Consider the following 57,671-nt stretch of genomic DNA (forward strand, 5'->3'; position numbering starts at 1 on the left):
CAATCAATGGCGGCGTCATCGAATCCTGTCACTTTCTTCCCGTTCTGCTGGGAGAACCGCGCCAGAAACTCCGTCGCCAGCAAGCGCAGATCGCCCATCCGTTCCCGTAAAGGAGGCAAATACAGCTCGACGACGGCCAACCGGTAGTACAGGTCCTCGCGCAGCTCGCCTGCGGCGAGCGCCTTCTGCAAGTCTCTATTCGTCGCGGCGACGACGCGGATGTCGACATCGATTTCTTTCTTCCCGCCCAGTCTCCGCACCTGACGCGACTCGAGCGCACGCAGCAGCTTGACCTGGATGTCGGGCGCCATTTCCGCGACCTCGTCGAGAAACAACGTGCCCTCGTGCGCCATCTCGAACGCACCCGGCTTTTCGTTGGTCGAGCCGGTGAAGGCGCCCTTCTCATGCCCGAACAACTCGTTCTCGAGAATGTCCTTGGGCAGCGCAGCACAGTTCAGGGCGAGGAATGGCCCGCGCGCGCGCTCGCTCTTCTGATGAAGAGCCCGCGCCACCAATTCCTTGCCCGTTCCCGACTCGCCGAGAATCAGCACGCTTGCCGTCGACGGCGCAACCGCGTCGATGACCTGATAGACGTTGCGCATCGCATCCGACTGGCCGGTCAGTTCACCATAGTGCGTGAGTGCCTGCAGCTCAGATGTCAGTGCGCGGTTGGTTTGCTTCACCTGAAATTTCTCGAGCGCCTTCGGGATGAGCGCTTTGAGGCGATTCAGCTTTTCCGCGGTGAGCGGCTTCTCGATGTAATCGTACGCCCCTTGCCGCATCGCCTGCACCGCGGAGTCGACGGTGGCCTGGCCTGTAATAATGATGCATTCGCTTGGGATCTCGCGCGATTGCATTTCCTGGAGCAAGGCAAGTCCGTCGAGTTTAGGCATCTTGAGGTCGGCCAGGATCACGCCGAACGTGCCCGCGAGCAGGCTCTCGAGCGCCTTCTGTCCATCGGGAGCGACGTCGACCGCATACCCTTCTTCTTCGAGGACGGCACTCAGGCCGGCCGCGATGCTGCGTTCGTCGTCGGCGATGAGAATCTTGGGCGTATCCATGGCTTAGGTTTGCAACTCCTCTCGCCCGGAATCGGCGCGGGGGAAAATGATAGTAACGCCCTCCACTCCATCGACCACCCGAAGACCTGCTTCGAGCGCAGCGTCTTTCACGCCATCGCTCAGCCGCAGCGCATTCTCTCCAGTCGGCCGCGCATCGCCCGTGCTTCCTTTCCGAATCACGGTCACTGCGATCTCATCGTCCCGCTCACCGGGTCGTACGCCGCATTCTGCCTCACCCGCGGGGAGCGTCACCATGTCCACTGCCGCTGCCAGCACGAGTCGAACGGCGTGCGAATCCGCTTTTGTCTCGAGCGGCACATCCGGTGCCGACCAGACCGAGAGCGATCCACCCTCGGCCGCAACGGCCGCGCCGTACAGGGTAGCGAGCCGCTTGAGCATCTGGTGCAAATCTATCGGCTCACGTGGCGGACGCGCCAACGCAAGCAGCGCCTCGATTCGCTCGGTCAGCGTCTCGAGCTCGAGGTACGCCGCATCCGCAAATCGCGTGACGCTCGCCGCGTCGACGCCTCGCGCCAGCCTGGCGCGCAGCACCTCGAGGTTGAGGGCGAGTCCATTCAGCGGATTCTTGAGCTCGTGTGCAGCGTGCTCGGCCAGGCGCTCGAGCGCCGCATGCCAGCGCGCTTCGACGGCGTTGGTTATTCGCCCGCCTCCGCGTCGTCCGGCGCCGCGTGCACGGCGACCGGCGCCCCCGGCGCACGATGCATCGTCGGCGCCTTGACGAAGCGCGCGACCGTGTCCGCCGTGTTCGACACGCGCAACTGCTCGAACAGAAAGCCGAAGGTCTGGTCGTAGGCCGTGGCGAGCTCCGATTTCACCGACGCCGGCATATCCCAGATGTCCCGCTTGAACGGTCCCAACGCCTTCTTGCGCGTTTTGTAATAGAACTGCTCGTCGGAGTCCTTCGGTTTGCGCTCCTCCTTCGCATTCTCGTCCAGCCACGTGTAGATCCGGCTCCGTAAGGCATCCGGCATGTGGTCGTAGAGAATGTTCTGGAAGTTCGTGGCAAGATGGATCTCGCAGGCTTCGACGCGCGGGAAGTTGTTGAACGCGTTGTCGGGGAGCGTGGACGCGCCGTGTTGCACGGCGCCCGCCATGCCGTAATCCGTTCGCGCAACCTTCGACAGTTCTTCGAGCGCCGGCAGATCCAGCTTGACCGCCGCGATGGTGCCGTCGGGCAGCACCACGCCGCCGTGCGACGTGCCGGTCTGCACGCTGATCTTCGAGAGACCATCGACAGCCGCACCGCTCCTCTCTTTGAGCGTGGCGTTGAATCCATCCATGAACGCCCGCAACTCGGGGACGGTGCTGTTGTGCGCGCCGACTTCTCCGATCTCGCCGCCCACCGAGATCGTGATACCATCCGGCTGGATCTCGCGAATGTAGCGCGTGATGTCCACGGCCGTTTGATAGTTGAGCCGCTGCTGCTCGTCGAGTGTCGCGAGCGAGACGTCGACTAACGTCGATGTGTCGACGTCGATGTTGAAAAAGCCGGACGCGATCGCTTCCTGTGCCAACTGCTTGACGGCCGCGACTTCGCCCCGCCGGTCGACGGCAAACTTCTTGGCGTTCACCTGGAAGTGATCGCCCTGCACGAACAGAGGCCCGCGGAATCCTTCGCGCAGCGCCGCGGCCAGCATGACCGCGACGTACTCGCGCGGGCGTTGGTCCGTGTAGGCAATTTCGGAGCGAGCGATCTCGACGACGAACGCGCCCGCTTTCTGCTTGACGGCAGTGCGAAACACGGCGCGTGCGGTGTCGTACGCCATGCCGCGAACGTTGATGGCCGGCACGGTGAATCCGTGCGTCTTGCCCTCGCCGCGCGCGAGATAAAAATCGTGGATGCTCGACGGACGCACGCCGGCGGCCTGGCCGATCTCCCACAGCAGCCACTGGGCGTGATCTTTCGTTTGTCCCTGCCCGAACACCGCCTCCCGTACCAGCTCGTCCATCGCTTCTGTTTGGAGCACGGCCTCGTTCACGAGCGTCACTCGACCGTGTTCGACCTTGACGTCATTGCCGAACTGATGCACCCAGCCCCCCAAGCGCGAAAGACGACACTGTCATGCCGCGCGCAGCGGCATGAGAAGAACTCTGACCGACCGAGCCAGCGCCCGCAAGGGGCGTCACGATCCGTCGACCCTGACCGTAAGGCCATCGAACGCCGGCGCGATCCCGCGCGGAAGCTCGGCCTCGAGATCGGCGTGGCGATTGTGATGCGTGAGGTGCGTGAAGTACGTGCGCGTTGCGCCGATTGCCCGCGCGGTTTCGATCGCTTCGGCAACGCTCAGATGGGTCGGATGCGAGGTGCGCAAGAGCGCGTTGAGCACCAACACTTCCACGCCGCGAAACGCGTCCATCGCATCGGGCGGAATCCGCTTTGCGTCGGTGACATACGCGATCGGCCCAACGCGATAGGCCAGCACCGGGAGCTCTCCGTGCGGCACGGGCACCGGAAGCACGACGGCGTCGCCGATCTGCACCGGCTCGCCGTCGCGCAGCGGATGCGCGTGCCCTTCCGGTTTCGAGGTGCCCGCCGGTGGGCGCACCTCATCGTCGAAAATGTAGGGGAATCGTTGGGCGAGCTGCTCGAGCGTGCGCGGGGAGCCATAGAGCGGCAGCGGCGCACCGCGCCGCACCGAGACCGCGCGCAGGTCATCGATACCGTGCGTGTGATCCGCGTGCTCGTGCGTGAACAACACCGCATCGACGCGATCGATGTCGTTGGCGATGAGCTGTAGCCGCAACTCGGGCGCCGTATCGATGAGGAGGCGCGTGCCGCTGTCGGTTTCGATCACCGCGCTCGAGCGCGTTCGCCGGTCGCGCGGGTCCGGCGACCGGCACACGGCGCAGTTGCATCCGATCTGCGGAACGCCGAAGCTCGTCCCCGTGCCTAAAAATGTCAGCTTCACACGTGCTCGACGCGCAGCAGGTTGGTCGTGCCCGGGACATCGAACGGGACGCCGGCGGTGACGAGAATCCGGTCGCCCGCCTTCGCAAACCCCGACGCCTTCACCGCGCGGCTGCCGTGCTCGAACATCTCTTCGTAGGTCGCGGCCGTCGGCACGAGCTCCGGGTGCACGCCCCACACGAGCGCGAGCTGCCGGTAGGTCCGTTCGACATCCGTGATGGCGCAGATGGGGACGCTGGGTCGGTGCGCCGACACGATGCGCGCGGTGAATCCGCTCTTCGTGAACACCATGACGACCGGCGCATCGAGCGAGCTCGCCGCGGCCGCCGTCGCCGCTGCGATGGCGTCTTCGGTGGACACGGCCGCATCGGACTCCCGGCGCGCGAGCACTTTCGCCGCCTGCGGGATGGGGCGCCGCTCGATCTCGAGGATGATGCGGGTCATCGCGTGCACGGCGAGCTGCGGATACTCGCCCGCTGCCGTCTCGGCCGACAGCATCACGGCGTCGGTCCCGTCCAGGATCGCGTTGGCCACGTCGCTGGCCTCGGCGCGCGTCGGGCGCGGATGCGTCACCATCGATTCGAGCATCTGCGTGGCCGTGATCACCGGCCTGCCTAACGCATTGGCCAGCGCGATGATGCGCTTCTGCGCGAACGGCACTTCTTCGAACGGCAGCTCGACACCCAGGTCGCCGCGGGCGACCATCACCGCATCGGATGCTTCCAGGATCGCGCGGATGTTCGCCAGCGCGGTGTCCTTCTCGATCTTGGCGACGATGAGCAGATCCTTCGGGAGGAGCCCGCGCAGCTCGGCGATGTCGTCCGCCCGCCTAACGAAGCTCAGCGCCAGATAGTCGAGCCCCTGTTCGATCGCAAACGTGATGTCGGCGCGATCCTTGTCGGTGATCGACGGCGCCGACACGTCGACGCCCGGCAGGTTGATCCCCTTGTGGCTCCGAAGCTGTCCGCCGTGCACGACACGCAGCCGGACGCGCGGCTTGGCCACATCCAACACGACGAGGTCGATGAGTCCATCGTCAATCAGCACGCGATCGCCGACGCTCACATCATCGGCGAGCGCGTGATAGGTGACGGGGATCTCGCCGTCGCGCACCTGATCCTCGGGGACGAGCACGATGTCGGCGCCGGGCGCCAGCTCGACCGGCGCCGGCAAATCACCGACGCGAATGCGCGGGCCCTGCAGATCGCCGAGGATGGCCACGGGGCGGTCGAGCTCGCGTGCGATGCGGCGCACGGTCGCGATCGTCGCCGAGTGCTGCTCGTGCGTCCCGTGTGAAAAATTGATGCGGGCGACGTTGAGGCCCGCATCCATCAGGCTCCGCAGCACATCGGGCGAGCAGCTGGCGGGCCCAAGGGTGCAGACGACCTTCGTTCGGGCAAAAGGAGATGGCGGCATGGTGTTTTGAATCGTAAGACCGGCATAAAGAAAAGGAAGCGCGCATTAACACGCGACCTCTGCCTTCGTCTTACGAGCACAAGCACTCTCTGACGAGGAGCGTATGAACCCGATTTACCGTGTGGTATGTCTCGGCGCGGCCGCGTGCATCGGCGGCCTCGCGGCGTGCAGCAGCGATGGCGCGACGTCGCCGTCCAGCCTCGTGCCCAACGCATCGATCGACAGCGGCGTCGCGAACGATGTCGGCGATGCCATGGCGACCTCCGTCGACCTCATGACCGACGACGAACAATCGGATGGCGTGAACGGCGCGTTGGGCGTTCCCGCGCCGGGCCTTACGCTGGACGTGAACCGCAGCGTGAGCACCGACTGCAGCGGTCCCGATGGACAGGGATGGTTCACCTGCACGGGCACGTGGCGCGGTCTGAGCCTAACGAACCGCAAACGCTTCTGGGACGGCACGACGGTCGCGCTCGGCTTCACCACCGCCACCGACTCGGTGAACCACACCCATCAGCTCGCGGGATCGTACACGCAAGGCTGGTTTCCCTTCCGCACGGTCTGGGTGAACCGCAACGACACCGCCAACCTGAGCATCGACCGCTCGAGCACGCCGGTGACGCACATCTGGAACAGGGTCGGCGTCCGGCAGGACAGCACGATGTTCGTTGGGCAGAACGTGACGCGCCACTGGCATTATCTCTCGTACGACACGGCGACGAACGTGACCTTCGAGATGCCGCGCTCCCAGAACATCTGGCCGGTGAGCGGAACGATCGTGCACAACCTGACGGTGCACTTCGAAGCCGATCGCGCCACGCGCACGCAGACCCGCACGGTGACACGGCGCGCCGAGATCACCTTCAACGGCACCCAGGACGTCACGCTGATGGTTGGCGGTCTCACCTGCACGCTCGATCTCGAGACGCATGAGGTGAGCGACTGTCAGGGGTCGTGAGACGCCGGATCTGACGGCGTGCGCAGCGCGCGATAGCTGCGCACGTCGCCGTGCTCGAGGAACGGATCCTCTCCGTCGCACTTGACCCACGCGTGCGCCTCGAGCTCGCCGCCGGCACGACGGCGCGCGCCGAGCACGACATCGGCGTCGCGTCCGTCGCGGCGGAGCAGGAAGGCCAGCACGGTTGCCCGCCGCAGACACGTGTAATGCCACACCAAGGGCGCCCGCATCAACAATCGATCGACGTGGTGCGCTATGCGGCCCGGCGCAATGGCGTCACCGCGGCGCCTCGGGACTCGCTTCAACCAGCGCAACACTGTCGAGGCCGGTAAGACCTCGAGTGCGCACGGAACGATGGCGCAGGCGACGACGATCTCGACCTTCCGACCGAATCGCAGCACGCATCACGCCGGGGTGAGAGAATCCGAGCGATACATCCGTTTTACGTACGTGGTCGACGATGAATAGCCGACGGTTCCATTGCTGAGTCCGTTGGGGCCGTCCGTTGGGCGGTGTGGCGCACCACGACCGCGATTGCTACTGTCGGGGCAGCGATCCCGACACACACGCCCCCTTTACCCTGGATGGAGAGTCCGCAGATGGCACACCGTTTCACGCGCGCGCCGCTCGCTGCCATGGCGGCCGCGGTTCTGGCCGCTGCTCCGTTAGGCGCCCAATGGCAAGGCGTGGTGACCTATCAGAATCAGCAGAACATGAAGGACGAGAGCGTTCCCAGCCAGATGCAGTACCTGCAGGGCCCCGGCGGAATGGCCAAGATGGTGATGCAGGACAAGGAGAGCGGCACGATGAGCGTCATCTACAACAAGAGCCAGAACACGGCCACGATCGTCATGGATTCCCAACAGATGTACATGACGATGCCGCTCGACAAGATGCAGGCGGAATCACAGAAGGCGCTGAACAAGATGAAGATCACCGACACCGGCAAGACCGAGGCGATCGCCGGACACACCTGCACCGTGTATCATGCCGTCGACCCCGACGAACACACCGAATCCGACGCATGCATCGCGACCGACATGGGCAACTTCATGCTCCTCGACGCGCCCGGACGCGGCCAACATGCGAGCCAGGGGTCCAAGATGTTTTCGATCATGAAGAACATGCTCGGCTCCAAGGATGGCATGTTCCCGCTCAAGGTCACGACGACAAAAAACGGCGCGACGCAGGAGGTGTTTGTCGCGACGAGCATCAAGGCGCAGTCGTTGCCGGCCTCCGAGTTCACGCCGCCGGCGGGCTACAAGGCGATGGGCGGGCCGGGCATGGGCGGACCGAACTGATTCGCATCGAGCACCGCGCGCACGACACGCCGGGGAGCCTTCCCCGGCGTGTCGTGCATCCGCGACGCTTTTGCTTCCGTTAGGCGTCAGCGCTCGTACGACGGGGCTTTCGCGTCGGCCGACACGACGAACTTGATGTACATGCCGCTCGGCCCGTGTCCGGGCACGCCGCACACGATCAGATAGTTGCCCGCCGGCTGCGCCGTGAAATCCATGGTATCGGTGCCATCGGTCGGGATCCCCGCGGTCACGTCCTTGGTGTAGGCGCGCGCGATCGCCGGATTGTCCGGCTGCATGGGCAGCGGCATGTGGTCGGGCAGCAGGATCGCGGAGTGCGGGATGGCATCCTTGTTCTGAAAATCGATGTGCACGGTCCAGCCCAACGGAATCGTGATGGTCTGGTTGCCGCGCGACCCACCGTTGAAGTTCATCCCGCCGTTCTCGCTGCCGTACGCGGCGTACAGGCGAAGGCTCACCTTCTTGGCCGCGGCATCCACGGTCATGAATGTCGTCGTATCGCGAACGGCCGAGCCCGCATCGCGATGCGACGCAGGGTTCACCGCGGCGCGGCGCGCCGCCGGGATCGTTAGGCACACACCAAGGGCGGCCACCGCCGCCATCCGTCCAAACCCGATCATGCTCCGCTCCCCGCTCGAGTAGCCGATTGTCCCATCGCACCCGACAGGGGCGCAACGCAATCTATCTCTTCTGCTACCCCGAACGAGCGACGCCGGTCAAGGCCGCTCAGCGCGGCGGGTCGACCTTCTTGAGGGAGTCGAGCGCGTGGGTCAGCGAGTCGACGTGGTGTTTACGCGCTTCGATCTCGCTGCGGATCTCCCGCAACTCTTGCAGCACCTGGGCGTTGGACGCGGCGGTCGTATCGCGGGCGGTGGCCGCGGGCGTCGCGGGGGTCGAGGGCGGCGGCACCGCGGGCGAAGCGGCCGGCGGCCGCGCTGCCGGTTGCGCAGCAGGTGGCGCGGCCACCGGGGCGGATGGGCTCGCGGCATCCGGCGGCGCCACGGCCGGCGTTGCGTTAGGCAGCTGCCGGTGCGGTTGTTGGGCGACGAGCGTGGGGTGCGGGCGCGCCGGCGCGGCGCGCTCGCGGGCAGCGTGGGCTGCCGCGGTCGTCGGACGCGCCGGTCTGGGCAGCTCCGGCGCACGCGTGCTCTCCGCCGCCACGAACACCGTCTCCGCCCGCGCTGGCGCCGCCAGCGCGGACCGCTCGGGCGGTCGGTCGAGCCCCCGCACCGTGAGCACGCTCGTCAGCACGGCAACCATGATGCTGCCCGCCACCACCAGCGCCGAGAGCAGCCATCGATCCGCGGACGCGAGCCGCGTGCGCACCTCGCGCACGACCGGGGCGCGCGGAATGCTCGCCGGCGTCGGCCGGCGCATCGCCCACGCCGGTCCATAAGGCGGCGCCGAGGGCTGCGTTAGGCGTTCGGCGCTCGCGGCCGCCGGCCGTTCATCGAGAACGGGCGCCGCTCTGCGGGTTGCCGCGCGGCGCGCCTGGTACGCCCGCGGCAAGATCCGGCCTTCCTCGCCTAACCGCTTGGGGACGCGCGGCCGCAGGGCGGCCGCGCGTTCGATCGGTGGCGCCCCGGGCGCGGCTGCCGCTGTCGCGGGTCCCGCGACAGCGGCAGCCGGGGCCGGGGCGGGGGCGCCGACGTCCCACACACCGGCTAACGCCGCCACGAACTCCGGCCACGACACGTCGCGCGCCTGGGGCGTCGTCCGCGCAGGCGCCTCGTCGGCCACCGACACCATCACCGCGTGGTCCACCACCTCGTCTCCGGATCGCGGCGGCTCGTGCGCCATCACCGCGGCGCGCGCCTCCTGCGCAGCGCACCCCGAAAGCGCGCCGCTGCACACGCAGCCGAGCCGCGGCGCAAAGTCGATCAAGGTGTGTCCGCCGTGCGCCGATGTTTCGATCGATGTCAAGTCGTCCGGATCGACGAGGGTTCGCTCGATGCCCTCAGACCCGAGCCATTCGGGCGCGGGCACGCCGCCCGGCAGCGAATAATGGCGGCGGCGGTCCCGCACGACTCGGCCCGCATCGCTCGGCGCCGGCCGCTGGGCCCCCGGCACGATCCCGCGTTCGGCCAGCAGCGCGAGGAATTGCGCCGGAGACAGGTGGATGTCGATGCTCGGATGGCCCGCGCCCGGACAGTCGCCCACGTACGTGATGCGCTGCGCCGTCGGCGAGGTCGCGCGAACATAGAGCGCCGCCGCGACCGGCGGCGACACGAGGCGCACTGCGCTGTCACCCAGCCGGGTCGCGCCCCGGAGCTGCTCGCGGACTAACGGACAGATGCACGCCATCGCCGGCCCGCCGCCGCGCGCGGCAAGCTGGTCGAGGCAGCCCACCGCCAGCAACTCGTCGCCCCACGATGCGGGAATGACGTCATCGTAGCCCAACGCGAAGCAGGCGTTGATCAGTTGTGTGGGCGTGGCCGGGAGAGCGGCCAGGCAAGCGTCCGCGCCGAGGATGACGACGGACCCGCGGACGCCGCGTTTGGCGTCGTGCGGTGGTGTGGACATCGCCGAGCTCCGGCCTGACGTGCGTGGTGAATGAAGAACCCTTAATGGGACGACCACCACGCACACCCGTTACGGCACGAGCGGCCAGTCTGCATCCAGTCCGAGTCGTTTCGACGCGGCGTGATGTGCGTCGCCGGTGTCGAGCGCGGGGATGAGCTCGCGGCACGACCATCGGCGCGCGGCGTCGGCCAGCTGCGCTGCGACGGGCAGCATCCGGCTGCGATGCGCATGCGCGATGAGCAGCGCACCGGCCGTGACGCGCGCGATGGCAAAGGCGAACCGACGGGCAGCCGCCTCCCGATCGGCCGGTGTGCCGTTGGCAAGCCGCCGCGAGATCTGCACCAGGTCTCGCGCTGCATGGCGCACGCGCGACGACGCGTCCGCGAGATCATCCGACTGCGCGGCGTCGAGATGGCGGTTCACGCGGGCGCACAGCTCATCGATGACGCCGGCATCCGCATCGATGGCGCGCCAGACGTCGAGACTGAGGACGTTGGTGGTGCCCTCCCAGATGGAGAGCACCTGTGCATCGCGGAGCAGGCGCGGGAGTCCGGTGTCCTCGATGTAGCCGGCGCCGCCGAACGCTTCGACGGCTTCGCTGGCCACCGCCACGGCCTGCTTGCCGGTGTAGAGCTTGGCGACGGGCGTCAGCAGGCGCAGGAGCCGCGCGTCGGCGTCGCTCGCTACGCCCAACTCAGTTAGGCCGAGCAGCTCCACGACGTGGAACGCGAGCAGGAAGCAGCCGGCAAGCTCCACCTGCATGCCGGCCAGCGTGTCCACGTGCAGCGGGTGCTCGCTCAGCGGCCGGCCGAACGCGACGCGCCGCCGCGCGTAGTCCCGCGCCAGCGCGATGGCGCGACGCATCCCGGCCACCGACGCCATCGCGTTGTACACGCGGGTGATGGTCAGCACCGTCGCGATCTTGCGCACGCCGTGTCCTTCTCCGCCCACCAACCACGCCGGCGTGCCGTCCAACTCGATCTCGGCCGTCGGCAGGGCGCGCGTGCCTAACTTCTCCTTGAGACGCAGCACGCGCATGTCGCGCGGCCGGCCGGCCTCGTCGCGCAGCTCGAGGTAGAACAAGCTCAGGCCGCGGCTCCCGGCCTCGGCGCCCTCGAGACGCGCGAGCGTGAGCGCCACCTGCGAGGTCGTCGCCGACGTGAACCACTTGGTGCCGAACAACCGGTGCTGCGCACCATCGCGCTTGGCGATGGTGGATGTGCCGGACACATCGGAGCCGCCCGTCCGCTCGGTCATCCATTGTCCGGCGGTCCAGAATTCGGCGGGGTCCCGCGAGATGAGGTGCCGGCAGGCAGCCCGCTGGCGTTCGTCGTCGGCGAGGAGCTCGAGACATCGCGCAGCGCCGTCGCTCATCGCCAACGGACACGAGTACGTGGCCGACGACGGAGAGAACAGATACAATCGCGCGAATTGATCGACGCGCGAGTAGGCGCCATAGTCGCGCTCGTAGCCGCGCGCGACCAGTCCCTCGACGGCCGAGATGCGCTCGAGCGCGCGCCAGGCACTGCTCGTTTCGATCCGATCGATGCGCGCGCCCCACGGATCGTACGAGCGGAGCCGCGGCGGCTCCGCCTCGGCTTGCTCCGCCAGCGCGAGCCATTCACCGGCCGCGCGCCCGCCTAACGCGAGGAGCTCCGGCTCGATCTCGGCCAACACCGCCGGCGGCGCCGTGCCGCGCAGGTACGAGCGAAGCAGCACGTCGTCGCGATATTGGTTGCCCAGCACGGGCGGCGACTGGTAAAATCCGCTCATCGGCATTCCGCCTCTCAAATGAGTGGCCTCGGTGGCATTTGTCCACGCGCGGTAGCGTCTATCAGGCGTGCGGTAGAAGTACAGTTTGGTCCGGTACCCCGATGAGCCTCGTTGCAGGCCGGAGGGGCAGAGGGCTACGCTCATGAAGACGCGGACAAAGCAGGACACAACGGACACGACACGAGCAACACCAAGCGGTGATTTTTTGTCAGTGCTTTGTCCGTTGTGTCCTGCGTGTCCGCGTCTTCATGAACGAAGATGCAAGCCATGAGGGAACGGCGCCCCAAACTGAACCGGCACCAGGAGTGCTCCGCGCTTGACACGCGGCGACCCGCGCCGTACGTTGCCCACAGACAATTGTAGGCCGTGGTGATTTGCCCGCATATTGCAGCCACGTTAAACAACTGCTAAAAAGCGACCTCCCGGCCACGTCGCTCGGGATTTTCGTTTTCTACAGGTCGTCTTCGCGCACTTTGCGTGCGAGGCAGTTGCTTTCGATGCTGGCTCACGTTCCCGGGCTCGGGGCAGGATGCGCCGAGACCGCCACGATGCGGACCAACCCCATGGCCGGCGCTTTCGAGCGTCCCGGGAGTCGTTCGCGTATCGCGTAGTCCCACACTGCGAACACGTCGTCTCCGGGCCGCTCAGTCGAGCGGCTTTTTTGTTGCCTAACGCATGGGTCGCGAGGACCGCCATGAGTGCAACCAGGATTGCGGATCTGCATCACGCTGAGCGGAGTGCCGGCGTATCGGCCACCGAGCGCGTGCGCGCCCTCGGCACCGAAACCGCGTTCGCGGTGGCGGCCGCCGCGCGCCGCGTCCAGGCATCCGGCCGCGACGTCGCGCTGCTGCACATCGGCGAGCCCGGCATTCCGACGCCGCCGCACATCGTCGAAGCGGGGATCCGCGCGCTGCGCGACGGGCTCACCGGATACGTTGCGCCCGTGGGCATCCCGGAGCTGCGCGGCGCGATCGCCGACGCGGTTGGCGCGCGCGGCGTGCCGTGCGCGGCCGAGAACGTGGTGGTCACGTCGGGCGCCAAGCCGCTGATGCTGTACACCCTGCTCGCACTCGTCGACGCCGGAGACGAGGTGCTGGTGCCGGACCCGGGCTTCCCCATCTACGAGTCGGTCGCGCGGTTAGGCGGCGCGCGGCCGGTACCGTACCGCGTGCAACCCGGGCCCGACGGCATCGACGTGTCCGAGCTCGCCGCGGCCATCGGGCCGCGCACGCGGCTCCTCGTGCTCAATGCGCCGCACAACCCCACGGGCGCGCTCATCTCGCCGTCGTCGCTCGACGCCATCGCCGAGCTCGTGCTCGAGCACGATCTGGTCGTGCTGTCCGACGAAGTGTACGGCCGACTCGTATTTTCGGGCCGGCACGAGAGTATCGCATCGCGGCCGGGCCTCGCCGGCCGCACGGTGCTCGTGGACAGCTTCTCCAAGACGTACGCGATGACCGGGTGGCGGTTAGGCTTCGCGGTAATGCCGGCGCCGTTGGTCGAGCACGTCGCGACGCTCATCATCAACAACACGTCGTGCGCGCCGCCGTTCGTGCAGCACGCGGGCATCGCGGCGCTCACGGGCTCGCAGCAGTGCGTCGAGGATCTCGTCGCACGTCTGCGCGGAACCCGCGACGCCCTCGTGCGCGGCCTCGCCGGCATCGATGGGGTGCGCGTCACCGAACCCGTCGCCGCGTTCTACGCGTTCCCCGATGTCTCGCCCTTGCTCGAGCGCTCGGGGCTTTCGGTGGACGAGGCCGCGGCTGTGCTGCTCGAGCGGCACGGCGTGGCGGCGCTCGCCGGCACGGGGTTCGGCGCCGGCGGCGACCGGCATCTCCGACTTTCGTACGCGACGGCGCCCGAACGCATCGAGACGGCCGTGGTCCGCATCCGCGCGTGGGCCGCGGATCTCTCTTCGATCTCCTGAGGCTCCCATGGGCGACACCAAGGTGACCCTGGCGACGCTCGCCGCGCTCAAAGCGCGCGGCGAGAAGGCGGTGTTCATCACCGCATACGACTACCCGACGGCGACGTTCGTCGACCGCGCCGGCGTGGACATGATCCTCGTGGGCGACTCGGCCGCCATGACGATGCTCGGCATGCCGAACACGTTAGGCGTGGGCATGGACGAGATGCTGGTGTTCGTGCGCGCCGTGTGCCGCGGCGCGCGGCGCGCGTTCGTCGTGGGCGACCTGCCGTTCCTGTCGTATCAACCGTCCGACGAGACCGCCGTCCGCAGCGCCGGCGCGTTCGTTGCCGCGGGATGCGACGCCGTGAAATGCGAAGGCGGCCGCCGCGTCGTGTCCCGGGTGCGTGCGATGACCGATGCCGGGATTGCCGTGATGGGGCACCTCGGCCTAACGCCGCAGAGCCTCGCCCAACTGGGCGGCTACCGCGTGCAGGGCAAGACGCTCGAGGCCGTGCAGCGCATCGCCGACGACGCCGCGGCGCTCGAGGATGCCGGTGCGTTCGCGGTCCTGCTCGAGGCGATGCCGGCCGAGGCGGCGGCGCTCGTCGCCGACCGGCTCGGGATTCTCGTGTACGGCATCGGCGCCGGACCGCACGTCGACGGTCAGTTAGTCATCTCCCACGACATCTTCGGCAATTTCGTGGGCGAGATCCGGCCCCGCTTCGTCAAGCGCTACGCCGATATTGGCCGAGATCTCGAGCGCGCGGCACGCGAGTACGCATCCGACGTGCGCGCCGGACGCTTTCCGGCCGACGAACACTGCTACGCCATCGCGCCCGACTGTGAAGCGGAGATCCGCGCCGCGCGGCGTACGCCGGCGCCGGCGCCGGCGCCCGTCGAGCTTCCCTTTGCCCGAGTCCTGCCATGACGCTGTCCCTGAGTCCACAACCGGCCGCGACCGCGGCTCGCTCGTCGTTGGGCGTGGTGCCGCTCGTCTGCCGCAATTGCGGCGCGGCGCACGACGCGGCGCCGGTGGCCATCTGCGACCAATGTCTCGGTCCGCTGGAACCCGTGTACGATCCGGCGCGCGCGTTGCCGGACCGCGCGACCATCGCAGCGCGCGGCGCGTCGCTCTGGCGCTACCGCGAATGGCTGCCGATCACCGGCGAGCCGCTGTACTCGCCGGACACGGGCTGCACGCCGCTCGTCGAGGCGCCGCGCCTCGCCCGCCGGTTAGGCATCGCCCGCGCGTGGGTCAAGAACGACACGGTCTCGCACCCCTCCCTGTCGTTCAAGGACCGCGTGGTCACGACGGCCATCAACGCGGCGGCCGCGTTCGGCATCCGGACGATCGGGTGCGCATCCACCGGCAACCTCGCCAACGCCGTCGCCGCGCACGCAGCCCGCGCGGGACTCGAGGCATGGATCTTCATTCCGCACGATCTCGAGTTAGGCAAAGTGGCCGCCACCGCGATCTTCGCGCCGCGCCTCGTGCGCGTGCGGGGCACGTACGACGATGTGAACCGCCTCTGCGCCCAGGCCGCCGATCGATTCGGCTGGGGCATCGTGAACGTGAACCTCCGCGCCTACTACGGCGAAGGGTCCAAGACCATGGCCTTCGAGATCGCGGAGCAGCTCGGCTGGCGCTTGCCGTCCGCGGTGATCGCACCGATGGCCGGCGGCTCGCTCGTCACCAAGCTGCGCAAAGGCTTCGGCGAATTCCTCGATGCCGGTCTCGTGCAGGGCGCGCTGCCGCGCATTTTCGGCGCGCAGGCATCGGGGTGCGCGCCGATCGCGCGCCTGGTCGAGCGCGGCAACGACGAGCTGGTGCCCGAAATTCCGCGGACGATCGCACGGTCGATCGCCATCGGCAATCCGCCGGACGGTCGCTCGGCGGCGCGCATCATTCGCGACACCGGCGGTTGGGCGGAGCATGTGAGCGACGAAGAGCTGGTGGCCGGCATTCACACGCTGGCCGAGGACTGCGGCATCTTCGCCGAGACGGCCGGCGGCACCACGGTGGCCGGCGCGCTGGCGCTCGCCCGCGCCGGCCGGCTCGAGCCCGACGACGAGCTCGTGCTCTGCATCACCGGACACGGCCTCAAGACGCTGGAAGCGTTAGGCGACGTCGCCGCGTCGGCGCCGGTGATCGAACCGCGTCTGCGCGACGTCGCCGCGCTCGCGGCTCGAGCGGAAACCCAGAGCGCGTCGTGACCGTCTCGGTGTCGGTACCCGCCACGGCGTCGAACCTCGGCGCCGGATTCGACTGCATCGGCGTGGCGGTTCACCGCCGGCTGCACGTGTCGGTCGGCTTCGCGAGCGACGGTCCACCGATCACCATCCGGCGGTCGGGCACGCTGGCCGCGCTCGACATTGGGCCCGAGGATGATCTCATCGTCGCCGGCTTCCGCGCCGCGTGTGCGCGCGCGGGGCGCGAGCTGCCATCGCGCCTGGCCTTTTCGGCCGACTCCGACATTCCCGTGGGCCGCGGCCTCGGCTCATCGGCGGCGGCGCTGGTGGCCGGCGCGATGGCGGCGGCGGCATTGCTCGACGATGTGGTGGACGCGCGCCGCATCATTGCGTTAGGCGCGGAGCGCGAGGGGCATCCCGACAACGTGGCGCCCGCGGTGCTGGGCGGCGCGGTGCTCGCGGTGTCGCCCGCCGGCGCCGAGCCCACGACGGCCACGCTCGACGTCCACGCGTCCCTGCGCTTCGCGTTCGCGATTCCCGACTTCACCGTGGACACGCAGCGCGCGCGTGCCGCGCTGCCGGACAGCCTCCCGCACGCCGTGGCGCGGGCCGCGGCCGCCGCCGCCGCGGCGCTCGTGGTCGGACTCGCGCGCGCCGACGGGGCGCTCCTAACGGCCGGCCTCGAGGGACCGCTGCACGTCCCATTTCGCCGGGCGCTGGTGCCGTGGTACGACGAGGTCGTCGCCGCCGGACGCGCCGCGGGCGCGTTCGGCGCGACGCTCAGCGGATCGGGCTCATCGGTGGTGGCAATTGCCCCGCTGGAGCGCGCCGACCAGGTGGCGGCCGCTATGGCCGCCGCCTGGTCGGCGCGCGGAGTCGCCGCCACGCCGTTCGTCTCCGAACCATGCGCACTCGGCGCGTCGTCGGACGCCATCGACCGGAACGCACCACCATTGCCCGGACGTTCATCCACCGTGGAGATTTCCTCATGAGCATCACCGTCCACCTGCCCACCATGCTCGCCCGTCTCGCCGGCGACTCACAGGCGCTCGAGGCGAGCGGCGACACGGTGGGCGATGCGCTCACCGACGTCATCGCACGCTTCCCCGCCCTTGGGCCCCGGCTGCGCGATGACGCCGGCAAGCCCTACGGATTCGTGACGTTCTACCTGAACGACGAAGACATTCGCTTTCGCGGTGGATTCGCCGCGCCCGTGGCCGACGGCGACGAAGTGATTGTCGTCCCGACCGTCGCCGGCGGGTGATGCGATGACCGCGACAGGAACCGCGCCCGTGGATCACGCCCAGCGACTCGGCCAGCTGCCGGAGCTCTCGACCGAAGAGCTGCAGCGCTACAGCCGCCATCTGCTGTTGCCCGAGGTGGGGCTCGAGGGCCAGCGGCGGCTCAAGGCCGGCCGCGTCCTCCTCGTCGGCGCGGGCGGCCTCGGCTCTCCGTTAGGCTTGTATCTCGCCGCCGCCGGCGTTGGGCACCTGGGGATCGTCGACTTCGACGTCGTCGACGTCACCAACCTGCAGCGCCAGGTGCTGCACGGCACCCGCGACGTCGGGCGCCCCAAGCTCGATTCGGCGCGCGACCGTTTGCTCGACATCAATCCACACACCGACATCGAGACGTACGAGATGCGCCTCTCGTCGGAGAATGCGCTCGAGATCGTGCGCGAATACGATGTCGTGGTCGACGGCACCGACAACTTCCCGACCCGCTACCTGGTGAACGACGCGTGCGTGCTCACCGGCCGGCCAAACGTGTACGGCAGCATCTTTCGCTTCGAGGGCCAGGCGAGCGTGTTCGCCACGCCCGATGGCCCGTGCTATCGATGCCTGTTCCGCGAACCGCCTCCGCCGGGCCTGGTGCCGAGCTGCGCCGAGGGCGGCGTGCTGGGGGTATTGCCCGGGCTCATCGGGACGATCCAGGCAACCGAGACGCTCAAGATTCTGTTAGGCACGGGCGTCACGCTGGCGGGGCGCCTCCTGCTCGTCGACGCGCTGCGCATGCAGTTCCGCACGCTCAAGCTGCAGCGCGATCCGGAATGCCCGGCGTGCGGCACGCGCACGCTGCGCGAGCTGATCGATTACGAGGATTTCTGCGGCCTGCGCGCCGTGCACAGCGGGCCGGGCGTGCCGGAGGTGACGCCCGCGGAGCTCGTGGCGTGGCGCACGCGCGGCGACGCGATCGATCTCGTCGATGTCCGCGAACCCGGCGAATGGGCGCTCGGCCATCTGCCCGGGGCGCGGCACATTCCGTTAGGCGCGGTGGGATCGTCGCTCGACGCGTTCGACCGCGGCCGGACCACCGTCCTCTACTGCAAAGGCGGCACGCGCAGCGCACAGGCCGCCCGCATGTTGCAGGAGGCCGGTTTCGACAAGGTCTGGAGCCTCAACGGCGGCATCCTCCGCTGGCGCGCGGAAATCGATCCGACGCTGCCCAACTATTGATCCGACGAACCCTGCCCGGCATCGCGCATCAGCCGCGCCGACCGCGCCATGGCATCGACCGTGGCGGCGACCGTTTTCGCCGCGGTGGAGTCGCCATGCTCCTGCATTGCCTGGAAGATGATCGACCCGATGATCGCGTAGTGGTACGCAATGCCGACCGACGACCGATCCACCCAACCGTCCTGCGTGATCAGCGCCTTGGGCGCGAGGTACACGCTGTCCCAGAGCGCCTCGGTCGTCTTCTCGTCGAAGTAGCCGCCGGAAATCCGGAAGGTGTCCGCCGTCGCCGTGATCGGCGCCGGCACGAGCTTGGTCACGAGCCCCTGCGTGAGCATGTACGGCTCCAGGCCTAACGCATCGCCGTACTCGCTCGACGAAAAATAGATGGGCCGCTCGGGATAGGTGTCGCGGATCATCCGCAGCACCACGAGCTGGTCTCGCGTCAGGTATCCGGCCGGAATGCGCGCCGTGATGTCGCCGGCCTTGAAGATCTGCGGTTCGCGCAGGGTCAGCACCGGCGGAATCGAATCCGCCTGCGCGAACGTCATGTGCAGCGGCGGGCCCGACGGCACGGGCCACGACTTGCCCCGAAAGCGCGCCGGTCCGGTGGCGGCATCGTACGGACGTATGGGACGCCGAATGATCTGCCGAACGAACCAATCGGTGCCCAGGTACGTTGCGACGGCCACGATCACATCCTGGCGCACGCCCTCGACTTCCTGCGCATACCACAGCGGGAACGTGTCGTTGTCTCCGTTGGTCACGATGATCGCGTACGGCTCGACGGAATTGAGCATGTCCACCGCCCAATCGCGCGTGAACATCTGGCCCGAGCGCGGCGCATCCCGCCAGTTGCCGACGAGCGGAATGAACGCGATCGCCAGCACGGGACACGTCGCCAGCCACGCGCGCCTGGGCAGAATCGCGGCGGCGGCCGCCTTGGCGCCGGCCACCATCGTCGCCAGCGATTCCCAGAGATACATGAGGCCCAGCGCCACCCACACGCTGTACGACGAAAAGCTCCAGAGATAGAAGTAGTCACGGTCGCGCGGCTCGCGCGCCACCGTGTTCCCGAGCTGCGGCGCCTGCGAGAAGCTGTACTTGAAATTCATGTAGTACACGAGCGCCAGCGACACCGTGAACGAGAACACGGCGAAGTACCAGAACGATTCGGGGTCGTGCTTCCAGTGCGCCCATGCGCCGGCCAGGCCTAACACCAGAAACAGCGCCGCCAATCCGTTCTGCAGGCGGTCGTGCTGACCGTACGCATCGCGCAGCCACTGCCACTTGAAGTACAACCAGTACATCCCGATCTGCGCCGACAACGGCGCCTGGCGGTCGAGCACCGACGGCTTCTGATACTGCTTGCGGTTGATGTTGTCTTCCAGGCGCTGCACGGTGAGCCCGCTGAACGTGCACGACCACTCGAAGTGCGTAAGGCACCCGGTCGGCTCGCCCTCGTTGATCGTCGGGAAATGCGCCGCGCGGATCGGCTCGTACGCGAAGGGCGTCAAGCCTAACACAAGCACGGCGATCGCGAGAAGCACCAGCCGCCATCGCAGCAGCGTCTGCGGACGGCGCACCAGCACCGCAATGCCCACCGCCGGCAGCGGCAGGAATCCGGCGGGGTGATTCGCGTAGCCGAGCCCGAGGAGAAACGCCACGAGCAACAGCCACCGGTCGGCGCGCGGATCGTCCGGATTCTCGCACCAGCACACCATGAGCCACGAAATGACCGCCAGCCCGATGAGCGAGATGGTGTACACCTTCTCGTTTACCACCGACTGGTTCCAGACCGTGAACGCCGTCGCGCCGACCAACACCGCCACGGCGGCGCCGGTGATGCGCTGCCAGCGCTGCGTCACCCAGCGCCACAACACGCGCTCGGTGATCAGAAACCAGAATCCGGCCGCGGCGGCGCTGGCCAGCGCGGCCATGACGTTGATCCGCTGCGCATAGGTCACCGGAATCGGCAGCAGCCCGAAGAAGTGGCCTAACAGAACGAAGACGGGATTGCCCGGCGGATGCGGGAGGCCGAGCACCTTGGCCGAGGCGATGTATTCGCTCGTGTCCCACATCGCGGTGGACGGCGCGAGCGTTACCAGGTACAGCACGAACGTGAGGGCTGCCGCAATGGTCGCGGCGAGATACGACGGCTTGTAGTCGCTTGTCGCGGCGGTTCGGATGGGCATCGAGGATGGCGAGAGAATGGAGCGGCGCGAGATCGTCAGGTGGAGTCGCGGTGCGACGATGCGGCAGATGGGGGCGGCGCCTCCGGACGGTCGGCCGCGCGCGGCGCGCTGACCCACCGCGTCCCGTCGACGAGGAAGGCGAATCGGACGTCGTCGCGCCGCAGCGGCACCACGGCCGCCCACCGTTCTGCGTTAGGCGCCGGGCTCCGCGACAACGGCGTGCGCGTGGTGCTCCACGCGTTGAAGTCGCCGGCCAGCACCACCCGCGACGCGCCGCGCGCCCGCAGCGCGAACCGCACCAGATCGAACGTGTCGTGCAGCGCCGGATCGATGGAATCGCCAATGTACGTCGCGCTCGCCTCCAGCGGCTCGGGCAGCGACGACTGCCACATCGTCCGCGCGGAGCTCGCGAGAATCGCCACGCCGGCCGCGCTCGCCGCGAGCGCCAGGCCGAGCGTCCGCAGCCGCGCGGCCCGCGTGATGCGCGCACGCCGCGCGTTGGCCTGGGCCGCGCCGCGCACCAGCGCCATGATGCGCTCCACGTGGTCGGGCCGTGCGGCGATCGGCTCGCGCAGCGCCGACTGCATCCAGCGCGGCAGCTCGTCGCGGTCGTTAGGCATGGATCGACTCCCCGAGCAGCGCCCGCATCCGCGCGCACGCGCGCTTCACGCGCATCTTGAGCGCCGACACACCGACGCCGGTCGCCGCCGCCATTTCCTCGTACGACAAATCGGCGCTGAAGCGCAGGAGCACCGCTTCACGTTGCACCGGATGCAGCCGCGCCAGCGCCGTGCGCAGCATCGCGTCGCGCTCCGCCCACTCCGCCGCGTCCTCATCCCACGATCCCAGCTCGATGCCTGCATCCGCGAGCTGCGCTTCGCCGCGCCGCCGCCGCGCCAACGTGGTGCGGCATTGGTTCACGAGAATGCGAAACAGCCACCCGGTGAACCGCTCTCGCTCCTGATATCGGCCGAGATGCCGATACGCGCGCAGGAACGTCTCCTGTGTCGCATCTTCCGCATCCTCGCGCGAGCCGAGCACGTGCGTAGCCAATCGCAAGCACGCCGCGTGGTGACGGGACACGAGGATCGCAAAAGCCTCGGTGTCACCGTCCAACACGCGACGCACGATGGCAGAGTCGGATGCGGTCATGCCGGAATAACTTCGGGTCGCGCGATTTCGTCACCGGCCCGAACCGGTCCGCGTATCGCGCCTGGAGGAGAGGAACCGCGGAACGCTAATGACGGACGGCCGGTCCGGTAAGCCCCTCGTCACAATGTGGTTCGGCGTCGCCGCGAGACTGGTGTCGATCGGCGCCACGAGGAAGATTAACGGAAGAACCTTTCTGCGCGACCATTTCGACTCGCCACCCGAACGGGAGACGTGCGTTTTCGCTGCGTGATCTTCGACTGCGACTCCACGCTCTGCGCCATCGAAGGCATCCAGGTGCTGGGCGCCGCGCATCACCAGGAGATCGCGCGCCTTACGGCGTCCGCCATGCAGGGACAGATCGCGCTCGAGCAGGTATACGCACATCGCCTGGCGCTGGCGCAGCCGGCGCGCCGCGACCTCGAGGCGCTGGCGGACCGGTACGTCGCGACGCTCGTGCCGGACGCGCGTGAGGTAGTGCGCGCGCTGCACGCCGAGGGCATCGAGGTCCGCATCCTCTCCGGGGGCCTTCGTCCTGCCGTGCTCGCCGTCGCGCGTGCGTTGGGCGTACCGGACGACCGTGTCGCGGCGGTGGATCTTCGCTTCGGCGATGACGGATCGTACTGCGGCTTCGATGAGGCATCGCCGCTCGCGCGCTCGGGCGGCAAACGGGCGGTCATTGTCGGGTGGGACCCGCCGGCACCGCGTCCGTCGATGTTGGTGGGCGATGGCGCGACCGATCTCGAGGCCCGTCCGGCGGTGGATGCGTTCATCGCCTTCGCGGGCGTCGTTAGGCGAAGCGACGTGGTCGACCGGGCCGACCTCGTCATCGACGGACCGTCGCTCGCGCCGGTGGTTCCGCTGGCGTTAGGCGGCGTGCCCCCGCGTTCCCCACTGGCGCGCGCCGTGTTCGACCGCGGCGCCGCACTCCTGGCCGGTCAGACGCTCGAGGAGAGCACACCATGACGCACGCCACACTCGACCGTGAAGAACGCATCGTCGTCACGCGTCCGCGATTCGGACGCTTCTTCCTGCCCGGCCCGACGGAAGTGCGCGCCGAGGTTCTGGAGGCGCAGCTGCGCCCGATGATCGGCCATCGCGGCAAGCCGATGGAGCAGTTGATCGCCGAGATGCAGCCGGCGCTGCGCGACGTATTCCGAACGTCGCGCCCGGTGGTCATCGCGACGTCGTCGGCCACCGGGCTCATGGAAGCCGCGGTGCGCAACGGCGCGCGGCGCCGGGTGCTGTCGCTGGTGAACGGGGCCTTCAGCGAGCGCTTCTATCAGATCGCGCTCGCCTGCGGCCTCGAGGCCGACGCGCTGCGGGTCCCGTTAGGCGAGGCGCATGACCCGGACCGCGTGGCCGCGGCGCTCCGCGGCGGGTCGTACGACGCGGTCAGCGTCGTGCACTCCGAAACGGCGACCGGCGTGCTCAATCCGATTGCCGAGATCGCCCGCGTCGTGCACGAGGCCGGCGACGTCGTGGTGCTGGTCGACAGCGTCACGGGCATCGCGGGCGCCCCGGTGGAGACCGACGGTTGGGCGCTCGACATGGTGCTCACCGGCTCGCAGAAAGCCCTGGCGCTGCCGCCCGGTCTTGCGTTAGGCGTCGCCAACGACGCGGTGCTGGCCCGCGCCCGCGAGGCGCGGGGCCGCGGCATCTACTTCGACCTGGTCGAGTTCGAGAAGTACCTCGCCAAGCACCAGACGCCCAACACGCCGGCGCTGTCGCTGTTCTATGCGCTGGAGGTGCAGCTGCGGCACATCGCGGCCGAGGGCATCGAGGCGCGCTGGGCGCGGCACGCGGCGATGGCCGCGCGCTGCTGGCAATGGGCGGACGACATGACGCAGCACGGCATCCCGGTAGGCGTGCTCGCGCCGCCGGGATTCCGGTCGCCCACCGTCACCTGCCTCACGCTGCCGCCGGGCACCACGGGGCCGGCGGTCGCCACGGCGATGGCGGCCCGCGGCTGGACCATCGGCGCGGGCTACGGCGAGCTCAAGGATGCGACGATCCGCATCGGCCACATGGGCGACCACACCGTCGCCGAGCTCGATGCCCTCCTCGCCCAACTCGCCGAGGTGCTCGCGTGAGCGCGCAGTGGCGGGTGCTCGTCGCCGACGCGATCGACCGCTCTGCGTTAGGCCCGCTCACCGAGGACACGCGGTTCGAGGTCGTCGATGCGCCCGGCCTGTCCGGCGACCGCCTCGCCGGCGCCATGGAAGACGTGGATGCCGTGCTCGTCCGCAGCGCCACGAAAATCACCCGCGACTCCCTCGCCCGCGCCGGGCGCTTGAGCGTCATCGGCCGTGCGGGCGTCGGCGTCGACACCATCGACGTCGACGCCGCCACGGAGCGCGGGATTGCCGTCCTCACGGCGCCATCGGGCAACACCATTTCGGCCGCCGAGCTCACGTTTGCGCTGCTGCTGGCGCTGGTGCGGCGCGTCGCCGCCGCCGACCGGTCGATGAAGTCGGGCGCCTGGGACCGGAAGACGTTCACCGGCACCGAGCTCTACGGCAAGACGTTAGGCCTGGTCGGCGCGGGCCGCATCGGCAGCGAGGTCGCGCGCCGGGCGCGCGCGTTCGGCATGCGCGTCGTCGCCTTCGATCCCTATCTCGCGGCCGACCGCGCCGCGGAGCTCGAGATCGAGTTGGCGCCGCTCGAGCAGGTCGTGGAGCGCGCGGACGCGATCACCGTGCACGTGCCCCTCACCGACGCGACACACGGACTGCTCGACGCGGCGATGCTCGCGCGCGCCAAGCGCGGCGCCGTGGTCGTGAACTGCGCGCGCGGGGGCATCCTCGATGAGCACGCGTTGATCGATGCGCTCCGCGAGCGCCGGCTGGCCGGCGCGGCGCTCGACGTCTACGAGCAGGAACCGCTGCCGGCCGACCATCCGCTGCGCCTGCTCGACAACGTCCTGCTCACACCGCACCTCGGCGCATCCACGGCGGAGGCGCAGCGCAACGTGGCGCTCGAGATTGCGGATGCGGTGCGCGCCGCGCTCGCCGACGGCGACCTCTCGCGGGCGGTCAACGCACCGGCGGTCGGCGGCGACGACATGCGCCGGGCCGGCCCGCTGCTCGCGCTGGGCGCGACGTTAGGCGTGGTCGCGGCCGCGCTCGCCGACGGTCCGGTGCAGGAGGTGGAAGTCACCCTCGCCGGCAGCGCACCGCGGCTGCTGCGGCCCCTGGTGCCGTGCGTGCTCGTCGGCGTGCTGCGGTCCACGTTAGGCGCGGCGCGCGTCAATTTCGTGAACGCCGCCTGGCTGGCGAAGGGACGCGGCATCACGGTCACGCAGGCGCAACGCGAACAGCACGCCGACGGCGGCGACCGCGTGGAGGTCCGCGTGCGCGCCGGCGACGCCGTCACGCTGGCCGCGGGCACGCTGGTGGGACGGCGCCCGCGGCTCGTGCGGATCGGCGACTATCGTCTGGACGTCGAGCCGCGCGGCACGCTGATCGTGCTGCGCAACCGCGATGTGCCGGGCGTCATCGGCCGCGTGGGCACGTTGTTAGGCGCGGCCGGCATCAACATCGGCGAGTATCACCAGTCGCGCCTGGGCGCCGGCGGCGAAGCGCTGGCAGTGCTCAACGTCGATGCGCCGCTCGTCCCGGCGGTGCTGGACGACCTCCGCGCCCTGCCCGGCGTGACCGACGTCAGGCAGGTGGAGGTCGGCGACGGCGTTGCCGTCCGTTAGAACGTCGAGAAGTCCTTGCGCGACACGCGCGTCGTGTCGCCCACGTAGACGAACTGGATACGCGAGAAATAGCGCTTGCCGGCGCTGCGCACGTCGCCGGTGGTCACGTTGCGCAGCTCTTCCATCGCGTCCGATGCCTTGCGATAGTCGCCCTGATACAATTGGGCGCGCGCGAGGAAATCCGCCTGCGCATCGTCCGTGCTGTTGGACGCGAGATAGTCGAAGATGAAGCCGGCCGTGAAGTACGGCATGTCGATGGAGTCGGTCGGCACGTGCTCCACCCACTTGATCTGGTCCTTGACTAACGGCAGCACGTGCGCCGGCGACGCCGTCGAGAAGTATACGCCGCCGGCCGAGATGCCGCGATCGGTGAACGGCGCGTAGGCGGCGTAGCTGAGCCGGCGCTGGTCGCGCACCATGTCGCCGACGCGGGACGACAACAGCGCCGTCGCCACGCGGAAGGCCGCGTAATCCTTGGCCGATGCCGGCGGCCCCTCGAACACGCCGAGCACGTAGTTCGTTGCCACCGGGCGCTCGCGCATCACCACCGGCACCGGCGGCGCCGCGGAGTCCTGCGGCAGCGACCACACGTAGTCGCCTCGGGGCAGCGTCGCCAGCGTGGCGCCCGCGGCCCGCTCCACCGCCTCGCGGCTCACGTTGCCGACCACCACGAGCAGCATGCGCGACGTCACCACCTGCATCCGCTCGTACGTCGCCAGCGCCGCCGAGTCGAGCGCGCCTAACGATTGCTCCGTGCCGTACGGCTCGTAGCCGTAGGCGCGGCCGTGGAAGGTCACGCTGTCCGAGAGCAGCCGCAGATACCCGTCGGGACTGATGAGCCGCTGGTGCACCGCCGATCGCATCTGATCCCGCACCAGCGCAACCGATGCCGGCGCGAGCGTCGGGTGCATGACGCGCTCCGCGAACACGCTCCAGCTCGAGTCGAAATCCGCCGTCACCGCGCGAAAGCCGACTTCCGTCCAATCGTCGGAGGCATCGATGTCGAAGTCGCTGCCCGTGCGCGCCCAGGCCTTGCGCGTCGCATCACCGGGATACTTGGCCGTGCCGTATTTCGACGTGCGCAGCAGTAGCGCCTCGATCCCCTGCGTCCCTTCGGTGAGCTGGCGCCGTCCGCCCAGCAGATACAGGTGGACCGCCACCACATCGTTCGCGTAGTTGGCGCGCTGGATGACCTGCAGGCCGCCGACAGTGTAGGCGACGGTCACGCTGTCCAGCGGCACGAGCCGGCCGGTCGCCGTCGCCACTTGCAGCTTCTGCTCGGGCCGCGCGCTGGCGCACCCGCCTAACGAATAGCACGCGAGCGCGGCGACGCAGGCCGCGCCGCTCCGGGCCAACCAGTGGGCGCGCGTCATGGAGCGCTCTCCGCCATCTGAAGGTATTCCTGCAGCATCACGTTCACCTTGTCCGCGTCCTGCGGCCGCACGAGCACGCCGATCGCGAACGGATGCCCGACGATGTATCGTTGGGCGAACTGCTGCAGATCCGCCGGCGTCCGCGTCGACAGGCTGTCCCCGTAGGTCATGTAATAATCGAGTCCGCTCGTGGCCCACCAATCCGCGTACTCGTAGGCCAGACTCGGCCCGCGCTCGAGCTCGAACGACTGCGCCACCCGGCGCCGCTTCGCCGCGATCGACAGCGCATCCTGATCGAAGTACGACGCATTACCCATCAACATCAGCTCGGTCTGCAGCACCGTGAGCGCAGCCGCGAGATGATCCACCGTCGTCGTGCCCGAAAACTCGATGGCCCCGACGTGCGCTTGCGTGTTGTAACCCAGCCCCGCGCTCTGAAACAGACCGGACTCGACCAACCGCTTCTGGAACTCCGACTCCTCGTCGCTCACGAGCTGCGACAGCACATCGGCCGCGTACGTGTCGCCTTGTTGCGACGTCGCGCTCGGCCCCTGCCATTCGACGAGGATCGTGACATCCGGGACGTCGGCGGCGACGACGGTCGCGCTCGACTTGGCAAGCGCCGGCACCCTGGGCACGGGATGCGCCACGTACGGATCCGCACGCCGCTTCCACCCGCCGAAGTGCGACTGGGCCCAGGAGAGCACCTTGGGTGCGGACACGTCGCCGGTCACCACCAGCGCCGAGTTGTTAGGCACGTAGTAGGTGTGGAAAATCTGATCGAGCCGCTGAGGCGTGGCGGCGAACAGCGGCAGCGCCGATCCGAGCGCGTCCTTCTGCGGCCACCCGGCGCCCCACAGCGCGCGGGAGACGGCCTGGTCGAGATGCGTGCGCGGGTCGGACATGTCGCGGCCCAATTCGTCGAGCACGACCATCCGCTCTCTGTTCAGATTGTCCTGCTCGAAATGCGGCTCGCGCACCAGGCGGGCGAGGATGTCCATCCCGTGATCGACGTTCTGCGAGGGGAGCGTGAGATAGTACGACACGAGCTCTTCCTGCGTCTCGCCGTTGTACGCGGCGTGCAGCGGCCCGATGTCCTGCTGAAAGCTCTGTTGCTGGATGCCGCGATAGCCGCTGAACAACATGTGCTCGAACAGGTGCGGCACGCCCTCGTCGGTGGTGTCCTGCGACATGGCGCCGGTCTTGACCACGAGGTCGACCGTCGCCAACGGCACGGCGTGATTCTCGACGACGATCACGCGCATGCCGTTGGCGAGGGAATCGCGATGCGTGATGTCGCTGAGCGCGTGTTGCGCGGCGGCGGGGGACGCGAACGGCAGCAGGGCGAGCGAGACCAGCCAACCCTTCCGGACCCAAGCGTTAGGCAACGTTGGGCGGCGCAGGCGGGGAGCCGGCGCGGTTCCGACGACTATCACGATGCACGCTCCATGCGGGCGGGGCGCGCCGCATCGTCGCGGCGCGTCGCAACAACTTGCAACCGCAGCCGGGACGACGCAAGAGGCCGTCCCGTCACCTTTCGCCCAACAAAACCCTAACGCATGAAGTTAGGCGCCTCGAACTGCGTCACACCGTGTGGTGGGCCCGCGTCAGCCCGGCCAGGCGCCGAGCAGCCGGCGCAGCACCACCAACTCCCCGAGGTGATACGACGTATGCGTCGCCGCCACCAGGACTTCGCGCACCAGGGTCTGCCCCGAACCGTGGGCGAACGGCGTGTAGAGGTCGCTCGCCGGATCGCGCACCAGCCGCTCGAACGCCTCGCGGTCCGCGCGGTGGCGCGCGATGCTGTCGTTCCACGCGTTCGCGTTCGGCGGATTTGGGTCCGCCGGCCAGTACTCGCTCGGAAAGTCCGGCGACACGTGCGACGGATTGCGGCTGAACTCGAGTATGTCCCAGAAGGCGATGCGGATGTGCTCCAGGATCATCCACGGCGAGTACGGCGCTCCGTTAGGACGCTGCCCTCGCAGGGCGGCGGGCATGTTCGCCACCACATCCTCGTACGCTGCGTGTGCGTGGCCGCCCCGCAGCACCGACACCAGTTCCTCGCGGAAAGCGACGTCGGTCGGCTCGGCGGCGCTCCGGGTGCGCGAGGGCCGAGTGCTGGATCGCGCACGCTTTGCCGTCGAGCGCCGGCCGGTGCGCGCCGGCGACCGCTTCTTCTTCTGTGTCTTGGCCATGTCCGGATCGCTCCGCCGCGGCCACTGCCGCGACCATTAACGCATGGGGTGTGCGAGTGCGAAAATCCAGATCGCGGCCGCGATCAGCAGGACGATGCCCGCCACCGTCACCTGCGCCCGAATCTTCCGCTCACCCTGACTCATGTGCGTCCTCCCATTCGTGCCATCAGCCGCCGCTCACCGCGGGCAGAATCGTCACCCGACTTTCCGGCGAGACCGGCGTCGCCAATCCCAGCGCAAAGCGCACGTTGTCTTCATCGACGAACACGTTCAGGTGCTGCCGCACGTCGCCCTGCTCCGTGAGGACCCGGTCGCGCACGCCAGGATACTGCTCGCCTAACGCTTCCAGCGCGTCGCCGACCGTGTCGCACCGCTCGCGCAGCTCCACCACGGCACGGCCGCCGGCGTAGGGCTGCAGCGGACCGGGAATCGCGACCACCAGCGGCACTAGCGAGCCCTCCGCACCGGGCGGTGCGCCGACGCTTTCTTCCGCCGCGCCGTCGCCATTTTCCGCGTTGCATGCGACGTCGCCGGCGACATGACGGCCGCTTTCACGCACACCACCGACGGCAGTGACCTGGCCACCATCTCCCACGTCGCTCCCTCGTCGCGTGAAGCGAACACCTTGCCGCTGCGCGTGCCGAAGTACACGCCGGCCGGATCGCTCGCATCCGTGTCGAGACCGTCCCGCAGCACGCTCTCGAACGCGCCCTCCTGCGGCAGGCCGCGCGACAGCGCCTTCCACGACTTTCCCGCATCCCGCGTCCGGTAGACGCGCAGCTTGGCCTCGGGCACGCACCGGAACTGATCGGATTCCAGCGGCACGATGTAGGCCGTGTCGGGATCGTGCGGATGAATTGCCATCGCGAATCCGAAGTCCGATGGGACACCGTTCGCAATGTCGTGCCACGTCTCGCCCCAGTCATCGCTTCGATACAGACCCCAATGGTTCTGCAGGAACATCCGCTCGGGGCGCGACGGATGCGACACCACCTTGTGCACGCATTGGCCGAATTCCGGATATTTGTCGGGCAGGAATTCGGCGCGGACGCCGACGTTGCGCGCCCGCCAGCTCTTGCCGCCGTCGTCCGAGCGGTAGAAGCCGCCCGTCGACATGGCGATGCCGATGCGGCCGTCGCCTAACGGAACGATGGTGTGCAGGCACTGCCCGCCGCCGCCGGGCGTCCATTTTGGCCGGTGCTCGTGGCCGAGGAGTCCGGCGTTGGCCGTCCAGGTCTTTCCGGCGTCCTGCGACTCGAATAGCGCCGACGGTTCGACGCCGCAATACATCACGTCGGGACGGTGCGCCGGACCCGGGCGAATCTGCCAGATCTGCTTGAGCGCGAGCCCCGACTCGGCCGGAAACTTGATCGCGTGCTCTGCCTTCTCACTCCACGTTTTGCCGAGGTCGTCGCTCGACCTGAGCGACGAACCGAAAAAGGGATTGCCCGTGCCCGCCCAGATGCGCTGGCGGCCGGCGCGCCCGTCGAACGCCATGGCGTATACCGGTTCGCCGCGGAGGTAGGGACCCGACACGGTCCACTTTGTACGAGCGCCGGTCGAGCGAAAGACGAACGCACCCTTCGTGGTGCCGACGAGAAGAAGCACGCCGCTGTTCGCAGACTTCTTGATCATGCCAAACGCTCCATAATCGGTGGAGTGGGAGGATCGGGTCACGCCCGAGCTGCGTCGAATTGATGGCACGTCCCGCTAAATGATGCCAACCACCGGCGACAGACGCCAGACTTGTGACAAGCCGTCGCGGCTCGGCGCACTCGAATTCCAATTGCAGTTCCAACCGGAAACCAGAGTCGCGATCGGGAGCGCGCCGGGCGTTGCATCTGCAATACCATGCGCACATCGTTCACCGAATCCCTTGGGCTCGAAGCGTTTGTGGCGAGTCGCAAGGAACGATTTCTGGCGGTCCGCAGCGCGTCGGACACGTCGTCCCCCAACACTGCACACCCGCCCCATGAGCGAGCGAGCGCCGACACCTTCCCAAAGCGATGCCGGCGTTCGCCGTGCGGTTGTGACCGGTATGGGCGCGATCACGCCGGTCGGAAACACCGTTCGAGAATCCTGGGACGCCTTGCTTCGCGGCGTGAGCGGCGCCGCGCCGATCACTCGGTTCGACGCGTCGGCGCTGGCCACGCGCTTCGCGTGCGAGGTAAAGGGATTCGACCCGGCTGCGCACCTCGACCGGAAGCTCGCCGGCCGAACGGACCGGTACTCGCAGTTTGCGCTGGTTGCGGCCGATGAAGCGGTGAAGGACGCGGGTCTGTCGCCGGGCGACATGCCGTCCCCGGAGCGCGATCGCGTCGGCGTCTTCCTGGGTACCGGCGTGGGCGGGATCGAGACCTTCGAGGCGCAGGCGTTGATCTTCGCCAAGAGCGGTCCTCGGCGTCTGTCACCGTTTTTCATCCCGATGATGATTCCGAACATGGCGTCAGGGCTCATCGCGATGCGCTACGGGTTTCGGGGGCCGGGACATGCCGTGTCATCGGCGTGCGCGACGGGCAACCACGCCCTTGCCGACGCGCTGGCCGCGATCCAACTCGGCCACGCCGACGTGGTGCTCGCCGGCGGCAGCGAGGCGGCGGTGTGCGCGTTAGGCATCGGCGGCTTCGACGCGATGCGCGCGCTGTCCACCCGCAACGACAGTCCGCAGACGGCGAGCCGTCCGTTCGACGCCACGCGCGACGGGTTCGTGTTGGGCGAAGGGGCCGGCGTGCTGGTGGTCGAATCGCTCGAGCACGCCCGGCGGCGCGGCGCGCGCATCTACGCCGAGTTGTGCGCGGTGGGTGCGGCGGCCGACGCGTATCACATGACCGCGCCCGACCCCGAGGGCACCGGCGTCCGTCTGGCCATGCGCCGGGCGCTCGACGAGAGCGGGATTCCGGCGGAGGCGGTGGACACGATCAACATGCACGCGACGTCGACTCCGTTAGGCGACGAGGCGGAGTCGGCCGCGGTGCGCCGGTTGTTCGGCGCGCACGCCGACGCGCTGGTCGCGACCTCGACCAAGAGCATGACCGGCCACTTGCTGGGCGCCGCGGGCGCCGTCGAGGCCATCTGGAGCGTGCTGGCGATCGTGCACGGGGTCGTGCCGCCGACGATCAACGTCGAGCAACGCGACCCCGCGTGCGACATCTCGCTTGCGTTAGGCGCCGCCGTGCGGCGGCCGGTGCGCGTGGCCCTCAACAACGCGTTCGGCTTCGGCGGCCACGATACGTGCGCCGTCTTTCGCGCCCTCGACGCCTAACGAAAAGGCTCGCCGGCTCAGTTCGACGCCGGGCCGCTGTCGTTGGGCGGGCGGCGCATCCGCATGGCGCCGTCGGGGCCGCCACGGCCGCCCGGTCCCATCCGCCGCATGATCCCGCCGCCAAACCCCCGGCCGCCGCGCATGCTGGAGCGCCGCGCCATGGCGAGGCGCACCGCCATCTGCCGTTGATCGGCGGTCAGTACCGAATCGGCCGCGCTCGTCGCCCGCCACCAGATGGTGCGCAGTGAATCCGTCAGCGTCGCCAGGTTGTCTCGCTGCTCCTGCGTGAGCTGCGGACGCTGCGCCGGCGGCTGTCCCTGCGCCTGACCCTGCGGATGCGGAAACATCGCACGCATCTGGTCCATCACCGCGCGCGATTGCTTGCGTGTCGATTCGTGCAGAGCGATCAGCTGTGTCACCTGCGCGCCGCTCAACTGGAGCAGCGACTGCTCGTCCAGCAGGCGGGCAGCCGGATCGGACTTCATCCCCAGCATCATGAACCGGCCGCGCATCCGCATGCGCGGCCCGAACGACTGACGCATGGCCGCGCGTCCCTGCCCTCCCTGTTGCGGAGCGCCTTGCGCAGCCGGAGCACCGGCATCGATCGACGCCGCGAACGCGAGGCAGAGCGTACCAAGTGCAGCACGATGAATGCTTCGGAGAACCGAGCGACCAAACGCGAGCGTGCCTGACACGGGAGTCCTCCAGTGGTGAGAGCGCGCGACCGATCGAGACTCCGGCCACGAAGGGCCGGTGCGGCGCCCTGGCAGCCGCGCAGAGGCGAGGGTCGCTACATGAAATACTGCTATCGGGGCTGCGCCGTTTGGTCGTGCATCGCTACGGTGATCGTGCTGCCACGCACCGGCCAACGCAGGCGTTGGGCGAGGCCGCTCGAATCGAACGCATGTTGAATGATTTCGCGGTTTTCCGTGAAGTGTGCCCAATCCTCGACGTGCACTGGAACGATCGTCGCCAGAGGACAAGCGCGTGCGAACTCCACGCCATCGGCCGCCGTCATGGTGATGGCCGCGCCGGCGCTCCGGTGACGCGCAGCACGCCGCCCTCGGGCGACGCGAGCTCCGCGCGTCTGCCAGGGCTCGAGCCCCACCGCCGCGCCGCCGATGCGGCTCGCGCCTAACGGGCTCGTGAACACGGTTCGCGATGCGAGCAACGTGCGTCCCGACGGTCGAGATTGTCGAAGTGGTGATCGTGGCTCAGCAGCACCGCATCGATGGGCCCGACGGACGCGGGATCTAACGCCGGACCGCGAAGCTTGGTGAGTGTGCTCGTCGCCCTCTCGTAGACGGTGTTGCCCGCATCGAACGTCGGATCGGTGAGAACGCGGATGCCGGCGACCTCGAGGCGCACCGTCGGGCCACCGATGTAGGTTACGGCAATGTGGTCAATAGTTGATGACACAGGTCGCGATGCTCAGCATGCGTGTACCAGTGGAACGTGTGCGCGCGGGCTGTCGTTCCGACGCTATTCGGTGCCGGCGCGATGATCGTTCGCGAAGCAGGCTCGACGCGGATCTTGATCACGCAGCCGGACCACGCGGCGCTCGCCCGTCGCATCATGGACCGCTGGACGGACGAGGAGCTCGCACAATCGCCGCGCCGGCAGGACATCCTGCACGCAGTCGAGCACCACGACGACGGCTGGATCGAGGTGGACCGTGCACCAATCGTGGATCACGCGACCGGTGCGCTGCTCGACTTCATCACGGCGCCGATCCCGGTGCGGCAAGGCATCTGGCCGCGTGGCGTTGGGCTGCTCGCGTCCCGACCGTATGCCGCGGCGCTGGTGGCGCAGCACGCGCTCCACGTCTATCGGCGGTATCGCCAGGAGCCCGCGTGGTCGGCGTTTTTCGCCGAGATGGAATCGCTGCGCGCACACCACCTGCGGGCGGCGGGGCCGGCCACGCTGGACGCGCTGCTCTCCGATTATCGCTGGCTGCGAACGGGAGACATTCTATCGCTCGCCTTTTGCAACGGATGGACCGAGGTGCAGCACGACGAGCGCGGCGGCGCGGCCCACCTGGTGGGCGACCGGTTGGTGCTGACGCCGGATCCGTTCGCCGGCGGCGCCGTTCCGCTCGCCGTCCCCGGCCGCCAGCTGCCTAACGCACCGTTCGCGTCGCCCGCGGCCGCCGAGCAGGCGTATGCAAGAGCGCCGGCGACGACTCTCACGGGAGTCGCCGCCGGCGCCTAACGTAATGATGCGGGGGCCCGGCGCTTACGAATGCGCGATCGAGTACACGCCGCAGCCCGTCCACGTGATGTGCACCGAACCGCTGCTGCCGAAGGTGAGCGTCAGCTCGCCGGCCGTCACGCTCGTCGCGCAGTTCGGGTCGACCGTGAGCGGCGTCGCCGTCGCGAGCGTGAACGCGTAAGTCGTCCCGTCGAACGTGAACGACTCCGTGCCGTTGGCCGAGAACGTGCCGCCGGGCAGCTGCTGACCCTCGACGAGCAGCGCCTCCGCCGGGAAGGTGTACGTCGCCGTGAGATTCGCGGCCACGCTGTCCTTCACCTGCTGCGGCTTCGTTTCGTTCACCGAGATGTAGTAGTTGCCGTCCTCGGTGATCGATCCGATCGTCTCGGCGATGTCGAGCGTGCCGCCGATGCCTAACGTGATGTCCACCTGCTCGGTGCCGCTCGTCACCGCATCGTGCAGCAGGAAGTTGTCGATGCCGGCGTGGTAGTCGAGCGACGGCGTGCTCGGGTCCGGATCCTTGATCACGAACGTCCCGCTCAGCGACAGCGTGCCGTCCGAGTTGTCCGTGCAGTTGGCGGTGGTGTACGTCTCGCTCACGCTGTCCGGGACGCCGTCCCCGTCGGTGTCGACAATCGGGGTCGGCGCGAATTCGGGACAGTTCGTGAACGCCAGCGCATGCAGCCGCGAGCGGGCCTTCGTCGACAAGCTATTCATCGCGGGCGCCCGGTCGAACAAGCCGAGGAAGGGCGATGCGCCCGTCGACGTCATGGCCTGGATCTGCGCCGCGATCGAGGTCGCGAGCGTGGTGGCCAACTCTTGCTGTACAGCTGCCGGCGGCACACCGGTTTTCGGACCTGTCGTACCGCTACTTCCCCCGCACGCACCGAGCGCAATCACTGCAACCCCGGCAATCGTCGCACGGGCCACCGCAATGGTACACGAACGCATGGTTGACACTCCGACAAGAAGGATGGGAAGACAGCGCGGTGTGCGGCAGCGACATCGCTGCCAACTACGAGAGACGTGGCGCAGGCGAACCTCTTCTCATCGCCCGGCAGAGCCCGCCACGCGAGGCCGTGCCTAACTCAAGGCGCCGGCGTGCTGAACACGTCGGCAAACACAAATCCATCTCGCTCGACAATCACTCCCGACCGGACGTCGATGGCGCCTGTGAACACGGGCGCATCGTAGACGAACGTGTGGAATTCGCCCTTCTCGCCGCACGGATCCGCCGTCGCCGGCAGCTCGGCCAGGAGCGCCGCATCAAACTCGCGGCCGGCGAACGATCGGGCGATCTGCGATGGGTCCACACAGCTAATGCGCGCTTTCACGCCGGCGGCAATCATCTCCCGGGCAAGTTCGGCCGTCGGCGCGTTCCAGAGCGGAAAGAGCGGTTCCAGGCCCGTGCCTGCGAGCTGCGTCTCCCGGTAGGCACGCACGTCCGCGAGGAAGAGGTCGCCAAACGCGACAGCAGCGATATCGTTCGCCAGCGCCCGCTCGCACACGGCCCGCATGCGCGACTCGTAGTCGTCGTTGGTACACGGCCACGGCAGGTCCACTTCCCAGAGCGGCAGGCCGGCTTGCTCCGCCTGCGCCCGCACCAGATCGCGCCGGACGGCGTGCATCGCCACACGATCGGCGTCGGCGTTGAAGGTGGTGAGCAGCGCGACAACGTCGATGTCGGCGCGCTGACGAAGCACGTGCAGTGTCCAGGCGCTGTCCTTTCCGCTGCTCCAGGAGAGCAGGACCTTCTTCACGATGCGTCGCGATCGAGCCAGCGCCACCAGCTGCCGTGCGATGATTCGCCGATGCACACGCCGTGGAGCATCTCGGCCACCATCTCGGCGGTGCGCGATACCGTCATGCCCGACCGATTGAAGAAGCGGTTGCCATCGGCGATGACGACCGATCCATCGCGCACGGCGCGCAGGTCGCGCCACCCCGGATAACTCTCGAGCACGTGACGCTCGGCGAGCGCGCGCGCGAGCGGAAACCCGCACGGCGCGACGATGACGACATCGGGATCCGCATCGCGCACGCACTCGAACGTCGTGGCCGAGGAATAGTCGCCCGGGTGCGCGAGGAGCGGCGTCCCGCCGGCCGCCATCACGACTTCGGGCATCCAGTTGCCCATGACGAACAGCGGGTCCGTCCACTCCAACAGCGCAACGTCAGGCCGAGGCCGGTGGGCGGTCGCGGCGCGCACGGCGTCGAGGCGCGCACGCTCGGCGGCAACCACCGCCCGTCCGCGCTCGGCGAGACCCAACCGCTCGGCGACGGCAAGGATGCTGCCGGAGATGTCGTCCAGCGAGAACGCGGACAGCGCCACCATCTGCCGCGGATCCAGGCACGCGCCGTCGCGCTGCACATCGTTAGGCGTGACCGCGCACACCTCGCAGTGCGTCTGGGCAATCACGACGTCCGGCCGAAGCGCGGTGATCAGATCCGTGTGGATGATGTACAGCGGCTCGCCGGCGTGCATCCGGCGCCTCACTTCGGCGTCGATCTCGCGGCTCGAGCCCGAGACGTCGAAGGCAGGCGAGCTGCACGACGGCAGCGATCGCACCCAGTCCGGGTTGTCGCACTCGTGCGAGCGGCCAACCAGCATGTCGCTGGCGCCGAGTGCGCAGACGATCTCCGTTCCGCTGGCGAGGAGCGAGACGACGCGCATGTCAGTGCCGCGCCGCGTCGCGTGATCGCGCGAGTGCATCGAGCATCGTACCGGCGAGAATCATGGTCTGCGCGAAATGTTCGGGTTCAACGGACCTGTTGGCTCAAACTATCGCGGCACCTCCTGCAACGGCAGGGAGATCGCCATGATCGAAAACTCCGCCATTGCGCGCATAGCGATACACACTGAAGTGTCTGACACATCCCGACATTCCCGCAGGGAGGTTCGCCATGCGCCGTCTGGTCATTCTCGGCAGTTTCTTCAGCGCCGCGCTCGTCGCAGGCTCGCTCACGGCGTGCGGGTCGAGCTCGGTGGATGGGAAATACTACAGTAACGCGAGCGGCGAGTTCGCGATGGAGCTCTCACACGGCAAGGTGCTGTCGATGGAAGGACAGCCGGCGAGTCATCTGACCTACGAGGTACATTCGGACAGCGTCATCCTGCACGACCCCGAGCACGGTCTCGCCGACCACATGGCGTTTCACATCGAAAAGGACGGCTCGTTGAGTCTCGGAATCCTGGGCACGCTTACGAAAAAACGGTAAGGCGGACAAAACGGACAACACCGGAAAGGGCCGGACTACAGGCGGAACAAGGGCGGACGACAGTCCGCCTTTGGTGTCGCCTTCAGTCCGGCCCTGTCCGGCGTTGTCCGTTTTGTCCGCCTGTAGTCGTGTCCGCCTTTACGGGTGGTAGATCCTCTCCGTATGCCCGACCAGCTGCGACCGATAGAAGTATACGGGCCGCAAGCTGCCGGTCGCGTATCGCTCCGCCTGGTCGCCGAAGTGTGGTGAGCTCGGATCGCCGCTCTCGCCGCCTGCGGTGATCGCCTTCGCCCGCACGCTGTCGCCGAATTCGACGACCGCCACGAAGCTGTTGCCCGCAGTGCCATACCACTTCTTGGTGCCGGGATACGGACGCGCCGAGAAGGCAGCGAGCGATCCCCAACGCGACCAGGTGAAGCCGACGGGAATGCTCGGCTTGGCGTCGTCGAAGTGCTGCACGATGTCGCCGGTGTTGCGTTGATAGCGATTGATCTCGCCCCACCGCGTGCGCCAGGATCCGAATTGCGAGGTGAGGCTGTCGGTGGCCACGACTAACGCCTGCAGGCGGTCGGCGTCGCTGGCGCCGTTCACCATGTAGTCATCCACCGGCACGTTCGCCTTGCGCGCGTCGGCCCGCACCATTTCGCCTAACGTCATGCCCCAGTATACGGCGAGGGTCGTCGGCACGGACGCGGTCGACCACCGATCGTCCCACGAGCGCAGGGAATCGATCTGCGGCGCGAGCGTCGCCTTGAGCGAGTCCGACGGGCTCAGATGGTCGTACGCGTTGACTAACGGAGGGAGGAGCGCGGCAAAGCCCGTCAGGTAGCTGTCGTACGCGGCTTTGATGAGCGTGTCGATCGCGAAATCCTTGCGATGCTCCAGCACACGGATCGCGTGCAAGCCGCGGAACGACTCTCCGCCCGTCTCGACGTACGGCGGATAGTCCGAGCGCTTGGGACTGCTCGGCCCCGCCGCCGACCACGGCCAGTTGTTGCTGTTGTAGAGCCAACCGCTCGCCGGGTTGAGCAGGTGCGGCGTCTGGTCGACCGACAGAAGGCCGTGCCAGTCGGTCGCGGTGTCGCTGCCATCCACCGGCTTCGTCCAATCGAATTTCGGATTGCGGCGCGGGATGAAATTCGCGTGGAAGTACGCGATGTCGCCGTCGGCGTCGGCGAAGATCGTGTTGTTGGTCGAGTTCGTGTGCAGCTGCATCGTCTTCAAAAAATCCTTGTATGAGAGCGACTTCGTGCGCGTGTACGACTGAATGAGCGCCTTTTCCGGCTCGTTCATCATGTCGATGCTCACCCACTTGTCGCCGATCTTCCTCACGATCGGTCCATGCCGTGTGCGATACACGGTGAACACCTTCTTCTTCATCCCGGCGTCCGTCTTGTACGGCACCGCGATGTGCGACACGATCATCGGATATTCCTTGCCGCCGTACAGATAGTAGTAGCGCCCGTTCTTCTGCGAGACGGTCTCCAGATACTCATCCTTGTCGTCGGCGTTGCTGCTCGTGTGCATCCAGCCGGTGCGCGTATTGAATCCCTGGTAGACGAAGAACTGTCCCCAGGTCACCGCGCCGTACGCATCCAGGCCCTGGTCGCTCACCATCTGCAGCTCGGCGCGGAAGAAGAACGACGTGTGCGGATTGATCAGCAGCAGCGCATGGTGGTCGAGCGTGTTGGACGGCGCAATCGCGATTCCGTTAGACCCGCCCGGCTCGGGCGGTGAGCCGTCGCCGTCGCTGATGTTCTTGGGCTCGTCGGCGCCCACCTCGGTGCCGTAAAACGCGGCCAGCTCCTTGAGGCTCACGTCTTCGATGTCGCCGCCGATGCTGCCTTCGCTGAATGACAGCGCCATCCACGGCTCGAAGCGGGTGATCACGCGCGGCTTGACCTGCGGGTGTGTGTACAGGAAGTAGTTGAGCCCATCGGCCCATGCATTCATGAGCGACTTGAGCCAGGCCGGACTCTCGCGGTACTTGGCGCGCAGCGTATCCGGATCGATGAAGATTTTCATCCGCAGATCCCGATAGATCGCGCTTTCGCCTTCGGTCTCGGCGAGACGGCCCATCGCGTTGACGAAGTTGGTCTCGACGCGATTGAAGTCGTCTTCACTCTGGGCATAGATCATCCCGAACACGGCATCGGCGTCGGATTTTCCGTACACGTGCGGGATGCCCCAGTTGTCGCGAATGATCGTGACGCGTTGGGCTTCCTGTTTCCATCGCGTAAGATCGGCGTTGTTGGGCGCTTGCGCGGACGCGGAGACCGTCTGCGCGGCGATGCACACGATGGACACTACGGCTGCGAACGGTTTCATCGGTGGCGGAGGTAAGAGGCACTGGGAGGATGAAGTCGGTACCCGAGCCCGGCAAGGCGTTCTCTGCCGTGTGACCTATGCGGGCCGCGGTCGTTGACACCCGGTGATCGACTCGTCGTGCGGCATAGAGAAAGGCTCAGGTCGGCGGCCGTCGGCCGTGCGCGCCCGCGTGCTGGCGTGGCTCGCACCCGCCGGCGCGTGGGCCGCGGGTCTCGTGCTCGTCTTCCACGGGATGATCCTGTCGCGCTTCGCGCTCGTCGAAGGCGATCTGCTCGACTCCCGGTTCAACCTGTACGTGCTGGAGCACAGCTATCTGTGGCTGCTGCGCGTGCCCGGCCAGCAACAATTCTGGAACGCGCCGTTCTATTTCCCGGCGCGGAACGTGATCGCGTATTCGGACACCCTCCTAACGGTAGCGCCCGTTTACTGGCTGCTGCGCGGCGCCGGGCTGGGTCCCACGACCGCGCTGCAGTGGTGGCTCATGGCCATGGCGACGCTCAACTTCGTCGCCGCGTACGCGCTGATCCGGCGCGCGATCCGCGTCGGCCCAACGGCAGCCGCGCTCGGCGCCTTTCTGTTCGCGTTCGCGAACGCGCGCACGTCGCAGCTCGCGCACCCGCAACTCCAGCCGCAGTTCTACATGCTGCTGGCGCTGTACGCGCTCGTGCGTCTCTTCGAGGATGACACGCGGGACGATCGGGCCGCGTCGGCAACCTGGATGCTCGTGTTCAGCATCGCGCTGGCGGCGCAATTCTGGGCCGCCTTCTACTATGGATTCTTCCTCGTCCTCGCGTTGGGCATCGCGGCCGTGTGCGCCGTGGCCGTGCCGCGTCTGCGTTCGCCGCTCGTGGCAGTCGTGCGCCGGAACGCACTCGCCGCCGCGGGGTGCGTGGCAGCGGGCGCCGTGCTCGTCGCGCCGCTCGCCATCCATTATCTGGCGGTCGCGCAGAGCCTCGGCGTGCGGCCATACGGGGCGCTCGCGTCGTTCATGCCCACGCCGGCCTCGTGGCTCTACATGGGACGTGACAACTGGATGTACGACACGCTCTGGCGGGGCGCGCACTTCACGCTCTCGATGCCGCAGGAGCAGCAGCTCGGCCTCGGCCTGGTGACCACGGCGCTCGTCATCTGGGGCCTGTGGAGCGCGCGGCGCACTCCGTTTGGCATCTTGCTCGCGGCAACGGGCGCGGCGCTCGTGCTCTGCACCACCGTCTTCCCGGGGCACTATACCGCGTGGCCGCTGATCTTCCACTGGGTGCCGGGCGCGCGAGCGTTGCGCGCCATCTCGCGCGTGGGGCTCGTCCTGCTCGTGCCGGCCTCGGTCGGCATCGCGCTGTTTTTCCAGCAGGCGCTCGCCGCGCGATGGCGCATCGCAGCCGTGCTCGCCGCGCTCGTCTTCATGCTCGAGCAGGGGCAGCACGTGCAGGTGTACGACAAGGCCGAAGCGGGCGCCGAGAGCAGCCGGGTCGAGGCGCTCATCGGTCCGTCGTGTGGAGCGGTGCTGTACGCGCCAATTCACGGCCGGCGGATGACCTGGTCCTATCAGGTTGTCGGCATGTGGGCCGGGCTCGACCGCCGCGTGCCCTCGATCAACGGCTACTCGGGGAACGCACCGTTAGGCTGGGATTTTCAGCAGATCCGGATCAACGACACGACACGCGCGCGCGCCGTCGCGCACGCGCTCGCGGCGTGGGAGACGCGTTGGGGCGCCGCGCTCCATCACGTGTGCGTCGTGTCGCCGGATCTCGCGCACGTGCGCGAACCGCTCGACCATCCGTACGGGACCGACGTCGTCGAGTGAGCCGAGTCCGCCGATCCCGGCCGCGACGCGCACGCCCATCCCGCGCGCCGCGGCCGGTCCTGCGTTAGGCGTCAGGGCGTGATCGGCTTCACCCGCTTGCCCCACATCGGCGGCGGCGGCTCGTGCGTCGCCCGCTCCACCGGATGCTGCGCCAGCTCCTGCATCGCCTCGGCCACCGCGCGCTCGAGCTGCGCATCGTGCCCCGCCGCGACGTCCTTCGGCCAGTCTTCGACTTCGATGTTCGGCGAGATGCCTTCGTTCTCGACGGCCCACTTTCCGTCCACGGCGAAGAAGCCGCCGCGCGGCGCATACATGATGCCGTCATCCACGAAGCTCGGCGTGTCCCAGATGCCCACCAGACCGCCCCACGTCCGCATGCCCACCAGCTGGCCGACCTTGCGGTACTTGAACATGTACGGCATGAGGTCGCCGCCCGAGCCCGACATTTCGTTGATGATCATCACCTTCGGTCCCCAGATCCCGGCGGCGGGACTCGTGAACGGATACCGGTCGCCCACCGGGTTGTTGAAGTACCCATCGAAGGTGCGCTGCAGCACATCAATGATGTAGTCGGCCGCCGACCCGCCGCCGTTGTAGCGCTCGTCGATGATCGCGCCCTTGCGGTCCTGCTGCGCGAAATAGTAGCGGTTGAAGCTGGTGTAGCCGCCCTCGGCTGTGTTAGGCAGATGCACGTACGCCAACGCGCCGTGCGACAGCGAGTCGACGAGGTGCCGGTTGTGCTCCACCCACGCGCGGGCGCGGAGACCCGCGTCGTTGGCCACGGGAATCACCGTCACCCGGCGCGCGCCATCCATGGTGGGACGCTCGTTGACCGTGATCACCGTCTGGTGGTTGGCCGTCCCGTCGAACAGCCGATAGACGTTGTCGGGCGCCCGCAGCTCCTGCCCGTTCACCGCCAACAGATAATCGCCGACGCGCACCTGCACGCCGGGCGCGGTGAGCGGCGCGTGCAGATCCGGATTCCAACTGTCGGTGCCGTAGATCTTCGTGATCTTGTAGCGGCCATTGTCGACTTCGAAATCAGCGCCTAACAGACCGACGGGCGGCTGCATCTCGCCGGGCATGTCGCCGCCGCGCACGAACGAGTGCCCGATCGCAATCTCCGATCCCATCATGTCCAACAGGTAGTTGAGATCGTCGCGGTGCTTCACGTAGGGCAGCAGCTGGCCGTACATCGCCTTGTCTTTCACCCAGTCCGTGCCCTGCAGATTCTTGACGTAGATGTAGTCGCGCTGGTTGCGCCACCCTTCGTCGAAGATCTGCTTGAACTCCGCCGTCGGGTCGACGAGCATGCGCAGTTGAGCATTGAGCTTGCCCTTGCCGGCCGGCGGCGCGTCGTGGGTCGTCGCGTCGACGAGGAAGAGACTCCCCTCGGGACCCGGCGTCCGGTACAACAGCTTCTTTCCATCCGCGCTCACGAAATAATCGGCGACGTTCTGCACGAACGGCATCGCCTTGCGTTCCTTGAGATCGTAGCGGTGCAGCGTGCCGCCGCTGAACCGCTCTTCCTTCGTGCCCGTCTCCGGCAGGTTCTCGGTGAAGAACACGGTGCCCGGTACGCCGCTCCTCAGTTCCCCGTAGTCGCGCTCGGCGATTTCGGAGACGGGCACCACGCGCTGCAGCAATCCATCGAAATCGATCTCGACGTGGCGGCGCGGCGCCAGCATGGCCTTGAGGGAATCGGCCGGAATGCGCTTGGCTGCGGTCGTGTCGGCCGTCGTGTCCGTGCGCGCCGGACGCCGCGGCCGCTCGCGCGGCGGCAGCGGCGGCATGCCCGGCGTCTGCTCCTGCGGGATCCCCGTGTCTTCGTCGCTCTCCGGCAGCAACGGCGACGGATCGTTCTTCGACAACACGGCGAGATAGAGCGCCTTCGTTTCCGTGTGTCCGTAGCTCGACATGTCCAACCAGCCCGAGCCTAACGCAAGGTCGGTGGACGCGAAGAACCAGAGGTATTTGCCGCTCGCATCCCACGCCGGCCACGTCGCATCGGCCAGGCCGTCGGTGATCTGGTGCGTCTGGCCGGTCTGCATATCGTAGACGAAGATCGCCCGGTAGAGCGACTTGAGACGCCTAACGTACGCGATCCATCGCGAATCGGGGCTCCACGCCGGGTTGAGCGACCGCTCCGGCACCATCCAGTCGTCGCCGCCGATGTCGGTCGCCTTCCCCGTCGCGACGTCCACCACCCACAACCGGAGATTCGTATCCTGAAAGACGATGTGCTTGCCGTCGGGCGACCAGCTCGGCGTGTAATAGTGCGTCGGATGCGCGAGCGCGATCGTGCGCGCGGGCGCGCTGCCGTCGGCAGAAGCGATCACGAGCTGATACTCGCCCGATTTGTCGCTGAAGTACGACACCCACTTGCCGTCCGGCGACCACGCCGGATCGCGCTCCGCCGAGCTGTCCGACTGGGTGAGATTCCGCACGTCGCCCTTTTCTGCCGGTACCGTGAAGATCTCGCCGCGCGCTTCGATCGCGGCGCGCTTTCCGGTCGGCGAGAGCGCGATGTTCGCGATGTAGCGCGACACCTCCTTCCATTGCGGCATCATCCACGCGAAATCGCCCACGGCCGTGATGGGCACGATGTGTTCTTTCCCACTCGACGGATCGAGCTCGTGGACATACCCCGCTTGCTCGAACACGAGCGCGTTCGCGCCCGCATCCAGCGTCTTCACGTCGAAATCGGAAAAGCTCGTGATCTGCTTGACCTGCTTGGAGGTCATGTCGTACGACCACACGTTCGACACCCCATCGCGATCCGACAGGAAGTATACGGTGGTGTTGCCCACCCATACCGGGTCCATCTCCTTCGAGTTAGGCCTCGGAATCGTGTCGATGTCGAGGGTCTTCGTGTCGAGAATCCAGATGGGCCGATTCTGTCCGCCGCGGTAGTTGCGGCGCTCCTCATCCCACGAGTTGTTCATGCGATAGGCGATGTGCCGGCCGTCGGGAGAGATTTTCCCTTGATAGGCGCGATACATCGGCATCGCCGTGACGATCCCGCCCTCGGCCGGGACGGTGAACCAGCGCGGCATCGGCGACGGCAGATTCGACGACTGCGACGACGAGAACACGATCGCCTTGCCGTCGGGCGTCCAGCCCTGCACGAGGTCGGGCGCGGGATGCCAGGTGAGGCGCTTCGGCTCGCCGCCGTCCGCCGGCATCACGTAGACGTCGGTGTTGCCGCCGTACTCGCCGCTGAACGCGATCCACTTGCCGTCCGGCGAGAAGTGCGGATTCATGGCCTCGCCCGGGAAGCTCGTTAGGCGAACGGCGGATCCGCCGGCGCGCGGCACGACCCAGATGTTGCCCGCGTACGCGAACGCGATCTGGGTGGCGCTCACGGTGGGCGAGCGCAGCATGCGCGTCGTGCCTTGCGCTGGGAGCGATGCGGCTCCGATGACGAGGGCGAGAATCGGCAAACCGAATCCAAGCCCGGCAAAACGATGAGGGCGATGCATGACAGGATATGGTGGAAGGGCACACACGTACGGCGGCGAGCTCGACACTACGGCGGTTGCTGGCGATAAGTTGCCGTGCGGTCCGCCCTCGCGCCAGCGCCGACATCGGGCCCTGTACCGCACCCGTGGTCCACCCGCGATATTCTGACCGCTTGCTGGCCCGCCGCTCACATCGGACATCGACCTGACCCGTCTCATGCGACCGTCTCTGCTCCTCGCCGGCGCGCTGCTGTTCGCCGCCGCGCCGCATCGCACCTCTGCCCAGACCTTTCAAAGCGACGACCCAATCATCAAGCGCATCTGGCAAATCGGGATGGACAGCTCCGAGACCGAGCGTCTGGCGAACGAGCTGTTCGACTCGCTCGGACCGCGCCTCACGGGCACGCCGGACCTCAAACGCGCGAACGAGTGGCTGGTCCATACCTACACGAGCTGGGGGATCCCGGCGCGCAACGAGCAGTACGGCACGTGGCGCGGCTGGCGTCGCGGCTACTCGCACATCGATCTCATCGCGCCCCGCGTGCGCTCGCTCGAGGGCACGATGCTCGGCTACAGCCCGGGCACGAACAAGAAAGACCTGACGGCGAGCACGATCATCCTGCCGCACTTTGCCGACAGCTCGGCGTTCGCGCAGTGGCTGCCTAACGTCAAGGGCAAGTTCATTCTCGTGTCGGCGCCCCATCTCTCCTGCCGCCCAACGGAGGACTGGCAGACCAACGCGATCCCGGCATCGGCGGCGCGGATGGACAGCCTGCGCGACTCGCTGCGCCGCGAGTGGGGCGGCCGCAACGTGCGCGGCACCGGCATGAGCCTGGCGCTCGGGACGGGCGAGCTCGGGCTGCGGCTCGAGGCCGCGGGCGCGGCGGGCATCATCACGTCGCGGCCCAAGGACGCCTGGGGCACGATCGAAGTCTTCGAGACGTACGACACCAAAGCGCCGGCCATCGCGCTGAGCTGCGAGGACTACGGCCTCGTGTTCCGCCTCACCGAAAACAACCAGCACCCGCTGGTGCGCCTCAATCTCGACGCCCAGTTGTTAGGCGAGCAGCCGGTCTACAACACCGTCGCCGAGATGAAAGGCACCGAGCTGCCGGACCAGTACGTGGTGCTGTCCGCGCACTTCGACTCGTGGGACGGTTCGTCCGGCGCCACCGACAACGGCACCGGCACGCTCACGATGATGGAAGCGATGCGCATCCTGCACATCGTGTATCCGCACCCCAAGCGCACGATCCTCGTCGGCGACTGGAGCGGCGAAGAAGAAGGCGAGGTCGGCTCGAAAGCGTTCACCGAAGATCATCCCGAAGTGCTCAAGGGGTTGCAGGCGTTGTTCAATCAGGACAATGGCACGGGACGCATCGTCCGGCTGAGCGGCGCGGGATTGCCGGATGCTGCTGCGCACATCGCGCGCTGGCTCGACCAGATTCCCCTCGAGCTGCGCAACCAGATCCAATTCGGCGGCGCGGGCTTCCCCGCGGGCGGGGGCAGCGACGACTACTCCTTCTCCTGCTACGGGCTGCCGGCGTTCGGGTTAGGCGCGCTGCCGTGGGACTACGGCAACTACACCTGGCACACGAACCGCGACACGCCGGACAAGATCGTCTACGACGACCTCAAGTCCAACGCGACGCTGACCGCGATGCTGGCGTATCTGGCGTCCGAGGATCCGACGATGATCAAGCGCGATCGCGTCGACCTGGTGGCCGCCGCGAAACAGCTCGAAGCCGAGCTGCCGCCGCCCACCGCCGGCCGCAACGCCGCGTTCCGGTTCCGCCGCCTGCCGACTACCTGGCCGGAATGCACCAAAGCGCCGCGCAGCACGAAGCCGAGGTTGAAATGAGCGCCGCCTAACGCTTGACCGTCCAGCGATCGTTGGTGCTGTCCGCATCCATCCAGATGCCGTGGTCGAGGGTGATCGAGGCCACCGCTTTCTTCGCCGGCACGGCGACCGTCGCGCGGCGCAGATTCGTTCGCCAGATGGCGGGCGTCTCGTGCACGCTGTCGACTGTCGCATCGGTGTAGCGCACCACCACGTCCACCGGCGCCGGCATGCCGCCGACGTTCTCGAGCGTCACCGTCCAGCCGTTCGCACCGCGCCGGGCGCCGGTGATGCCCAGATCGATGTACGCATGGCTGAAGAACCAGCTGTTCCAGAACCAATCCAGGTTGCGGCCCGACACATCGTTGAACGTGTAGAAGAAATCCCACGGCGTGGGATGCTTGCCGTGCCACCGGTCCATGAACGCGTGCAGGCATCGCTTGAACGTGTCGTCGCCTAACAATTGCTTCAGGGCGAGGTAGCCGAGCGCCGGCTTGCCGTACGCGTTGTTGCCGTACGCCGCATCCTTGAGCACATCGGCCGGCGTCACGATGGGCAAGTCCTCGAGCGGCGACGGATCGCTGATCCATCCCTCCACGCGAAACTGCTTGAAGAAGTTCGTCGCCCGCGCCGCGCCCAGATCCGACGTGCCGATGAGATACTCGAAGGTCGTCGCCCACCCTTCATCCATGAACGGGTAGCGCGTCTCGTTGATCCCCATGTAAAACGGGAAGTACGTGTGCGCGATTTCGTGTTCGACGACGAAGCGCGAGAGGATGGTGTCGGGCGTCGAGCCATCATTCACCATCATCGGATACTCCATGTCCGCCGACCCCTGCACCACCGTGCTCTTCTCGTACGGATACGGCACCCCCGGCCAGTGGTGCGACAACCAGTCGAGCGCGTGGTGCGCGAAGCCCACCATGTGGTGATAGTCGGCAGCCGTGTCGTTGTACGCGGCCTGGACGCTCGCGCGACGATGCGCCGCGTCATCGACGACCACGCTCGCCGCATCCCAGTCGTAGTGGTTGCTCACCGCGAACGCCACGTCGGGCACGTTGTGCGCGGTGAAGTGCCAGTGGTTCACCGGCTGCTGCAGCGTGATTCTTCCGGCCGCGGCGTCGGCGCCCGATGCAACGTGGATCGTCGAGTCCGACGTGAACGACGCCTGGAATTTCTGTAAGGCATCCGGCTGCAGGTCGGCGGCCGGGTCGACCAACGTGCCGGTGCCCCACACGACGTAGTTCGCCGGCACGTTCAGCGTCACGTCGTAATCGTTGAAGTCGTTGTAGAACTCCTGCAGGTCCGTGAAATCCATCGTGTCCCAGCCGTTGTAGTCATCGTAGACGGAGACGCGGGGATAGAAGTACGCCAGATAGTACGTCGTGGAATCGAGCATGCCTTCGCGGCCCGCGCGCTTGGAAATCTCGTAGTGCCAGTCGAAGCGCAAATGCACCGAGTCGTGCGGCGCGAGCGGCGTGCCTAACCGGACCGGCTGCCACGTGAAGAACTGCGGGCTGTCGTGCCACGCCGTCACCGCGCCGTTCACGGCGAACGTGTCCACGTGCACGCCGCTCGTGAGATAATCCGGCGTCGTTCCGCCGTCGCGCGGGGCGCCGGGTTTGTGAACGTTGAGGAACAGTCGAATGACCAGCGCGCGCAGCGTGTCGGGACTGTTGTTCTCATACTCGATCTGTTCGGTGCCGCGGATGGTGCGATCGGGCGGCATCGCCGTCAGGGTCATCGAGTAGCGGCCGTGGTTCTCCCAGTACCTGGGACCCGGCCGGCCATCCATCGTCCGCGTGCCGTTGGCATAGGTGGCGGTGATCGAGCGCGGCATGTACAGCGACGAGGACGACGCGGTTTGCCCGGCGGCGCCGCGCGCGGACAGTGCGGCCGCGAGCAGCGCGGCGCCAGTCGTTAGGCGCCACGCGCCGCCAACCCGGACCGTGAGGGACATGCACACGTCATCCTGTGAGAGTCGTCGCCGAGACCGAACTCTCTCCCTCGGCACCCCGGGACGCAAGTTTGGGCTGTCGTTCAGCCCGCGGCCTGGGCCAGCGCCTTCACGTCGGATTCCGACAGGGTGAGCTCGGCCGCGGCCATGTTGTCCTCGAGATGCTTCACCTTCGACGTGCCGGGAATCGGCAGCATCACGGGGGAGCGATGCAGCAGCCAGGCAAGCGCCAGTTGCGACGGCGTCGCGCCGAGCCGCTTGGCCAACGTGTGCAGCACACTGCCCTCTTTCGCCAGCGCGCCGGTCGCCAGTGGGAACCAGGGAATGAACCCGATGTTGTGCGCTTCGGCGTGATCGAGCAGCGGCTCCGCCGTCCGCTCGGCGAGGTTGTATTTGTTCTGCACGGTCACGATCGTGGCGTACCGTTGGGCCTGCTCGAGCTCCTCGATCGTCACTTCCGACAATCCGATGTGCCGGATCTTGCCTTCCTTCTGCAGCGAGGCGAGCTCCCCGACCTGGTCGGCGAGCGGCACCTTGGGATCGATGCGATGCAGCTGGAAGAGGTCGATCCGGTCCAGGCCTAACCGGCGCAAGCTCATCTCCGCTTCCTGCCTCAAATATTCCGGACGCCCAACGGGCTCCCAGTTGCCTGGGCCGCCGCGCGTGAGCCCGGCTTTCGTCGCAATCACCAAGTCGGCGGGATACGGATACAGCGCCTTGCGAATGAAATCCTCGGCGACGTACGGGCCGTACGAGTCCGCGGTATCGATGAGCGTGACACCGAGCTCGATCGCGCGCCTGAGCACGCGCACCGCTTCGGCGGGATCCTTGGGATCGCCCCACACCCCGGGACCGGTCAACTGCATGCTGCCAAAGCCGAGGCGGTGCACCGGCATGTCGCCCCCAATGACGAACGTGCCGGAGCGTTCCGCTGGACGTTCGAGTGTCGTCGTCGCCATGAGTCATCTCTGGTGAAGAGTCGATTTCGTTAGGCACGCGACGCGCGCTGCGCGCCTCGTCGCCAAGCACTTTGGTCCAACGACGCCGCACACCGCGCCGTTCCCGATGCGTCGCTGCACGCCCCGCGCCCGCGTCCCGCCCGGTTGCGGGCGCGCCGACATCGATTCAAGTTCCCGAACACATCCATACCAGACTCCCACCATGCGCTTCGGACCATCGTTCGTGCGCGGCGAGCTCGTCCTTGCCGTCGTCGCCGTACTCGGCGCCGTTCCCGCCGCTGCCCAACAGCGCGCCCATCGATCCGGCCAGCCCGTCGGCGCCGCCGACCCGCGATACGCGCAAACCGAAAAGCCGCCGCTTCACGCCAAGCACTGGCTCGCCATTACCGGCAAACCGCTGTCGGCCACCGCCGGAGCCATCGTGTTCGCCAAAGGCGGCAACGCCGTCGACGCCGCTGTCGCGATGCTCGCCGCAGGCTGCACCATGTGGGACACCCTCTCCTGCGGCGGCGAGACGCAGGCGCTCATCTATAACCCGCACACCAGGAAGGTCATCGGCCTCGACGCACTCGGCGTCGCGCCGACGGGAGCCACGGCCGCGTTCTACAGGAGCAAGGGCTATCGGTATCCGCCCGAGTACGGTCCGTTAGCCGCGGTCACGCCGGGCACGGTCGGCGGCCTGTTGACGATGCTCGCCGAGTACGGACGGCTGTCGCTCAAGGACGTGCTGGCGCCGGCCATCCAGATGGCCGACGGCTACCCCATCGAAGCCGAGCTCTCGCATACCATCGAGCATTACAAAGGATGGATCAAGAAGTGGAAATACGCGCCGGCCATCATGCTCCCACATGCGGGCCGCGCGTACGAAGCGCCGGAGCCCGGCGAGATCTTCGTGCAAAAGGATCTCGCTACGACGTGGCGCAAGTTGGTCGAGACGGAGCAAGCCGCGCTCACACATGGCAAGACGCGCAAGCAAGCCATCTACGCGGCGTACGATCGGTTCTACAAGGGAGACATCGCCCGCGAGCTGGTGCGCGGCGCACGGGAGGATGGCGCGCTGTTCACCATGCAGGACCTCGCGAACTGGAAGGTCCGTATCGAGGAACCGCTGCACGTCACGTACGAAGGCATCGAGGTCTACAAGCTGCCGATCTGGGAACAGGGACCGGCGATGCTCGAGTCGCTCGAGATGTTGAGCAACACGAACGTGAAGGACATGGGCTACAATTCGCCCAGGTACATCCACACGCTGTACCAGGTGATGAACCTGGCCTTCGCCGACCGCGACTTCTATTACGGCGATCCGTATTTCCCGCCGGCCGAGCCGGTGAAGGGATTGTTGTCTCCCGACTACGCGAAGTCGCGATTCGCGCAGATCGATTGGGCGCACAACGATTCGACGGTGAAACCCGGCGATCCATACCCCTATCAGCACGAGACCAACCCGTTTGCCTCGCTGCTCGCGCAATGGAAGGTGAGCGAGCCGACCGCGCCGAACGGAACACCGGGCGGGCAGCAGGACCGGCCGGTGGCGCCGCCGATGCCCAAGCCGGCGGCGGGCAGCCAGTCGCCGCCGCCTAACGACACGTCGGTGCGCGAGTCCGGCGCGCTCGAATTCCTGTCCAACGACGCCACCGCGCAGGACACCGCGCTCGCGACGGATTTCTATAGCGGGACCACGTCCATCGAAGCCGCCGACGCCGAGGGCTGGGTCGTGTCGGTGACGCCGAGCGGCGGCTGGGTGCCCGCGGTGATCGCAGGCCGCACCGGCATCGGACTGAGCCAGCGGGCGCAGAGCTTCGTCACCGATTCCGCCGACGGTCCGTTCAACGTGATCGAGCCCGGCAAGAAACCACGCGTAACGCTCACGCCGACCTTGGCGCTCAAAGACGGAAAGCCGTTCCTCGCGTTTGCCGTGCAAGGCGGCGATTCCCAGGATCAGAACCTGCTCCAATTCTTCCTGAACGTGATCGACTTCGGTATGACGGTGCAGCAGGCCTGCGAAGCGCCGAACTTCAACAGTTATCAGATGCACTCGTCGTTCGGGCAGCACGAATCGCAGCCGGGCCGCATGCTCGTCGCCACTTCGCTGCCCGACTCGACGCGCGAGGCGCTGCGGCAGATGGGCTACCACCTCGTGTTCGCCGAGCGCACATCGGGCCCGATCAACGCGATCTACTTCGACACCGCGCACCACAGCATGTGGGGCGGATCGAGCAATCACGGCGAGGATTATGGAATCGCGTGGTGACTCGAGAGCGGATTGCACGGAGAACCGCAGGAGGCAAGCGTGGCCCGGGGAAAAAAGTCGAACGAAGAGGATAGAAGATGGATCGTGGTGCTGGACGGGCAGAGTGCTACGCTCATGAAGACGCGGACAAAGCAGGACACGACGGACAAAGCACCGATAATACATCAAAGCCTTGGTTTTGCTCGTGTCGTGTCCGCTGTGACCGTGCTGTGTCCGCGTCTTCATGAGCGTAGATACAAGACATGAGGGACCGGCATCCCAGCCACTCGCGCAGGAGAAGAGAACGCCGGCGGTGTTAGCCTTGACCCCGACTTGGGGGATCCAGCACCGCCCCGCTTCCCGAAAAAAATCCAAGAACGGTAGAAGAATCGTAGGCAGGCCGGCCGGACAGAGTGCTACGCTCATGAAGACGCGGACACAGCACGAACACAGCGGACACGACACGAGCAAAACCAAGGAGTTGATTTTTTTTCGGAGCTTTGTCCGTTGTGTCCTGCTTTGTCCGCGTCTTCATGAGCGTAGCACTCTGCGTGTCCGCCCTGCCTCACGATCCACCTTCTCCAAAACCGAACCGGTACCCACCCCGAGTCGCTTCTGTTGACAATCTGAAGAAGTGATGGTACCGTCTCCTCCAGTTCACCTGAAGGAATACGGACCGTGGCCGACGACCGGACAGAGCTCGTGCAGGGAACGCTCGAAATGCTCGTGCTCAAAACGCTGGCGCTCGAGCCCATGCACGGATGGGGCATCGCGCAGCGCATCGAGCTGATGTCCAACCGCGTGTTCATGGTCACGCAAGGGTCGCTGTATCCGGCGCTCGTCCGCATGCGGCGCCGCGGATGGATCACGTCGTCGTGGCGCGTCACGGAGAACAACCGCCGCGCGCGATACTATGCGCTCACCGCGGCCGGCGAGCGCCAGCTCGACGCCGAGCGCGCGGCGTGGCGGCGCGCCTCGGGTGCGGTGAACGGCATTCTGAGCGCGCGCCTCGCGCCGGGCGCGACATGAGCATCTTCTCCGACCTCGGCGCGCGCCTGGCGAGCATTGTGTGGCGCCGGCGCGAGGAGCGCGAGATGGACGAAGAGCTCCGCTTTCACATGGACATGGAAGCGGAACAGGCGCGGCGCGCCGGGGCATCGCCCGATGCCGCGCGGCGCCGCGGCATGATTGCGTTAGGCGGCGTGGAGCGTACGAAAGAAGAGGTTCGCGACGCGCGCGGCACGCGCGTGCTCGACGACACCATGCGCGATGTCGCCTTTTCCGTGCGCACGCTCCTCCGAGCGCCGGCCGTTGCGCTGGTCGTCATCGTCACGCTCGCACTCGGCATCGGCGGGACGACCGCCATCTTCAGTACCGTCGATGCGACGCTGGTGAAACCGCTGCCGTACCAGGAGCCGGGCCAGCTGGTCCGCCTGTACGAGGGGTCGCCGGGCGAGGCGAATCCGCACGGCTTCGTGTCGCCGACGATGTTCCTTGCCTATCGCGAGCGGCTGTCGTCGTTCGAGCATCTCGCCGCCGGATACACGTACGACGACAGGGGCGCGGACATCGGCGCCGACGGACGCCCGGAGCGCATCCACGTCCTGAGCATTACCGCCGGATATTTCGCCACGCTGCGTCGTCCACCGGCGATGGGGCGAGAGTTCGAGCCTAACGAAGAGAACGGAGCCCCATCGGTGATCCTCGGCCATCAGCTGTGGGTGGACCGATTCCACGCGAGCCCAACGGCGCTCGGCGCCGAGCTCGTGATGGATGGGCGGCCGTACACCGTGGTCGGCATCATGCCGGGGGCGTTCGTGGATCCGCTGCGTCCGGGTGCCGACGCATACACGCCGCTCGACATGACACCGGGGCTGGACCCGAGCAACATCGACAATCATTACCTGACGGTGATTGGACGGCTCCGCCCCGAAACGCCCCTGCCCCGCGCGCAGGCCGAGCTCGACGCGGTGCGCGTTTCGTTAGGCAGGGAATACGCCGATGCCAGGCGGACGGCCGCGCGGCTGTACTCGCTCAAGGAGGACATGGTCGGTCCGGCGAGTCGCGCGCTCGAGCTCGTGTTGGGCGCGGTGGGGCTCGTGCTGCTGCTGGTGTGCGTGAACGTGGCCACGCTGTTGCTCGTGCGGGCATCGGCGCGCGCCCATGAATTCGCGCTTCGCGCCGCGCTCGGCGCCCGTCGCAGCCGGTTGCTGCGGCAGATGCTCGTGGAAAGCCTGGTGCTCGCGCTCGCCGGCGATGCGCTGGGGCTCGTCGTCGCCCGAGCCGCCATGAGCGGTATCGTTCGACTCGGCGCCGGATCCGTGCCCAGACTCAGCGCACTCTCGCTCGATCCGACGCTGCTGCTCTTTTCCGTGGCCATCACCACCGCGAGCGCCGTGCTGTTCGGTCTCACGCCGGCGCTGCGTGCGGTTCGCACGGATCCGATCGATGCCCTACGCGGCGAGGATCGCGCGCTCGCCGGAAGCCGCGGGCACAACCGCGTGCGCAGCGCACTGGTGACGGCGCAGGTGGCTCTCGCGTTCGTTCTCATGGTCGGCGCCGGTCTGCTCCTCGTGAGCTTTCATCGCCTTCGTTCGCTCGATCTCGGTGTGGACACCGATCACGCCCTCGTGTTCGAGCTGCATCTGCCGGACGCGCGCTACGATTCGACCGCGCGAGCGGCGTTCTACGAGGACATCGCATCGCGGATCGCGCATCTGCCGGGCGTGCGTGCCGCCGGCGGCGTCTCCAAACTGCCGGCAACCGGCGAGTACCACGAGTGGGGGACGGTGCCGGTGACCGGGCCTAACGTTGGGCGAACGCACGCGAACCTCGGCGCCCAACAACGCATCGTCTCGGGCGACTACTTCCGGGCCGCCGGCATCCCCGTGCTCGAGGGCCGGGCATTCGATGCGCGCGACGCGGCGGGCACGCCCAAACGCGCGATCGTGAGCACGCTGGCGGCAGAAAAGCTGTTCCCGGGCGTCGATCCAATCGGGCAGCGCCTGCGGACCGGCGGGTTCGAATGGGAAGTGATCGGCGTCGTCCCGGACGTGTCGGTGAACGCGGAAGGCGACCGCGAGCCCACCATCTATCACGCGCACGCGCAGTTTGCCGGCGACCGCAACTGGGCGATCACGCAAATCGTGTCGACCTCCGGTCCGCCGCAAGGGCTCATCCCGCTCATTCAACGCACGATCGCCGAACGCGATCCGCAGCTGGTGATGTACCGTCCGATGTCGCTCGCCGACGCGATCGGCGCCGGCACCGCCCAACGGAAATTCACGCTGGTGATACTGGTCTGCTTCGCCGCGGTGGCGGTGCTGCTGGCCGCGTTAGGCCTGTTCGGCGCGCTGGCCTACGCGGTCAAGCTGCGGTCGCGCGAGTTCGGCGTGCGGATGGCGATCGGCGCCGAGCGCGGCACCATCCGCCGGCTCGTCCTGCGTCAGGGGTTGGTCGTCACCGTCGCCGGCATCGGCATCGGCCTCGTGGGCTTCGCGGCGTTCGCGCGGGTGATGTCGTCGCTCGTGTTTCGCGTGCGGCCGCTCGACCCGTCGGTGTTGATCGGCGCGGCGGCCATCATTCTGGTCGTCGGCGCGTTTGCCGCCTATCTGCCGGCGCGGCGAGCGACAGCCGTGGATCCGAGAACGATCTTGCAGTGAGCGCCTGAGAGGCGCCGGCCACCCCGCTACCGCGCGCCGGCCGCCTCGTGCACCTTGCCCCGCAACATCCGCCGCACGAACGCCGACGCTGGATTGTGTGCCGTGGCCAGGTCGAATGCCTGGCGATACAGCGCCGCCGCCTCGCCGCGTTCCCCTAACTGCTCGTCGGCCACGGCGAGCAGATAGTGGAGAAACGGATCGTTCTCCCCGCCTTTCATGCCGATCGCCCGCATCAGCTCGGTGCGCGCGCGTTTCGGATCGTGCGTGTACAACGCCACGTAGCCCACGAGATACGGATAGAACCGCTCCTGTTGGGCCGCCATCGCGGTGTCGCCAGCCAGCGCCCGGCGCGCCGCCTCGACCTGCGCGCGCGCCGCCGCGGCATCGCCGCGACGGGCGGCGAGCCTGCCTAACGCGTGAGCGAGGCGGAAATCCCAGAGCGACGTCGGATGCTTCTTGGGCGCCGGCTCCTTGATACCCATCGCATAGCCATCGCGATACCACCGCTCGGCCGCGTCGAGGTCGCCGGCATCGATGCAGATCCGCCCGGCTTCGTCCGCCATCTCGCCTTCCTGATAGAACGCGTTCGACGGCTCGGCTTGCTCCCGCGAGTGCCAGTACGCGATCACCATCGACTCGTATTTGCCGGCGTTCGCGCAGTCGCCGTCGAAGGCATACGAGATCGCCAGCGCCCGTTGGGCATCGGCTTTCGCCGATGGATCCGAGGTCGTGTCCGCGAGCGGTTGGAGAATCGCGCGTGCTCGCGCCGTTTCGCCGCTCAGGTCGAGCTGGATCGCGTGCCGCATTTCCGGCGACAACCGGCGGCCGCCCTGGCCCTGCGCGCGCACAGATGACGCTACGAGCGGCAACCAACAGAGCGCGAGGCGGGCGATCGTGCGCGAAGCAACAGCGGACATGGCGGACCTCCGTCCCACGGGATTAGGCGATTCTGAGGGAGATGATCGATGCGCATCATGTGACGGCGCAAGGGGCTGCGTCTCACGGCGCGTGCCTTGCAGCGATGTACGGGCTGAACTGCCACCCGGCGCACCGACGCGCTCCCGGCACGACCCGTCCACTCGCCCTCATGACCCGTTCATTCCGCATCGCCGGCGTCGCCGCCGCACTCGCCTCGGGATCGCTGGCCGCCTTCGCCTGCAGCTCGAGCACGTCGCCTAACGGATCGGTCGGCTCGGTGAAAGTGACGCCGGCCACCGACAGCGTCGCGGTCGGCAACACCATCGCGCTGCAGGCGACGGTCATCGGGCCCGGCGGCCAGGTGGTGTCGGGGCAGCGGGTGTTCTGGAACACCGGCGACGCATCCATTGCGACGGTGAGCGATGCGGGCGTCGTCACCGGTGTCGGCCCGGGAACCGTGCAGATCGCCGCCAGCGCCGGGGGCGCGTCGGGTATCGCGACCATTACGGTGCTGCCGCCGCCGGTCGCGTCGGTGTCGGTTTCGCCGCCGCTCGACACGATCGTCCTTCCGGGCACTGCCCAACTCACCGCGGCCGTGTTCGACGCGCAGCACAACCCGCTCACCGGCCGCGCGATCACGTGGTCCAGCAACCTGCCTAACGTTGCCAACGTCGACA

At 67.7% G+C, this 57,671-nt stretch carries 47 protein-coding genes and 1 riboswitch (2 of these 48 cut by a window edge); of the genes, 20 read left to right on the plus strand and 27 right to left on the minus strand.

Annotation, left to right across the window (positions count from 1 at the left end):
• The 5 genes from VFW04_08680 to pyk form a co-directional block, all read right to left on the minus strand.
• On the minus strand, positions 1–1,061 hold the 5' portion of the coding sequence (locus tag VFW04_08680) for a sigma-54 dependent transcriptional regulator (GenBank protein ID HEX5179389.1). It extends 406 nt beyond the left edge of the window; the window shows 1,061 of its 1,467 coding nt (coding positions 1–1,061); its start codon is at positions 1,059–1,061; the stop codon falls past the left edge of the window.
• 3 nt (positions 1,062–1,064) lie between these two features.
• Positions 1,065–1,721, minus strand: a complete 657-nt coding sequence (locus VFW04_08685; protein HEX5179390.1) for a histidine kinase dimerization/phospho-acceptor domain-containing protein — start codon at positions 1,719–1,721, stop codon at positions 1,065–1,067.
• Positions 1,718–3,112 carry a class II fructose-bisphosphate aldolase gene (locus VFW04_08690; protein HEX5179391.1) on the minus strand — a complete coding sequence of 465 codons (1,395 nt, stop codon included), beginning with the start codon at positions 3,110–3,112 and terminating at the stop codon, positions 1,718–1,720. Before VFW04_08690 ends, VFW04_08685 begins: the two co-directional genes overlap by 4 nt.
• 93 nt (positions 3,113–3,205) lie before the next feature.
• A complete protein-coding gene (locus VFW04_08695) occupies positions 3,206–3,991 on the minus strand; it encodes an MBL fold metallo-hydrolase (GenBank protein HEX5179392.1) in 786 nt (261 codons plus the stop codon).
• Complete coding sequence (pyk, locus tag VFW04_08700; GenBank protein ID HEX5179393.1) at positions 3,988–5,406, minus strand: pyruvate kinase; 1,419 nt, start codon at positions 5,404–5,406, stop codon at positions 3,988–3,990. The genes VFW04_08695 and pyk overlap by 4 nt, the downstream gene beginning before the upstream one ends.
• 103 nt (positions 5,407–5,509) lie before the next feature.
• Between pyk and VFW04_08705 the strand changes: the two genes are divergently transcribed.
• The gene (locus VFW04_08705) at positions 5,510–6,364 is read left to right on the plus strand and encodes a hypothetical protein (protein HEX5179394.1); all 855 of its coding nucleotides are present in this window, start codon (positions 5,510–5,512) and stop codon (positions 6,362–6,364) included.
• On the opposite strand, the gene VFW04_08710 is transcribed toward VFW04_08705, so the two are convergent.
• Positions 6,352–6,765, minus strand: a complete 414-nt coding sequence (locus VFW04_08710; protein ID HEX5179395.1) for a lasso peptide biosynthesis B2 protein — start codon at positions 6,763–6,765, stop codon at positions 6,352–6,354. The genes VFW04_08705 and VFW04_08710 overlap by 13 nt on opposite strands.
• A gap of 198 nt (positions 6,766–6,963) precedes the next feature.
• Here VFW04_08710 and VFW04_08715 point away from each other — a divergent pair, with 198 nt between their 5' ends.
• The gene (locus tag VFW04_08715) at positions 6,964–7,665 is read left to right on the plus strand and encodes a DUF4412 domain-containing protein (protein HEX5179396.1); all 702 of its coding nucleotides are present in this window, start codon (positions 6,964–6,966) and stop codon (positions 7,663–7,665) included.
• Positions 7,666–7,751: 86 nt separating this feature from the next.
• Here the strand turns inward: VFW04_08715 and VFW04_08720 are convergent, their stop codons facing one another.
• The 3 genes from VFW04_08720 to VFW04_08730 form a co-directional block, all read right to left on the minus strand.
• A complete protein-coding gene (locus VFW04_08720) occupies positions 7,752–8,303 on the minus strand; it encodes a sulfocyanin-like copper-binding protein (GenBank protein HEX5179397.1) in 552 nt (183 codons plus the stop codon).
• Between the two features lie 106 nt (positions 8,304–8,409).
• Entirely contained in the window at positions 8,410–10,206 is a 1,797-nt protein-coding gene (locus tag VFW04_08725) for a hypothetical protein (GenBank protein ID HEX5179398.1), read from the minus strand.
• A gap of 69 nt (positions 10,207–10,275) precedes the next feature.
• Positions 10,276–11,979 carry an acyl-CoA dehydrogenase family protein gene (locus tag VFW04_08730; protein HEX5179399.1) on the minus strand — a complete coding sequence of 568 codons (1,704 nt, stop codon included), beginning with the start codon at positions 11,977–11,979 and terminating at the stop codon, positions 10,276–10,278.
• A 356-nt stretch (positions 11,980–12,335) separates the two neighbouring features.
• Positions 12,336–12,409: riboswitch (SAM riboswitch) on the plus strand.
• Positions 12,410–12,673: 264 nt separating this feature from the next.
• On the opposite strand from VFW04_08730, the gene VFW04_08735 reads away from it, so the two are divergent.
• The 6 genes from VFW04_08735 to moeB are packed head-to-tail and all read left to right on the plus strand — an operon-like array spanning position 12,674 to position 18,534.
• On the plus strand, positions 12,674–13,906 hold the full coding sequence (locus VFW04_08735) for a pyridoxal phosphate-dependent aminotransferase (protein ID HEX5179400.1): 1,233 nt from the start codon (positions 12,674–12,676) through the stop codon (positions 13,904–13,906).
• Positions 13,907–13,913: 7 nt separating this feature from the next.
• Positions 13,914–14,816, plus strand: coding sequence for a 3-methyl-2-oxobutanoate hydroxymethyltransferase (gene panB, locus VFW04_08740; protein ID HEX5179401.1), 903 nt, complete (start codon positions 13,914–13,916; stop codon positions 14,814–14,816).
• On the plus strand, positions 14,813–16,102 hold the full coding sequence (gene thrC / locus VFW04_08745) for a threonine synthase (GenBank protein ID HEX5179402.1): 1,290 nt from the start codon (positions 14,813–14,815) through the stop codon (positions 16,100–16,102). Before panB ends, thrC begins: the two co-directional genes overlap by 4 nt.
• A complete protein-coding gene (thrB, locus tag VFW04_08750) occupies positions 16,099–17,070 on the plus strand; it encodes a homoserine kinase (GenBank protein ID HEX5179403.1) in 972 nt (323 codons plus the stop codon). Before thrC ends, thrB begins: the two co-directional genes overlap by 4 nt.
• Positions 17,067–17,342 carry a MoaD/ThiS family protein gene (locus VFW04_08755; GenBank protein HEX5179404.1) on the plus strand — a complete coding sequence of 92 codons (276 nt, stop codon included), beginning with the start codon at positions 17,067–17,069 and terminating at the stop codon, positions 17,340–17,342. The genes thrB and VFW04_08755 overlap by 4 nt, the downstream gene beginning before the upstream one ends.
• A gap of 4 nt (positions 17,343–17,346) precedes the next feature.
• Positions 17,347–18,534, plus strand: a complete 1,188-nt coding sequence (moeB, locus tag VFW04_08760; protein HEX5179405.1) for a molybdopterin-synthase adenylyltransferase MoeB — start codon at positions 17,347–17,349, stop codon at positions 18,532–18,534.
• On the opposite strand, the gene VFW04_08765 is transcribed toward moeB, so the two are convergent.
• From VFW04_08765 to VFW04_08775, 3 genes are read right to left on the minus strand one after another with little or no spacing between them, the layout of a single operon-like run.
• Entirely contained in the window at positions 18,528–20,726 is a 2,199-nt protein-coding gene (locus VFW04_08765) for a DUF2723 domain-containing protein (protein HEX5179406.1), read from the minus strand. The two genes, moeB and VFW04_08765, sit on opposite strands and share 7 nt — an antisense overlap.
• A 35-nt stretch (positions 20,727–20,761) precedes the next feature.
• On the minus strand, positions 20,762–21,346 hold the full coding sequence (locus VFW04_08770) for a hypothetical protein (protein ID HEX5179407.1): 585 nt from the start codon (positions 21,344–21,346) through the stop codon (positions 20,762–20,764).
• Entirely contained in the window at positions 21,339–21,878 is a 540-nt protein-coding gene (locus VFW04_08775) for a sigma-70 family RNA polymerase sigma factor (protein ID HEX5179408.1), read from the minus strand. The genes VFW04_08770 and VFW04_08775 overlap by 8 nt, the downstream gene beginning before the upstream one ends.
• 231 nt (positions 21,879–22,109) lie before the next feature.
• On the opposite strand from VFW04_08775, the gene VFW04_08780 reads away from it, so the two are divergent.
• The 3 genes from VFW04_08780 to serA are packed head-to-tail and all read left to right on the plus strand — an operon-like array spanning position 22,110 to position 25,578.
• A complete protein-coding gene (locus tag VFW04_08780; GenBank protein HEX5179409.1) occupies positions 22,110–22,841 on the plus strand; it encodes an HAD-IB family phosphatase in 732 nt (243 codons plus the stop codon).
• Positions 22,838–23,968, plus strand: coding sequence for an alanine--glyoxylate aminotransferase family protein (locus VFW04_08785; GenBank protein HEX5179410.1), 1,131 nt, complete (start codon positions 22,838–22,840; stop codon positions 23,966–23,968). Before VFW04_08780 ends, VFW04_08785 begins: the two co-directional genes overlap by 4 nt.
• Entirely contained in the window at positions 23,965–25,578 is a 1,614-nt protein-coding gene (gene serA, locus VFW04_08790) for a phosphoglycerate dehydrogenase (GenBank protein HEX5179411.1), read from the plus strand. The genes VFW04_08785 and serA overlap by 4 nt, the downstream gene beginning before the upstream one ends.
• Here serA and VFW04_08795 read toward each other — a convergent pair.
• The 5 genes from VFW04_08795 to VFW04_08815 form a co-directional block, all read right to left on the minus strand.
• Entirely contained in the window at positions 25,575–26,951 is a 1,377-nt protein-coding gene (locus tag VFW04_08795; GenBank protein HEX5179412.1) for an insulinase family protein, read from the minus strand. The genes serA and VFW04_08795 overlap by 4 nt on opposite strands.
• Positions 26,948–28,387: a pitrilysin family protein gene (locus VFW04_08800; protein ID HEX5179413.1), complete on the minus strand. Its 1,440-nt coding sequence runs from the start codon at positions 28,385–28,387 to the stop codon at positions 26,948–26,950. The genes VFW04_08795 and VFW04_08800 overlap by 4 nt, the downstream gene beginning before the upstream one ends.
• A gap of 171 nt (positions 28,388–28,558) precedes the next feature.
• On the minus strand, positions 28,559–29,146 hold the full coding sequence (locus VFW04_08805) for a DinB family protein (GenBank protein ID HEX5179414.1): 588 nt from the start codon (positions 29,144–29,146) through the stop codon (positions 28,559–28,561).
• A 166-nt stretch (positions 29,147–29,312) separates the two neighbouring features.
• A complete protein-coding gene (locus VFW04_08810) occupies positions 29,313–29,594 on the minus strand; it encodes a ubiquitin-like small modifier protein 1 (GenBank protein ID HEX5179415.1) in 282 nt (93 codons plus the stop codon).
• Positions 29,594–30,781: a hypothetical protein gene (locus VFW04_08815; protein HEX5179416.1), complete on the minus strand. Its 1,188-nt coding sequence runs from the start codon at positions 30,779–30,781 to the stop codon at positions 29,594–29,596. Before VFW04_08815 ends, VFW04_08810 begins: the two co-directional genes overlap by 1 nt.
• A gap of 337 nt (positions 30,782–31,118) precedes the next feature.
• Between VFW04_08815 and fabF the strand changes: the two genes are divergently transcribed.
• Positions 31,119–32,408 carry a beta-ketoacyl-ACP synthase II gene (gene fabF / locus VFW04_08820; protein ID HEX5179417.1) on the plus strand — a complete coding sequence of 430 codons (1,290 nt, stop codon included), beginning with the start codon at positions 31,119–31,121 and terminating at the stop codon, positions 32,406–32,408.
• Positions 32,409–32,425: 17 nt separating this feature from the next.
• Here fabF and VFW04_08825 read toward each other — a convergent pair whose 3' ends face one another.
• Together VFW04_08825 and VFW04_08830 are read right to left on the minus strand one after the other, a co-directional pair.
• Positions 32,426–32,950, minus strand: a complete 525-nt coding sequence (locus VFW04_08825; protein ID HEX5179418.1) for a hypothetical protein — start codon at positions 32,948–32,950, stop codon at positions 32,426–32,428.
• Positions 32,951–33,213: 263 nt separating this feature from the next.
• On the minus strand, positions 33,214–33,579 hold the full coding sequence (locus VFW04_08830; protein ID HEX5179419.1) for a hypothetical protein: 366 nt from the start codon (positions 33,577–33,579) through the stop codon (positions 33,214–33,216).
• Between the two features lie 329 nt (positions 33,580–33,908).
• Between VFW04_08830 and VFW04_08835 the strand changes: the two genes are divergently transcribed.
• A complete protein-coding gene (locus VFW04_08835; GenBank protein ID HEX5179420.1) occupies positions 33,909–34,619 on the plus strand; it encodes a DUF3891 family protein in 711 nt (236 codons plus the stop codon).
• Between the two features lie 24 nt (positions 34,620–34,643).
• On the opposite strand, the gene VFW04_08840 is transcribed toward VFW04_08835, so the two are convergent.
• The 3 genes from VFW04_08840 to VFW04_08850 all read right to left on the minus strand — a co-directional run bounded on the left by VFW04_08840 (position 34,644) and on the right by VFW04_08850 (position 37,293).
• Entirely contained in the window at positions 34,644–35,570 is a 927-nt protein-coding gene (locus tag VFW04_08840; GenBank protein ID HEX5179421.1) for a hypothetical protein, read from the minus strand.
• Between the two features lie 137 nt (positions 35,571–35,707).
• Positions 35,708–36,379: a hypothetical protein gene (locus tag VFW04_08845; GenBank protein HEX5179422.1), complete on the minus strand. Its 672-nt coding sequence runs from the start codon at positions 36,377–36,379 to the stop codon at positions 35,708–35,710.
• Complete coding sequence (locus VFW04_08850) at positions 36,376–37,293, minus strand: ABC transporter substrate-binding protein (protein HEX5179423.1); 918 nt, start codon at positions 37,291–37,293, stop codon at positions 36,376–36,378. Before VFW04_08850 ends, VFW04_08845 begins: the two co-directional genes overlap by 4 nt.
• A 230-nt stretch (positions 37,294–37,523) precedes the next feature.
• Between VFW04_08850 and VFW04_08855 the strand changes: the two genes are divergently transcribed.
• Entirely contained in the window at positions 37,524–37,838 is a 315-nt protein-coding gene (locus VFW04_08855; GenBank protein HEX5179424.1) for a hypothetical protein, read from the plus strand.
• A 138-nt stretch (positions 37,839–37,976) separates the two neighbouring features.
• Here the strand turns inward: VFW04_08855 and VFW04_08860 are convergent, their stop codons facing one another.
• Positions 37,977–40,166 carry a penicillin acylase family protein gene (locus VFW04_08860; protein ID HEX5179425.1) on the minus strand — a complete coding sequence of 730 codons (2,190 nt, stop codon included), beginning with the start codon at positions 40,164–40,166 and terminating at the stop codon, positions 37,977–37,979.
• A 157-nt stretch (positions 40,167–40,323) separates the two neighbouring features.
• Here VFW04_08860 and VFW04_08865 point away from each other — a divergent pair, with 157 nt between their 5' ends.
• Positions 40,324–41,967, plus strand: a complete 1,644-nt coding sequence (locus tag VFW04_08865) for a hypothetical protein (GenBank protein HEX5179426.1) — start codon at positions 40,324–40,326, stop codon at positions 41,965–41,967.
• A 71-nt stretch (positions 41,968–42,038) separates the two neighbouring features.
• Here VFW04_08865 and VFW04_08870 read toward each other — a convergent pair whose 3' ends face one another.
• Positions 42,039–45,449 (minus strand): PDZ domain-containing protein, encoded by a 3,411-nt coding sequence (locus VFW04_08870; GenBank protein HEX5179427.1) that lies wholly within the window; start codon positions 45,447–45,449, stop codon positions 42,039–42,041.
• A gap of 196 nt (positions 45,450–45,645) precedes the next feature.
• Between VFW04_08870 and VFW04_08875 the strand changes: the two genes are divergently transcribed.
• Complete coding sequence (locus VFW04_08875; GenBank protein ID HEX5179428.1) at positions 45,646–47,289, plus strand: M28 family peptidase; 1,644 nt, start codon at positions 45,646–45,648, stop codon at positions 47,287–47,289.
• A gap of 7 nt (positions 47,290–47,296) precedes the next feature.
• On the opposite strand, the gene VFW04_08880 is transcribed toward VFW04_08875, so the two are convergent.
• Together VFW04_08880 and VFW04_08885 are read right to left on the minus strand one after the other, a co-directional pair.
• Positions 47,297–49,228, minus strand: a complete 1,932-nt coding sequence (locus VFW04_08880; GenBank protein ID HEX5179429.1) for a M1 family metallopeptidase — start codon at positions 49,226–49,228, stop codon at positions 47,297–47,299.
• A gap of 80 nt (positions 49,229–49,308) precedes the next feature.
• Positions 49,309–50,184, minus strand: a complete 876-nt coding sequence (locus VFW04_08885; protein ID HEX5179430.1) for an aldo/keto reductase — start codon at positions 50,182–50,184, stop codon at positions 49,309–49,311.
• A gap of 202 nt (positions 50,185–50,386) precedes the next feature.
• Here VFW04_08885 and VFW04_08890 point away from each other — a divergent pair, with 202 nt between their 5' ends.
• From VFW04_08890 to VFW04_08900, 3 genes are all read left to right on the plus strand, one after another.
• A complete protein-coding gene (locus VFW04_08890; GenBank protein ID HEX5179431.1) occupies positions 50,387–52,435 on the plus strand; it encodes a gamma-glutamyltransferase in 2,049 nt (682 codons plus the stop codon).
• Positions 52,436–53,092: 657 nt separating this feature from the next.
• On the plus strand, positions 53,093–53,443 hold the full coding sequence (locus VFW04_08895) for a PadR family transcriptional regulator (GenBank protein HEX5179432.1): 351 nt from the start codon (positions 53,093–53,095) through the stop codon (positions 53,441–53,443).
• Positions 53,440–56,076 (plus strand): ABC transporter permease, encoded by a 2,637-nt coding sequence (locus VFW04_08900; GenBank protein ID HEX5179433.1) that lies wholly within the window; start codon positions 53,440–53,442, stop codon positions 56,074–56,076. Before VFW04_08895 ends, VFW04_08900 begins: the two co-directional genes overlap by 4 nt.
• 26 nt (positions 56,077–56,102) lie before the next feature.
• Here VFW04_08900 and VFW04_08905 read toward each other — a convergent pair whose 3' ends face one another.
• Entirely contained in the window at positions 56,103–56,993 is an 891-nt protein-coding gene (locus VFW04_08905; GenBank protein HEX5179434.1) for a hypothetical protein, read from the minus strand.
• A 170-nt stretch (positions 56,994–57,163) separates the two neighbouring features.
• Here VFW04_08905 and VFW04_08910 point away from each other — a divergent pair, with 170 nt between their 5' ends.
• Positions 57,164–57,671: the 5' portion of an Ig-like domain-containing protein gene (locus VFW04_08910; GenBank protein ID HEX5179435.1), read on the plus strand. It continues 359 nt past the right edge of the window; only the first 508 of its 867 coding nucleotides appear in the window; the start codon lies at positions 57,164–57,166; its stop codon lies off the right edge, out of view.

The organism is Gemmatimonadaceae bacterium (assembly GCA_036273715.1).
Lineage (GTDB): Bacteria > Gemmatimonadota > Gemmatimonadetes > Gemmatimonadales > Gemmatimonadaceae > JADGGM01.

Bases quoted from the DNA above. Each gene is read 5' to 3' on its own strand.
- VFW04_08730 (HEX5179399.1), bottom strand. From the start codon at position 11,979: ATGAGCGGATTTTACCAGTCGCCGCCCGTGCTGGGCAACCAATATCGC.
- VFW04_08805 (HEX5179414.1), bottom strand. From the start codon at position 29,146: ATGGCCAAGACACAGAAGAAGAAGCGGTCGCCGGCGCGCACCGGCCGG.
- VFW04_08765 (HEX5179406.1), bottom strand. From the start codon at position 20,726: ATGCCCATCCGAACCGCCGCGACAAGCGACTACAAGCCGTCGTATCTC.
- VFW04_08905 (HEX5179434.1), bottom strand. From the start codon at position 56,993: ATGTCCGCTGTTGCTTCGCGCACGATCGCCCGCCTCGCGCTCTGTTGG.
- VFW04_08720 (HEX5179397.1), bottom strand. From the start codon at position 8,303: ATGATCGGGTTTGGACGGATGGCGGCGGTGGCCGCCCTTGGTGTGTGC.
- VFW04_08785 (HEX5179410.1), top strand. From the start codon at position 22,838: ATGACGCACGCCACACTCGACCGTGAAGAACGCATCGTCGTCACGCGT.
- VFW04_08725 (HEX5179398.1), bottom strand. From the start codon at position 10,206: ATGTCCACACCACCGCACGACGCCAAACGCGGCGTCCGCGGGTCCGTC.
- VFW04_08850 (HEX5179423.1), bottom strand. From the start codon at position 37,293: ATGCGCGTCGTCTCGCTCCTCGCCAGCGGAACGGAGATCGTCTGCGCA.
- VFW04_08855 (HEX5179424.1), top strand. From the start codon at position 37,524: ATGCGCCGTCTGGTCATTCTCGGCAGTTTCTTCAGCGCCGCGCTCGTC.
- VFW04_08735 (HEX5179400.1), top strand. From the start codon at position 12,674: ATGAGTGCAACCAGGATTGCGGATCTGCATCACGCTGAGCGGAGTGCC.
- VFW04_08890 (HEX5179431.1), top strand. From the start codon at position 50,387: ATGCGCTTCGGACCATCGTTCGTGCGCGGCGAGCTCGTCCTTGCCGTC.
- VFW04_08840 (HEX5179421.1), bottom strand. From the start codon at position 35,570: ATGCGTTCGTGTACCATTGCGGTGGCCCGTGCGACGATTGCCGGGGTT.
- VFW04_08715 (HEX5179396.1), top strand. From the start codon at position 6,964: ATGGCACACCGTTTCACGCGCGCGCCGCTCGCTGCCATGGCGGCCGCG.
- VFW04_08870 (HEX5179427.1), bottom strand. From the start codon at position 45,449: ATGCATCGCCCTCATCGTTTTGCCGGGCTTGGATTCGGTTTGCCGATT.
- VFW04_08755 (HEX5179404.1), top strand. From the start codon at position 17,067: ATGAGCATCACCGTCCACCTGCCCACCATGCTCGCCCGTCTCGCCGGC.
- VFW04_08815 (HEX5179416.1), bottom strand. From the start codon at position 30,781: ATGATCAAGAAGTCTGCGAACAGCGGCGTGCTTCTTCTCGTCGGCACC.
- VFW04_08775 (HEX5179408.1), bottom strand. From the start codon at position 21,878: ATGACCGCATCCGACTCTGCCATCGTGCGTCGCGTGTTGGACGGTGAC.
- panB (HEX5179401.1), top strand. From the start codon at position 13,914: ATGGGCGACACCAAGGTGACCCTGGCGACGCTCGCCGCGCTCAAAGCG.
- VFW04_08885 (HEX5179430.1), bottom strand. From the start codon at position 50,184: ATGGCGACGACGACACTCGAACGTCCAGCGGAACGCTCCGGCACGTTC.
- moeB (HEX5179405.1), top strand. From the start codon at position 17,347: ATGACCGCGACAGGAACCGCGCCCGTGGATCACGCCCAGCGACTCGGC.
- pyk (HEX5179393.1), bottom strand. From the start codon at position 5,406: ATGCCGCCATCTCCTTTTGCCCGAACGAAGGTCGTCTGCACCCTTGGG.
- VFW04_08860 (HEX5179425.1), bottom strand. From the start codon at position 40,166: ATGAAACCGTTCGCAGCCGTAGTGTCCATCGTGTGCATCGCCGCGCAG.
- VFW04_08900 (HEX5179433.1), top strand. From the start codon at position 53,440: ATGAGCATCTTCTCCGACCTCGGCGCGCGCCTGGCGAGCATTGTGTGG.
- VFW04_08880 (HEX5179429.1), bottom strand. From the start codon at position 49,228: ATGTCCCTCACGGTCCGGGTTGGCGGCGCGTGGCGCCTAACGACTGGC.
- VFW04_08875 (HEX5179428.1), top strand. From the start codon at position 45,646: ATGCGACCGTCTCTGCTCCTCGCCGGCGCGCTGCTGTTCGCCGCCGCG.
- thrC (HEX5179402.1), top strand. From the start codon at position 14,813: ATGACGCTGTCCCTGAGTCCACAACCGGCCGCGACCGCGGCTCGCTCG.
- VFW04_08825 (HEX5179418.1), bottom strand. From the start codon at position 32,950: ATGCGTCAGTCGTTCGGGCCGCGCATGCGGATGCGCGGCCGGTTCATG.
- VFW04_08795 (HEX5179412.1), bottom strand. From the start codon at position 26,951: ATGACGCGCGCCCACTGGTTGGCCCGGAGCGGCGCGGCCTGCGTCGCC.
- VFW04_08835 (HEX5179420.1), top strand. From the start codon at position 33,909: ATGATCGTTCGCGAAGCAGGCTCGACGCGGATCTTGATCACGCAGCCG.
- VFW04_08770 (HEX5179407.1), bottom strand. From the start codon at position 21,346: ATGCCTAACGACCGCGACGAGCTGCCGCGCTGGATGCAGTCGGCGCTG.
- fabF (HEX5179417.1), top strand. From the start codon at position 31,119: ATGAGCGAGCGAGCGCCGACACCTTCCCAAAGCGATGCCGGCGTTCGC.
- VFW04_08705 (HEX5179394.1), top strand. From the start codon at position 5,510: ATGAACCCGATTTACCGTGTGGTATGTCTCGGCGCGGCCGCGTGCATC.